The organism is Shewanella sp. Shew256 (genome assembly GCF_002196695.1).
GTDB classification, from domain to species: Bacteria; Pseudomonadota; Gammaproteobacteria; order Enterobacterales; family Shewanellaceae; genus Shewanella; species Shewanella mangrovisoli.
Genome location: NZ_NAJR01000004.1, coordinates 288,358 through 346,028, shown reverse-complemented (window position 1 = coordinate 346,028; position 57,671 = coordinate 288,358). Strand labels below are relative to the sequence as shown.

General features: G+C 48.4%; 48 protein-coding genes and 1 tRNA gene. 25 read left to right on the top strand and 24 right to left on the bottom strand.

What is annotated here, in order from left to right:
- Positions 1–108: 108 nt before the first annotated feature.
- The 6 genes from htpG to nadE all read left to right on the top strand — a co-directional run bounded on the left by htpG (position 109) and on the right by nadE (position 7,451).
- The gene (gene htpG / locus B5P39_RS09630; protein ID WP_088211352.1) at positions 109–2,022 is read left to right on the top strand and encodes a molecular chaperone HtpG; all 1,914 of its coding nucleotides are present in this window, start codon (positions 109–111) and stop codon (positions 2,020–2,022) included.
- Between the two features lie 117 nt (positions 2,023–2,139).
- Positions 2,140–3,003 (top strand): co-chaperone YbbN, encoded by an 864-nt coding sequence (locus B5P39_RS09625; RefSeq protein ID WP_088211351.1) that lies wholly within the window; start codon positions 2,140–2,142, stop codon positions 3,001–3,003.
- A 141-nt stretch (positions 3,004–3,144) separates the two neighbouring features.
- Positions 3,145–3,789, top strand: coding sequence for an adenylate kinase (gene adk / locus B5P39_RS09620; RefSeq protein WP_011623010.1), 645 nt, complete (start codon positions 3,145–3,147; stop codon positions 3,787–3,789).
- 79 nt (positions 3,790–3,868) lie between these two features.
- Entirely contained in the window at positions 3,869–4,915 is a 1,047-nt protein-coding gene (gene hemH, locus B5P39_RS09615) for a ferrochelatase (protein ID WP_164717866.1), read from the top strand.
- A 190-nt stretch (positions 4,916–5,105) separates the two neighbouring features.
- Entirely contained in the window at positions 5,106–6,410 is a 1,305-nt protein-coding gene (locus B5P39_RS09610; protein ID WP_011626429.1) for an inosine/guanosine kinase, read from the top strand.
- 210 nt (positions 6,411–6,620) lie between these two features.
- Positions 6,621–7,451 carry an ammonia-dependent NAD(+) synthetase gene (gene nadE / locus B5P39_RS09605; RefSeq protein WP_088211455.1) on the top strand — a complete coding sequence of 277 codons (831 nt, stop codon included), beginning with the start codon at positions 6,621–6,623 and terminating at the stop codon, positions 7,449–7,451.
- Positions 7,452–7,610: 159 nt separating this feature from the next.
- Here the strand turns inward: nadE and B5P39_RS09600 are convergent, their stop codons facing one another.
- Complete coding sequence (locus B5P39_RS09600; RefSeq protein ID WP_088211350.1) at positions 7,611–8,132, bottom strand: DUF6942 family protein; 522 nt, start codon at positions 8,130–8,132, stop codon at positions 7,611–7,613.
- A 164-nt stretch (positions 8,133–8,296) separates the two neighbouring features.
- Here B5P39_RS09600 and B5P39_RS09595 point away from each other — a divergent pair, with 164 nt between their 5' ends.
- Complete coding sequence (locus B5P39_RS09595; protein ID WP_088211349.1) at positions 8,297–9,763, top strand: alpha/beta hydrolase; 1,467 nt, start codon at positions 8,297–8,299, stop codon at positions 9,761–9,763.
- On the opposite strand, the gene B5P39_RS09590 is transcribed toward B5P39_RS09595, so the two are convergent.
- The gene (locus tag B5P39_RS09590) at positions 9,760–11,940 is read right to left on the bottom strand and encodes a sensor domain-containing diguanylate cyclase (RefSeq protein WP_088211348.1); all 2,181 of its coding nucleotides are present in this window, start codon (positions 11,938–11,940) and stop codon (positions 9,760–9,762) included. The genes B5P39_RS09595 and B5P39_RS09590 overlap by 4 nt on opposite strands.
- Before the next feature lie 361 nt (positions 11,941–12,301).
- On the opposite strand from B5P39_RS09590, the gene B5P39_RS09585 reads away from it, so the two are divergent.
- Positions 12,302–12,378 (top strand) — tRNA-Pro (locus B5P39_RS09585).
- 423 nt (positions 12,379–12,801) lie between these two features.
- Here B5P39_RS09585 and B5P39_RS09580 read toward each other — a convergent pair.
- The 4 genes from B5P39_RS09580 to B5P39_RS09565 all read right to left on the bottom strand — a co-directional run bounded on the left by B5P39_RS09580 (position 12,802) and on the right by B5P39_RS09565 (position 16,299).
- Positions 12,802–13,155 (bottom strand): hypothetical protein, encoded by a 354-nt coding sequence (locus B5P39_RS09580; protein WP_088211347.1) that lies wholly within the window; start codon positions 13,153–13,155, stop codon positions 12,802–12,804.
- A 72-nt stretch (positions 13,156–13,227) separates the two neighbouring features.
- Entirely contained in the window at positions 13,228–13,599 is a 372-nt protein-coding gene (locus B5P39_RS09575; protein ID WP_176399902.1) for an Imm39 family immunity protein, read from the bottom strand.
- Between the two features lie 686 nt (positions 13,600–14,285).
- A complete protein-coding gene (locus B5P39_RS09570; protein WP_088211345.1) occupies positions 14,286–15,236 on the bottom strand; it encodes a sensor domain-containing diguanylate cyclase in 951 nt (316 codons plus the stop codon).
- A gap of 196 nt (positions 15,237–15,432) precedes the next feature.
- On the bottom strand, positions 15,433–16,299 hold the full coding sequence (locus tag B5P39_RS09565; RefSeq protein ID WP_088211344.1) for a LysR family transcriptional regulator: 867 nt from the start codon (positions 16,297–16,299) through the stop codon (positions 15,433–15,435).
- 100 nt (positions 16,300–16,399) lie between these two features.
- Here B5P39_RS09565 and B5P39_RS09560 point away from each other — a divergent pair, with 100 nt between their 5' ends.
- Entirely contained in the window at positions 16,400–17,512 is a 1,113-nt protein-coding gene (locus B5P39_RS09560; protein WP_088211343.1) for an NADH:flavin oxidoreductase/NADH oxidase, read from the top strand.
- Positions 17,513–17,649: 137 nt separating this feature from the next.
- Here the strand turns inward: B5P39_RS09560 and B5P39_RS09555 are convergent, their stop codons facing one another.
- Positions 17,650–19,440: a DUF3413 domain-containing protein gene (locus B5P39_RS09555; protein ID WP_011717356.1), complete on the bottom strand. Its 1,791-nt coding sequence runs from the start codon at positions 19,438–19,440 to the stop codon at positions 17,650–17,652.
- A 66-nt stretch (positions 19,441–19,506) separates the two neighbouring features.
- A complete protein-coding gene (locus B5P39_RS09550; RefSeq protein ID WP_011622981.1) occupies positions 19,507–19,725 on the bottom strand; it encodes a YejL family protein in 219 nt (72 codons plus the stop codon).
- A gap of 77 nt (positions 19,726–19,802) precedes the next feature.
- Here B5P39_RS09550 and yejK point away from each other — a divergent pair, with 77 nt between their 5' ends.
- The gene (gene yejK, locus B5P39_RS09545) at positions 19,803–20,831 is read left to right on the top strand and encodes a nucleoid-associated protein YejK (RefSeq protein ID WP_011622980.1); all 1,029 of its coding nucleotides are present in this window, start codon (positions 19,803–19,805) and stop codon (positions 20,829–20,831) included.
- Positions 20,832–20,969: 138 nt separating this feature from the next.
- Here the strand turns inward: yejK and B5P39_RS09540 are convergent, their stop codons facing one another.
- Positions 20,970–21,971, bottom strand: a complete 1,002-nt coding sequence (locus B5P39_RS09540) for a cytochrome-c peroxidase (protein ID WP_088211342.1) — start codon at positions 21,969–21,971, stop codon at positions 20,970–20,972.
- Positions 21,972–22,553: 582 nt separating this feature from the next.
- On the opposite strand from B5P39_RS09540, the gene B5P39_RS09535 reads away from it, so the two are divergent.
- Both B5P39_RS09535 and B5P39_RS09530 read left to right on the top strand, forming a co-directional pair.
- Positions 22,554–23,429 carry a 6-pyruvoyl trahydropterin synthase family protein gene (locus tag B5P39_RS09535; RefSeq protein ID WP_088211341.1) on the top strand — a complete coding sequence of 292 codons (876 nt, stop codon included), beginning with the start codon at positions 22,554–22,556 and terminating at the stop codon, positions 23,427–23,429.
- 67 nt (positions 23,430–23,496) lie between these two features.
- Complete coding sequence (locus tag B5P39_RS09530; protein ID WP_176399900.1) at positions 23,497–24,417, top strand: M23 family metallopeptidase; 921 nt, start codon at positions 23,497–23,499, stop codon at positions 24,415–24,417.
- Between the two features lie 81 nt (positions 24,418–24,498).
- Here the strand turns inward: B5P39_RS09530 and B5P39_RS09525 are convergent, their stop codons facing one another.
- The gene (locus B5P39_RS09525; protein ID WP_088211340.1) at positions 24,499–24,759 is read right to left on the bottom strand and encodes a DUF5062 family protein; all 261 of its coding nucleotides are present in this window, start codon (positions 24,757–24,759) and stop codon (positions 24,499–24,501) included.
- Positions 24,760–25,023: 264 nt separating this feature from the next.
- Here B5P39_RS09525 and B5P39_RS09520 point away from each other — a divergent pair, with 264 nt between their 5' ends.
- A complete protein-coding gene (locus tag B5P39_RS09520) occupies positions 25,024–25,314 on the top strand; it encodes a hypothetical protein (RefSeq protein WP_088211339.1) in 291 nt (96 codons plus the stop codon).
- A gap of 184 nt (positions 25,315–25,498) precedes the next feature.
- Here B5P39_RS09520 and B5P39_RS09510 read toward each other — a convergent pair whose 3' ends face one another.
- A complete protein-coding gene (locus B5P39_RS09510) occupies positions 25,499–26,107 on the bottom strand; it encodes a VOC family protein (protein ID WP_088211337.1) in 609 nt (202 codons plus the stop codon).
- Positions 26,108–26,188: 81 nt separating this feature from the next.
- Positions 26,189–26,704: a L,D-transpeptidase family protein gene (locus tag B5P39_RS09505; protein WP_088211453.1), complete on the bottom strand. Its 516-nt coding sequence runs from the start codon at positions 26,702–26,704 to the stop codon at positions 26,189–26,191.
- Positions 26,705–26,861: 157 nt separating this feature from the next.
- On the opposite strand from B5P39_RS09505, the gene B5P39_RS09500 reads away from it, so the two are divergent.
- Complete coding sequence (locus B5P39_RS09500; RefSeq protein WP_088211336.1) at positions 26,862–27,731, top strand: ion transporter; 870 nt, start codon at positions 26,862–26,864, stop codon at positions 27,729–27,731.
- Positions 27,732–27,816: 85 nt separating this feature from the next.
- Here the strand turns inward: B5P39_RS09500 and ppx are convergent, their stop codons facing one another.
- Positions 27,817–29,373, bottom strand: coding sequence for an exopolyphosphatase (gene ppx / locus B5P39_RS09495; protein ID WP_088211335.1), 1,557 nt, complete (start codon positions 29,371–29,373; stop codon positions 27,817–27,819).
- Positions 29,374–29,415: 42 nt separating this feature from the next.
- Complete coding sequence (gene ppk1 / locus B5P39_RS09490) at positions 29,416–31,578, bottom strand: polyphosphate kinase 1 (RefSeq protein WP_088211334.1); 2,163 nt, start codon at positions 31,576–31,578, stop codon at positions 29,416–29,418.
- A gap of 324 nt (positions 31,579–31,902) precedes the next feature.
- Between ppk1 and yegD the strand changes: the two genes are divergently transcribed.
- On the top strand, positions 31,903–33,357 hold the full coding sequence (yegD, locus tag B5P39_RS09485; protein ID WP_088211333.1) for a molecular chaperone: 1,455 nt from the start codon (positions 31,903–31,905) through the stop codon (positions 33,355–33,357).
- Between the two features lie 33 nt (positions 33,358–33,390).
- Positions 33,391–33,864 carry a CreA family protein gene (locus B5P39_RS09480; protein WP_441347613.1) on the top strand — a complete coding sequence of 158 codons (474 nt, stop codon included), beginning with the start codon at positions 33,391–33,393 and terminating at the stop codon, positions 33,862–33,864.
- 112 nt (positions 33,865–33,976) lie between these two features.
- On the opposite strand, the gene B5P39_RS09475 is transcribed toward B5P39_RS09480, so the two are convergent.
- The 3 genes from B5P39_RS09475 to pdsR all read right to left on the bottom strand — a co-directional run bounded on the left by B5P39_RS09475 (position 33,977) and on the right by pdsR (position 38,185).
- Complete coding sequence (locus B5P39_RS09475; RefSeq protein WP_088211331.1) at positions 33,977–35,176, bottom strand: cystathionine beta-lyase; 1,200 nt, start codon at positions 35,174–35,176, stop codon at positions 33,977–33,979.
- Between the two features lie 124 nt (positions 35,177–35,300).
- Positions 35,301–37,460, bottom strand: a complete 2,160-nt coding sequence (gene pdsS, locus B5P39_RS09470) for a proteobacterial dedicated sortase system histidine kinase (RefSeq protein ID WP_011717342.1) — start codon at positions 37,458–37,460, stop codon at positions 35,301–35,303.
- A gap of 32 nt (positions 37,461–37,492) precedes the next feature.
- Positions 37,493–38,185: a proteobacterial dedicated sortase system response regulator gene (gene pdsR, locus B5P39_RS09465; protein WP_011622965.1), complete on the bottom strand. Its 693-nt coding sequence runs from the start codon at positions 38,183–38,185 to the stop codon at positions 37,493–37,495.
- A 245-nt stretch (positions 38,186–38,430) separates the two neighbouring features.
- Between pdsR and pdsO the strand changes: the two genes are divergently transcribed.
- The 3 genes from pdsO to B5P39_RS09450 are packed head-to-tail and all read left to right on the top strand — an operon-like array spanning position 38,431 to position 42,237.
- Positions 38,431–39,225, top strand: a complete 795-nt coding sequence (gene pdsO, locus B5P39_RS09460; protein ID WP_088211330.1) for a sortase-associated OmpA-like protein PdsO — start codon at positions 38,431–38,433, stop codon at positions 39,223–39,225.
- 45 nt (positions 39,226–39,270) lie between these two features.
- On the top strand, positions 39,271–41,538 hold the full coding sequence (locus tag B5P39_RS09455) for a marine proteobacterial sortase target protein (RefSeq protein ID WP_088211329.1): 2,268 nt from the start codon (positions 39,271–39,273) through the stop codon (positions 41,536–41,538).
- Positions 41,539–41,547: 9 nt separating this feature from the next.
- Positions 41,548–42,237 carry a class GN sortase gene (locus tag B5P39_RS09450; protein ID WP_088211328.1) on the top strand — a complete coding sequence of 230 codons (690 nt, stop codon included), beginning with the start codon at positions 41,548–41,550 and terminating at the stop codon, positions 42,235–42,237.
- A gap of 67 nt (positions 42,238–42,304) precedes the next feature.
- On the opposite strand, the gene B5P39_RS09445 is transcribed toward B5P39_RS09450, so the two are convergent.
- Positions 42,305–43,330, bottom strand: a complete 1,026-nt coding sequence (locus B5P39_RS09445) for a GGDEF domain-containing protein (RefSeq protein WP_088211327.1) — start codon at positions 43,328–43,330, stop codon at positions 42,305–42,307.
- Positions 43,331–43,490: 160 nt separating this feature from the next.
- Between B5P39_RS09445 and B5P39_RS09440 the strand changes: the two genes are divergently transcribed.
- Positions 43,491–45,116 (top strand): M28 family metallopeptidase, encoded by a 1,626-nt coding sequence (locus tag B5P39_RS09440; RefSeq protein ID WP_176399899.1) that lies wholly within the window; start codon positions 43,491–43,493, stop codon positions 45,114–45,116.
- 55 nt (positions 45,117–45,171) lie between these two features.
- Here the strand turns inward: B5P39_RS09440 and B5P39_RS09435 are convergent, their stop codons facing one another.
- The 3 genes from B5P39_RS09435 to B5P39_RS09425 form a co-directional block, all read right to left on the bottom strand.
- Positions 45,172–46,035 carry a DUF481 domain-containing protein gene (locus tag B5P39_RS09435; RefSeq protein WP_088211452.1) on the bottom strand — a complete coding sequence of 288 codons (864 nt, stop codon included), beginning with the start codon at positions 46,033–46,035 and terminating at the stop codon, positions 45,172–45,174.
- A gap of 300 nt (positions 46,036–46,335) precedes the next feature.
- Positions 46,336–47,343 carry an ATP-grasp domain-containing protein gene (locus tag B5P39_RS09430; protein WP_088211325.1) on the bottom strand — a complete coding sequence of 336 codons (1,008 nt, stop codon included), beginning with the start codon at positions 47,341–47,343 and terminating at the stop codon, positions 46,336–46,338.
- 20 nt (positions 47,344–47,363) lie between these two features.
- The gene (locus tag B5P39_RS09425) at positions 47,364–47,816 is read right to left on the bottom strand and encodes a DUF413 domain-containing protein (RefSeq protein WP_011717333.1); all 453 of its coding nucleotides are present in this window, start codon (positions 47,814–47,816) and stop codon (positions 47,364–47,366) included.
- Between the two features lie 108 nt (positions 47,817–47,924).
- Between B5P39_RS09425 and hdfR the strand changes: the two genes are divergently transcribed.
- Positions 47,925–48,782: an HTH-type transcriptional regulator HdfR gene (gene hdfR, locus B5P39_RS09420; protein WP_088211324.1), complete on the top strand. Its 858-nt coding sequence runs from the start codon at positions 47,925–47,927 to the stop codon at positions 48,780–48,782.
- 152 nt (positions 48,783–48,934) lie between these two features.
- Here hdfR and B5P39_RS09415 read toward each other — a convergent pair whose 3' ends face one another.
- The gene (locus tag B5P39_RS09415; RefSeq protein WP_086904199.1) at positions 48,935–49,306 is read right to left on the bottom strand and encodes a diacylglycerol kinase; all 372 of its coding nucleotides are present in this window, start codon (positions 49,304–49,306) and stop codon (positions 48,935–48,937) included.
- A gap of 251 nt (positions 49,307–49,557) precedes the next feature.
- Here B5P39_RS09415 and B5P39_RS09410 point away from each other — a divergent pair, with 251 nt between their 5' ends.
- The 3 genes from B5P39_RS09410 (at position 49,558) to B5P39_RS09400 (ending at position 52,132) form a co-directional block, all read left to right on the top strand.
- Positions 49,558–50,472 (top strand): DNA ligase, encoded by a 915-nt coding sequence (locus B5P39_RS09410; protein WP_088211323.1) that lies wholly within the window; start codon positions 49,558–49,560, stop codon positions 50,470–50,472.
- Between the two features lie 101 nt (positions 50,473–50,573).
- Positions 50,574–51,596 carry a hypothetical protein gene (locus B5P39_RS09405; protein WP_088211322.1) on the top strand — a complete coding sequence of 341 codons (1,023 nt, stop codon included), beginning with the start codon at positions 50,574–50,576 and terminating at the stop codon, positions 51,594–51,596.
- Positions 51,597–51,667: 71 nt separating this feature from the next.
- A complete protein-coding gene (locus B5P39_RS09400; protein ID WP_254915758.1) occupies positions 51,668–52,132 on the top strand; it encodes a low molecular weight protein-tyrosine-phosphatase in 465 nt (154 codons plus the stop codon).
- A 346-nt stretch (positions 52,133–52,478) separates the two neighbouring features.
- On the opposite strand, the gene B5P39_RS09395 is transcribed toward B5P39_RS09400, so the two are convergent.
- The gene (locus B5P39_RS09395) at positions 52,479–52,697 is read right to left on the bottom strand and encodes a hypothetical protein (protein ID WP_088211320.1); all 219 of its coding nucleotides are present in this window, start codon (positions 52,695–52,697) and stop codon (positions 52,479–52,481) included.
- 275 nt (positions 52,698–52,972) lie between these two features.
- Here B5P39_RS09395 and B5P39_RS09390 point away from each other — a divergent pair, with 275 nt between their 5' ends.
- Positions 52,973–54,991 carry a cation:proton antiporter gene (locus B5P39_RS09390; RefSeq protein WP_088211319.1) on the top strand — a complete coding sequence of 673 codons (2,019 nt, stop codon included), beginning with the start codon at positions 52,973–52,975 and terminating at the stop codon, positions 54,989–54,991.
- A gap of 139 nt (positions 54,992–55,130) precedes the next feature.
- Here B5P39_RS09390 and fadE read toward each other — a convergent pair whose 3' ends face one another.
- Positions 55,131–57,578 (bottom strand): acyl-CoA dehydrogenase FadE, encoded by a 2,448-nt coding sequence (fadE, locus tag B5P39_RS09385; protein ID WP_088211318.1) that lies wholly within the window; start codon positions 57,576–57,578, stop codon positions 55,131–55,133.
- Between the last annotated feature and the right edge of the window lie 93 nt (positions 57,579–57,671).

Sequence of the window (57,671 nt, the reverse complement as noted above, 5' to 3'; positions counted from 1 at the left end):
TTGATCAGTGATTTTATCTCCCCCCTTGAAAAGTGGATTTACAGCCCCATTTTATTAATCACTAAGCGTTTGCTTTAACCAAATTGCGTAACAAATAAGGAAAATTTCATGTCACAACAAGAAACTCATGGTTTTCAAACTGAAGTCAAACAGCTGTTGCATTTGATGATCCATTCTTTGTATTCCAACAAAGAAATTTTCTTGCGTGAACTGGTCTCCAATGCTGCGGATGCGGCCGATAAGCTGCGTTACCTTGCGTTGACCAACGACGGACTATACGAAGGTGATGGTGAGCTACGTGTGCGCATTAGCGCAGACAAAGAAAAAGGCACTGTGACCATCGAAGACAACGGCGTGGGTATGACCCGCGATGGCGTGATTGAGCATTTGGGCACGATCGCCAAATCGGGCACCGCTGAATTCTTTAAAAACCTCTCTGGTGAAGCCTCAAAAGATTCGCAATTAATCGGTCAATTCGGTGTGGGCTTCTATTCTGCCTTTATCGTGGCGAAAAAAGTCACAGTGCGCACCCGTGCGGCAGGCCATAAGGCCAATGAAGCCGTATTGTGGGAATCGGAAGGTGAGGGCAGTTTCACCGTCGATACTATCACTAAGGCGAGCCGTGGTACCGAGATCACCCTGCATCTGCGTGATGAAGAGAAAGAGTTTGCCGATGAGTGGCGCCTACGCTCCATTATCACTAAATACTCAGACCATATCTCTGTACCAGTTGAAATGTGGCAGGAAGGCACCCCTGAGCGCGATGGCCCAGACGGTGAAAAAATCCCCGCTACCGAAGGTTACTGGAAGGTCATGAACAAGGCGACTGCGCTGTGGATGCGCAACAAGTCTGAGATCAGTGACGAAGAGTACCAAGAATTTTATAAGCACATTTCCCACGACTACACAGACGCACTGCTGTGGAGCCATAACCGCGTTGAAGGTAAACAGGAATACACTAACCTGTTGTATATTCCTTCAAAAGCGCCATGGGATCTGTGGAACCGTGACCGTAAGCATGGCCTGAAACTCTTTGTTCAGCGCGTGTTTATCATGGATGACGCCGAGCAGTTTATGCCATCTTACCTGCGCTTTGTGCAGGGGTTGATTGACTCAAACGATCTGCCGCTGAACGTGTCTCGCGAGATTTTACAGGACAACCACATCACCAAAGCGATGCGCACCGGTATCACTAAGCGCGTGCTGGGCATGTTGGAAAAACTGGCAAAAGACGATGCGGAAAAATACCAACAATTCTGGGCCGAATTTGGTCAAGTGTTGAAGGAAGGTCCTGCGGAAGACTTTGCAAACCGTGAGCGTATTGCTGGCTTACTGCGTTTTGCGTCTACCCATACGGGCAGCGCGGCACCGACTGTGTCACTCGATGATTACATTAGCCGCATGAAGGAAGGCCAAACCAAGATTTACTATATCGTGGCCGACAGCCACGAAGCCGCGGCCAACAGCCCGCACTTAGAACTGCTGCGTAAGAAAGGCATCGAAGTGTTGCTGATGTCAGAACGTATCGACGAGTGGTTAATCAATCACTTAACCGAATACAAAGAGAAGCAATTGCATTCTGTGACCCGTGGCGAGCTGGAATTAGGTGAGCTGGAAGATGCAGCCGAGAAAGAAGCGCAGGAGAAACTGGCCGAAGAATCGGCACCACTCCTTGAACGCATCAAAGCGGCGTTAGGCGCCAGCGTGGCCGATGTGAAAGTGACTTCACGCTTAACCGATACCCCAGCCTGTGTGGTGACGGGGGAAGGTGAGATGTCGAGCCAGATGATCAAACTGATGCAGGCTGCCGGTCAGCCAGTGCCAGAGGTCAAGCCGACGTTTGAGGTAAACCCTGCGCATCCATTAGTGTCGCGCTTAAACGATCTTCAAGATGAAGCCGCCTTCGCCGATTGGTCGAATCTGTTATTGCAACAGGCGCAATTGTCGGAGAAGGGCAGCTTAGCCGATCCATCGGCCTTTATTAAGCTGATGAACCAAATGCTATTGGCGAACCTGAAGTAAGACATTCGGGGCACTTGAGTCGAGACACAAGTGCCCCGATTCCGTTTTAGGCACCGCAAAGAGCATTATCCTAGGGCATTTCTCTACAGAGGTGCCAGTTTGGGAGTAAGGAAAACCATGGACAATATCCTCGATCTAACGAAAGACAATATTCAGCAAGTGGTTGATGCTTCGATGCAGCAACTGGTGGTGATGGTGTTTTGGGCCCAGCCACAGCCGCAGAGTGTTGCCATGGTGCAAACACTCGAGCAGCTTGCCGCGCAGCATGCTGGTCGTTTTGTGCTGGCGAAAGTGAACTGCGAAACCGAGCTGGAAATCGCTAACTATTTCCGCATTCAAGCACTGCCGACTACCTTAGTGCTGGATAAGGGCCAGCCAATAGATGGCTTTGCGGGCATGCAAGAGGCGGTGCAGGTGAGCGCCATGCTAGAGAAACACTTGCCACCCTTATGGCAATTACAGCTTGAGCAAGCCAAAGCCCTATTAGCCTTAAGCCAAGTATCGGCGGAGGATTTATCCACGGCGGCCGTGTTACTGAAAGAGGCTTATAGCGCCTCAAATCAGGCGGCCGAGGTGAGTTTAGTGCTTGCCGATGTGTACTTGATGCAGGGTGAACTCGCCCAAGCGCAGCTGCTACTCGAGCAGATTGGCCTTGCCGACCAAGACGGTTATTACCAGAGCTTAAAGGCGAAATTAACCCTTGCTTTGGATGCGGCGGACACGCCAGAAATTCGTGATTTGCAGCAGAAGTTCGAGCATAATCCGCAGGATTTAGTGTTATTACTCGAACTTTGTAAGGCCTTGCATTCGGCCCACCGAGACGAAGAAGCGCTCGCACATTTATACAGTGTGTTATCTAAGGATTTAACCGCTGAAAATGGCAAGGTAAAACAAGTCTTTATGGAGATTTTAACGGCGCTTGGGCAAGGCAATAGTCTGGCGAATCAGTACCGCCGTAAGCTCTATACCTTGCTCTATTAAGGATTAAATTGGCCGCAAAACTGCGATTTATTTACGGTTTCTGAGGCTAAAGTCGAAGCTAAAAGCCTTCTCAATGGCGGCCAGATGTGCGAAGATCGCCGCCCTAAGAAGAATATCAATGCGAAAAAGAGGACTCTTGAGATGCGCATTATCCTATTGGGCGCCCCAGGTGCCGGTAAAGGTACCCAGGCCCAGTTCATTATGGAACAGTATGGTATCCCACAAATTTCTACTGGCGACATGTTACGTGCTGCCGTTAAAGCCGGTACTCCGCTGGGTTTAGAAGCGAAGAAAGTGATGGATGCAGGCCAACTGGTTTCTGATGATCTGATCATTGGACTGGTTAAAGAGCGTATCGCACAGGACGACTGTGTTAAAGGTTTCCTGTTAGACGGTTTCCCACGCACTATCCCACAAGCGGATGCGATGGCGGCAAACGGTATCAGCATTGATCACGTGATCGAAATCGATGTGCCAGACGAGGAAATCGTTAAGCGCATGAGCGGTCGTCGCGTTCACCCAGGTTCTGGCCGTGTTTACCACGTGGTATTCAATCCACCTAAAGTGGAAGGCAAGGATGATGTAACAGGCGAAGACTTAGCGATTCGTCCAGATGACGAAGAAGCCACAGTGCGTAAGCGTTTAGGCATTTACCACGAGCAAACTAAGCCATTGGTTGAATACTATGGCAAAGTGGCTGCGGCGGGTAACACTCAATACCACAAGTTTGATGGTACTCAGTCGGTAGCGGCTGTGAGTGCACAATTAGCCAGTGTGCTGAAATAAGCATCATTGCTAAATTCGAGAACAAGTTCTCATATTAAGAAAAAGCCTGCTATTGCAGGCTTTTTTTATTGGCAACTGAATGTTAGCCTGCCGTGGTATTTGGCTAATAAAAGGTAACACATTGACTTCTCCCTCTCCTGCGTTTGGCGTGTTATTGGTCAATCTCGGCACGCCCGATGAACCCACTCCCAAAGCGGTTAAGCGATTCCTCAAACAGTTTTTAAGTGATCCTCGGGTCGTCGATTTGTCCCCATGGCTGTGGCAGCCGATTTTGCAGGGGATAATCCTTAATACCCGTCCCGCCAAGGTGGCCAAACTTTATCAGAGCGTATGGACGGAGCAGGGCTCACCGCTGATGGTGATAAGCGAGCAGCAGGCGCAAAAGTTAGCTACGGATCTGAGTGCGACCTTTAATCAAACCATTCCGGTGGAACTGGGCATGAGCTATGGCAATCCTTCGATTGATAGCGGCTTTGCCAAACTTAAGGCCCAAGGCGCCGAACGTATCGTGGTACTGCCGCTGTATCCGCAATATTCCTGCTCAACCGTCGCCAGTGTGTTCGATGCGGTGGCGCAGTATTTTACCCAAGTGCGTGACATTCCTGAGCTGCGTTTTAGCAAGCAGTATTTTGACCATGAAGCCTATATCGCGGCTTTAGCGCATTCGGTTAAGCGCCATTGGAAAACCCATGGGCAGGCTGATAAGTTGATTTTATCCTTCCACGGTATTCCGCTGCGTTATGCCACCGAAGGCGATCCCTATCCTGAGCAGTGCCGCGCGACGGCTAAGTTATTGGCACAGGTGCTGGAATTAACCGAAGGACAATGGCAGGTGTGTTTCCAATCCCGCTTCGGTAAAGAAGAGTGGTTAACGCCTTATGCCGATGAGCTGCTGGCCGATTTACCCCGCCAAGGCGTAAAAAGTGTCGATGTCATTTGCCCCGCCTTTGCCACCGATTGCCTTGAAACCTTAGAAGAAATTTCCATTGGCGGTAAAGAGACTTTCCTGCATGCGGGCGGCGAGGCCTATCACTTTATTCCCTGTTTAAATGATGATGAGCTCCATATCGAGCTGCTCAGGCAACTGGTGCAAGAACAAGCTCAACCTTGGATACGCGCAGAGTGACGGTAAATTTCTCCCGTTGAAACCGAAAGACGGCCTAGTTTCATGCTGATTTTATGGTAGAATCTGCGCCCTTTGTGGCTCGGGAGTGGATTTTTTATCTCTCTAGCCTAGACTCATTATTTTTAGGACACGATGAGCGCAGGCTCATTGTAATGCCCATTAGCATGGATGCCAGGAAAAGAGAGCCACTATGAAGTTTCCCGGTCAGCGCAAATCGAAACATTATTTTCCGGTCAAAACCCGTGACCCATTGCTTGAGCAATTAACGCAGCAACCTCAACCCTTTTCGACTTATGTCAGCGGTATCGATCAAACCCTAGTGGATATCGAAGCCAAGGTAGAGGATGAGTTGCTCGGCCGTTATGGTTTACCTAAGGGCAATTCGACGCTTATCAATGACGAGCAAGCGCATGCCCTGTATACCGAGCTGAAACAAAACGCTTTGATCAGCGATGAGTTTGCGGGCGGCACTATTGGTAACACAGTGCACAATTATTCTATTTTGGCCGATGACCGCTCAGTGTTGTTTGGGGTGATGAGCCAAAATATCGAAGTCGGCAGTTACGCCTACCGTTATCTTTGCAACACTTCCTCTAAGGTTGACCTTAATTTCCTGCAACCCGTCGATGGTCCTATCGGCCGTTGTTTCACCCTGATTTCGGATTGCGGTGAGCGTACCTTTGCGATCAGTAAAGGCGCGATGGACAAGTTAACCCCAGAATACATTGATAAAGACGTAGTGCAGGGCAGCTCTGCCTTGGTATTAACCGCCTATTTAATGCGTGCCAGCGGCGGCGACAGGATCACCGATGCGGCCATGTGCGCGATTGAGTACGCTAAAGCAGCCGAAGTCCCCGTGGTATTGACTCTAGGCACACGCTTCTTAATCGAAGAAGATCCGGTCTGGTGGCAAAACTTTATCCAAGAGCATGTGACCATTTTGGCGATGAACGAAGATGAAGGTGAGGCCTTAACCGGATTTCGCGATCCGCTGCTTGCCAGCGAAAAAGCCCTCGAATGGTGTGATATGGTGTTAACTACTGCTGGCCCAATCGGGCTTTACACCGCGGGTTATACCGATGATGCCGAAAAGCGTGAAACCACCCATACACTGCTACCCGGTGCTATCCCCGAATTTAACCGTTATGAGTTCTCGCGTCCTAAGCTGAAGCGTGACTGCGAAAACCCGATTAAAGTGTTTGCGCATATTTCGCCTTACATGGGCGGCCCAGAGAAAATTGGTAACACCAACGGTGCCGGTGATGGCGCGTTGTCAGCGTTGTTGCACGACTTGGCGGCCAATACCTTCCACAAGACCAATGTGCCAGGTTCAAGCAAGCACAAGCGTGATGGTCTGTGCTATTCGTCATTCTCCCAAATTTGTAAGTACGCTAACCGCGTGGCTTACGAGGTGTTAGCGCAGCATAGTCCGCGTCTCTCCCGCGGTTTACCTGAGCGTGAAGACAGCTTAGAAGAATCTTACTGGGAAAGATAAGCCTACATAGGTTTAAGTAAATAAGGGCAATAGCGGCAAACCGTTATTGCCCTTGTTGTTTTTGGGAGAGACAAAAAATTTGAGCCAATGACGTTTTCTCAACAATTAACCCTGTGGATGTTAATTTTTGCTACAGGCAGACCCGAATAAATGATAACGTTAGCCGAATCACTGCTCCCAATAACAGCGAATATTAAGGTGGAATTTTCGGTGAAAGCGCAGATCTTAACAGAAATGAAGGTACTCAAGACAATCGATCCTGAGTTCGAAGTGCAGCGTCGTGTGGCGTTTATTAAATCTAAACTGCAGGCAGCCCGCAGCAAAGCCTTGGTCCTTGGGATCAGCGGTGGTGTGGATTCGTCCACGGCAGGGCGTTTATGCCAGTTGGCCGTTGATAGCCTCAATAGCGAACATCCAGACGGCGGCTATCAGTTTATTGCGGTGCGCTTACCCTATCAAATTCAAAAAGATGAGCACGAAGCTCAGCAAGCTTGCCAATTTATTCAGCCGACCAAGTTAGTCACCATCAATGTGCATCAAGGGGTTGATGGTGTGCATCAAGCCACCTTAACGGCCTTTGTCGAAGCGGGATTGCACTCACCGGATGCGGCGAAAGTCGATTTTATTAAAGGTAACGTGAAAGCGCGGATGCGCATGATTGCCCAGTATGAGTTAGCCGGTTTAGTGGGTGGCTTAGTAGTGGGGACAGATCATAGCGCCGAGAATATCACGGGTTTTTATACTAAATGGGGCGATGGTGCCTGCGATCTGGCGCCTTTATTTGGCCTCAACAAACGCCAAGTGCGTCAGGTAGCGGCGTATTTGGGCGCACCAGAGTCCTTAGTCTATAAAGCACCAACCGCGGATTTGGAAGATAATCAACCGCTACTCGAAGATGAAGTGGCGCTCGGGCTGACGTACGAGCAAATCGATGATTTCCTTGAAGGAAAAGCCGTCGATAAAGCCGTGGAAGAGAAACTTATCAATATCTACAAGGCTACGCAGCATAAGCGCCAACCTATCCCCACGATTTACGATTAATTGAAGACGCTTACCGTCTGAAAATTAACGAAAAAGCACCCTGGCTGGGTGCTTTTTTATGTGCGAATGCTTAATGCTATCTCGCCAAGTTGCTTTCGGCTTAGTCACATTGTGCTTAGCCGTATTGAGCAGAGTTGCATTGAGTTCAGCTGCATTCCTTTAGCTGTGCTTCGCTTGAAGGTGGCAACGCGTCAGGGCAATCAAAGCGTTTGAGTATTGTCGATAGTCTAAATAGGGCGTGAGCAGTACACAACTTGAGTGCGTGGATTGTGCTTGCAGCATCGCTGTGACGTCTTGCAGTTTAGCCTGTGAGTCTTGCATCAATTGCAGCTCGGTTGTTTGCAGTGCGTTAGTGGCGATGTGGCTATCGGCTGCAATCCCTAATGCAGTGGCCGCGGCTTGTCCACAGACAATATGAATATTGGCATGTGGCGAGAGAGCATTGGCACCTATTAGCAGCATTTGCTGCTGTTTGAGTAATAGGTTGTCGCGATAATTGCGCCAATCCTCACAGGGCGCGCAAATTTTTGCCATAATTGTGAAGACCTTACGCCAGTGATTGCCATTTAAGGCGATAAGCTCTGATATCGCATTATCCTGCGACCAATGCCAATCTTCAGGCATGAGTGGGGGATTGGGGAGATAAAACGCATAGGTCGCTGTGGCTGGGCCAATGTGCATAACAGTCGAATATGGGAGTCAAAGTGGGGCGGATCTTACCCTAACTTAGGCGCGCTGCCGAAACTAAATTGCTGCGAGATCAAATCTTAAACATGAAAGTTGAGGTTTTTTTTTATCTAACCTTATAATCTAATTGCGCATTTTATGGGATCCAAGGGACGAGAATGAAAGCCATCATCATAGGCTCAACCAAGCATCTATTTTTCGCGGCATTTTATGCCTGTTTGGGGATTGCCGTCGCCCTGTTGGTGACTGGGATACACTTTCTCAATGCCAGACCCGATCTCTCCCTCTGGCACACCACAGAACTTAAAAACGAATTTCGCTACAACACCAAATTAGACAAATTTAGTGATTACATCGCCTTAGAAGATAAGTTATTTGCCGAAGTGGAGAATAAAGTCCTTAAAAAAGTCTCGGCGACGGATGCATCACCCGTGAATCGTTATGTTAAAAATAGCCTGTCGGATCCCGCCCGTTGGCCCCATAACTGGAATCGCACCTTCGAGTGGCCTAAGGCCAATGCGCCCTTTGGTGTACTCCTTCTCCATGGTATGTCGGATTCGCCCTATGCCATGTCAAATGTGGCGGCACATTTTAAGGGTAAAGCCCATGTGCTCGGATTAAGACTCCCTGGCCATGGCACCATTCCGAGTGGTTTGACGAGCCTCTACTGGCAGGACTTAGCCGCCGCGGTGAATTTAGCAACGGCGCATATGAAACAAGAGCTTAAAGGTAAACCGCTGTTTGTGATTGGTTTTTCAACGGGCGCTGCGGTAGCGCTTAACCATGAGTTAGAGCTTATTAATCAGGAGAAAGATCCTGATTATGCGGGGATGATTTTTATGTCGCCCGCCATTGGGCTTGCACCGATTGCGGCGGCGGCCCGTTGGCAGAGTTGGATTAGCCGTTTACTCGATTTAGATAAATTGCAGTGGAACAGTATTCAGATGGAATACGATCCCTTTAAATACACCTCTTTTGCGGTAAACGCAGGCGATGTGGTTTATCAATTAGCGCTGCGTAATCAAAGTCTATTGAGTGGGCTAACGCCTGCACAACGTGAACATATTCCTGACATATTAACCTTTCAATCTGTCGCCGATGCGACGGTTTCAAGTGCCGCGGTAGTGAACCTGCTTTACCAAGTGCTACCCGAGAAAGGCCATGAGTTAGTGTTGTTTGATATGAACCGTACCGTGATCAACAGTAAATTGATGGCAAATGATCCGCTGCTCGCGTTATTACCAGCATCCTCCGATACTATCCATTACCGTGGCACCTTGATTGAAAATCAGGATAGCGAGACGACTCAGGTTCAAGCGCGAGAGTTTGGCATTATGCCTCAAGATAATAGTGTGCCAGCGCTGCAAAGCTTATCTTTGCATTGGCCTGCGGGGGTGTATTCTCTGTCCCATGTGGCCTTACCCTTTAATGAAGATGATGGATTATACGGCATTAAAACCAATGAGAAATTACACCGGATCCAAATTGGCGCTGCCTCATCCCGTGGCGAGCGTGGAGTGTATAGCGTGCCTGCCGCGGAAATGTTACGCCAAAAATGGAATCCGTTTTTCCCCTATATGCTGACGCGAATTGACCAATATCGCGCCGCGCATATGCCCGATTAAACTGTGACTAGGGTGCAAACCACGCAGTTGCGCCCTTGTTCCTTAGCCTTATACAGGTTCTCATCCGCCTGTTTTAACCAAACTTCAAGCGTTGAGCTGTAAGCTGCATCGGCAATGATGGCGCCTATGCTGACGGTGACACTAAAAGTGACATGATCGGCTGGGTTCGTAATGACCACGCTGGCGAGTTTTTCGCGGAAGGCATTAAGATGTTGCTCAACTTTCAAGGTATTACACATAGGTAATATCAAGACAAACTCTTCACCACCGTAACGGCAGAGCAAATCGACATCACGCTTAAAGTGACTCGTTAACACTTCTGCCATGACCCGTAGGCACTCATCACCCGCCAGATGGCCGTAGGTGTCATTCACTTTTTTAAAGAAGTCAAGGTCGAGTAATACTACGGCAATGGCATCTTGGCCCCGTTCACACAAGTCTTGAATTTTCAGGAATTGCTTCTCGGTATAACGCCGATTGTACAAATTGGTGAGGGAATCCCGCTCGGCCATATCCTTGAGTTTGCGGTTAGCGATTTCCAAATCCATAGTGCGCTGTGCCACTTTATCTTCTAACTCGAGTTGATGACTAAGCAGCGCTTGTTGGTTGGCTTCTAAGCTCTCGTACAGGCTATAGATTTCCTTTGGTGTACTGTTATCGAGCAGCTCGTGTTCAAATTTTTCCTCATTGATACTGCCGTCTTTCTTTTGACTAAAATGTTGCGCCAGCAAGGCGAGGGGAGTAGTCGTTAAGCGGCTGATTGCTTTGGCGATAATAATGGCGCCGACCATGCTGAGTAACAGTAACACTATAGTCTTAGTATATTGCTCTTGGGCTAAGGTCAGCAGGGGGACAAACGGCTCAACCACATATAAATGCCAGCCATTTTTGAGTTTATGGTGGGCGTAAATATATTCAGGCGTTTCAGTATCCTCCTGATTGATATTCATCAGCTGTAATCGCGTGCGATACTCAGTGCTGCCCGTGACATAGTTGAAAGGGGTTAAAGGCTGTAGACCGAGTCTTTCCGAGGCGTAAACAATATTCTTCTTCTCATCCAATAAGATAATGGATTGCGTCTCATGGTGTTGATTCTGCTTATCAATATTGGAGAAGTAACTTAAATCGAGGCTGCCCTCAACAATACCAATCGCAGTTTTAGACTCCTCTTTAAAGATCGGGGCACTGATGGCGATGATGATGTCCTTGCCGAGCCCACGGCCAATAAATACTGGCGAGACAAAGGTGTTATGGTGAATAAAAGCTTGGATAAAGTAATCCCTATCTAGCACATTCACTTTTTGTGGTAACAGCTTAACTTGGTTAAGTTTCTCAAGTGGGCTGCCCGCCACTATGTCGCCATCCTCATTGGCGATAAACATAGTCGTAAAACTGGGGGTTAACCCTTGAACACTATCGAGGACGAGTTGCCATTGTTCGAAAGGCAAACCCGATACGCTGATAAATTTACCTATGCTGGCAATAGTACGGGTGTTAGTGCTGATATAAGTTTCGGTGGCGTGGCCTAAGGAGATCCCTGTGTCATTGAGGTTTTGATTAATCAACACCTGTTGTTTATCCATAAAATAATGATTAAACACGAGGGATGAGGTCAGTAAGCTGATGGTGGTAATCAAAATAAACAGATAGCTAAGCTGGGCACTCATGGTTCGGCGAGTATGGTTTACCAGCTTATCTTTTAAGTGCCACAAACTGGGGAGTGCCACCACGCAAAGCTCACCTAAGGTAGTGTAGAATATGCCATTAAAAGCTTGTTTTACCGTGGTGAAGGGAATGTGGTAAGTCGGCATCCCCGTGATTAACCACAGGTATAAGCCCATTAATGGCAAGCCTAACAACAGCCAATAACAAATGCTGGCGTAGAGTATGGGGAAGTCTCTGCGCCGCGCAAATCCCAACCATAGCGCCTCGAGCAAAAACACCAGATAGACGTGGGCACTAGACCAGGCCAACATCAAACCCGTTGCCGTGAATAGGGCAGTAAACAGGGCATACCAAGGCCCAAGTAAGATAGCCACTATCACCACTGCCGCGTTGCCTAAAATAAGCTGGACGTTGGCAAAGAGTGGAATAGGGTAGATGTTGAGCACTAAACCCAGTAGGCCGAGAAAGGTGGCTAACTTTAGATGGGCAATATTCAGAGCTGATACACGCAAAGATAAGTCCCTTTAGTCAAAATTATGCTTAAAAAGCAATCGATTGCACTCAAACTATAAATTATATCTAGCTTAGCAGAAGTTTCTTAATTTGATATTGAACAGGTGGCTTAAGTTTGGTCTTAGCTCACAGTCTGGCATTCATCATGGTTTTACCTGCTAGCGGCTATATGGTTTCTGGCAAAAATTCGCCACACAGACCAGAAACTAAGCAGTTGATCAAACTCATTTCACTAAGCACTTGCACAGAGGCGAGGCAATTGCTAAAGTCTGGCTCACTTAAGGTGAACCCCACTCAATAGCATCTTAAGTAACAAGTGCTTAAACTTATCTAAGATAATTTATTTAAGCACGACATTTTCGGTATGTAGCGCAGCCCGGTAGCGCACTGTCATGGGGTGTCAGGGGTCGGAGGTTCGAATCCTCTCATACCGACCAAATTCATAAACAATAAAGTCTGCAATCTTAATCAGTTGCGGGCTTTTTTGTGTCTGTGATTTGCATTGAAATGATGTCTTTACGTTTTGTATATGTGGAATACAACCGAGTTATTAATAACTTAGGGAGTTTTCATTGGTATGGCTTATGGCAATCAATGGTATGTCAAATAGCGGACGGTCGCCTCGCTAATCACCACGGCTCACCTGTTTAGCATTGGTATACCCTGTAGGTTTAAAGAAATGCTAAGCAGTTTTGGGACAAAAAGCAACATAGACCCTTTGCTCTAACTCTTCAGTTTCGGATTAAAATTTCTAAGGAGATAACGCCCTGTTAATGGGCAAAATTTAGTTGGCTATAATCTTGAGCGGAGCGAAATCAGCCAACTGAATTTTGCCCACTATTCAACAGCTTGTTATATGCCTAGCTGCACCATTCCGCTAAAACATCGCTTGAAGAGCAACCATGCATTTTCAAGTCTAAAGGATCCACTCCAAATGCAAGCGCAAACTCCGCCTCCCCTTCAATTGTTATCAACCAATTAATGCCTATTCTAGCTATTCCCCAAACGGTCGCGGATTTATATGATTCGAAATCACCACCTTCAATTATTGTCGACGTAACTTCAACTAAAACTGGGTCAATGACAGATTCAAGCAACTGTTCCGAAAGCTGTTTGACATACTCCTCATAGCTCCTTCCTTTAGGAGTAATAACTTGAGGTTCACAGCTTTTCAAAGAGGCCTCAATCTTCGTGATGGCGTCGATTCTATTCATGGCATATAACGCCGCAAGCAGCGGCGAGCGTTAGCGAGTCCAGCACCAAAGGTGCGATGCTGACTTGCCTTGTTAAATGTGGATTTGGCACAAACCATATTTTACCTCTATAGCCTTAAGCACTTTGCCTAGCTCAGCTTTGACCAGTGACTTGAGCTGCTCAGGGTCATTTTCCACAAACTTTCCCTCACGCAAGCTAATGGTGGTTGCAACTTCCAAGCTCTGCTTCGATTTGCGCAAAGGGCCAATTTCTGGCTCATTGATACTTTCCTCGGCCCAACGAATTACCATATTTATTTCTTTGAACGGCATAGCATCAAACGCATCCGTTTGCTCAATTAACGGCTTAACATCATCACAGACCGAAACCATTGCTTGGCCAATGTTTTTGATTCGACCTTTAACTAGGCCCACACCGCCGATTAAAACTGGATACTTACTCATAGACATTTAACATTTTATTAGTGCGCATGCGCGTTTACCTCATTGGACCAGTGAAAACGCGCACAGTTAACTATCTGTATGCAAAGAACTTATCAGCTTTCTGCCAAATACACTATATGGAAAAACGCGCATGCGCGTTTTCCAAACCTATTAACTAAAATTCAGCCACTATAGTTATTTGATTTTATAGAACTTTATTTGCTACAGATGGAATTAATGCGCACTTATATTGTCTTAAAATCACACCAAAGTATCTAAATTTAAATATGACTGTATAGCCATACATTATTAGCCACTTCGCGGTAGGGCCAAACATAGGTAACTAGATGAGAATTTGTATGGCAACAAGAGTAGGTATTTTCGATTGAGATAACGAGCCGAAACACACTTTGGGGCAAAAAGCTTTTAGCCAATGAACAGTTCAATGGTCGTTAAGATTGGCATTGTTGCAACAGTGACCGTTGGCGGCATGGATGCCGCCGTCGAGCCTATAGGGACATATTCACGGCGTGTCACTGGGGAAACAATGACAATTCATCCTGAACACCTGACAACAAACTTATCTCGTTTGGGGCAAATAGGTATTTAGCTGCACGAAGAGTTATACAGTCAGTTCGGATTGGCATTGTTGCTATCTCATCACAATTCTTACACCAATCATAAATGGACTAACTTTATTTGTATTGTTAGGCCGCATCACAGACTTGATTTCTACCTGCTCGCTTTGCTTGCATCATGGCCTGATCGGCATTATTGAATAGGGTTTCCAAGAGGGTTTGTGCCTCATCGGGATGATTGATTTGAGGCAAGACCAAGGATGATATGCCAAAACTTGCGGTGCAGTGGATGCTGTGGCCATCAAGCTGTAGTGGGTGCGTATCAAACCCGTGGCGAATCGACTCCGCCACTTGCCATGCTTGCTCATGGTGAGTGTTGGGTAAAATCAGCCCAAATTCTTCGCCGCCTAAACGAGCAAGAATATCATTTGTTCTCAGTTTGGTTTGCGTCAATCTTGCGATATGGATAAGCGCCGCATCACCCATCGTATGACCCCAGCGGTCGTTAATCCGCTTAAAGTGATCAATATCGAACATGATAAAAGCCAGTGGTAGTGCTGTTTGCTGCGCAACTTGGCGACCGAGATTGAAAAAAGCCCGGCGATTATAGAGTTGGGTCAGTTCATCTGTATCGGCAAGGCGTTCGGCCGTGGATTTTGCCTCTATCAGCGCTTGCTCCATTTGCTTGCGCTCGGTGATATCGATGGCGATTTCGATTCTAACTAATCGGCCATCGGTCCAATGAATGGCTTGATCGCGACATTGGTACCAACGACCATTTTGGGTATTTTGAAACTCCCACACATGGACGCCTGCAGGATTTCCCTTTTCATCCAATAGTTTAGGGTTAGTACAAAATTGACAAGGCGAGTGTTGTGCCGATTGTAGCACTTGATAGCACTTTTTACCTTTTGCCTCACCCCAAACCGATACACCGTAGTCATTGAGATAGAGTAAATCATAGGTATCTAAATCAGAGACATAAACCAGCGCATCGAGACTATTTAAAATAGTATCAATGGCTTGACTGTGGTTGGTATCGGAACCCGTTTCGGCGTGTTGTTGGGCAATTTTTGTCATGGTTCGCAGCCGTGCAATTAAAGGGAGTACTAACAATATGGGGTACTATTTATAGATGCTAATATAACCTATAAATATAAATCTGTCCGATATTCAATTAATTATGTTGTTCTAAAATGGCTAGATTTCTATTACTAGGCATTCACTTTGCCTCTTTAACGCCTTTCGCCGTGACATTTCAACCTGTCGGTTTAAGTTAAATCTGACTTTTTAAGTAATCGATGGCCGTTTGTGCTCGGCGGGACAAAGGCCACTCGGCTCTGTGGATCAACCAAATGGTGTCCACGACTTGGCTGCCACACTCAACCACATAGATTTCCTCTTGCCGTTCAAAGGCTTTGCGGGCATAACGTGGGATCACGGTAAAGCCGAGTCCCTTGGCGACGGGTTCCAAGATTAAGCTTATCTGATTGATAAAACCTTTACAGGGGATCTCTTGGATGCCAGGACTCCCTGGATATTTGCGGCTCAATAAACGGGTGGCCATGGCTTCGCCATCGGGGTGGGAGATAAATCCGAGGCGCTGCAAATCTTGCCAACTGGTAATTTTCTGCCCCGCAGGCACAACCAACTCGAGGGGCTCTTCGGTAAAATGGCTGCTGCAAATACTGGGATCCGACGGCTTAAACGTCACCATCCCCAGCTCATGTTGATTAGCGAGAATGGCGGAGAGGATTTCATTATCGGGGGCAAAACGATGATGAATTTTTAGCTGCGAAAACGCCGTTTGTAGCTGTAAAAGCAAGGGGTAGAGGGTTAAGCCAATACTGCCAGGGGTGATAAGGCTAATCTCGCCAATATGGGCATCGTCTTGAATGAGTTTTTGCTGTAATCGCTTCTCGGCGCAGTCTATATCGTTGACGTAACTCAACAAATGCTCACCAATGGGAGTGATTTCGAGTTGGCGGCTACGGCGCAAAAATAGGGTGCCGTACTCTTCCTCTAAGCGACTGATATGCTGGCTGACCGCGGCTTGGGTGATACCTATGGCTTCGGCCGTGCGGGTAAAGTTTCCCTTTTCCACTAACACTGCAAAGGTATTGAGCCATTGTGGATTTATCATAACGAAATCTTATAGAACCTATAATATGGTGATACTTTTAATTATGGCACGTTCGTTTTAGTCTGTCCCTATCTAGTTAACCCATGGTTAGGACTGTCAGATGACCCAGCTATTTTCTCCTTTCAGATTAAAAGATATCACGCTTAAAAACCGCATTGCCGTGGCACCTATGTGTCAGTATCAGGCTCACGACGGGTTGAGTAATGATTGGCATCAAGTACATTACACTAGCCTAGCTCGCGGTGGCGCAGGTTTAGTGGTGGTTGAGGCGACAGCCGTATCGCCAGAGGGGCGGATCACTCCACGCTGCTTAGGATTGTGGAACGAGGAACAAGCGGCTGGTTTGGCCAACATCGCCTCGGCGATTAAAGGCGCAGGCGCGGTGGCGGGGATCCAAATCGCCCATGCTGGTCGCAAAGCCAGTGCCAACATTCCTTGGGAAGGGGATGACCATATTGAAGGTGACGAAGGATGGCAAACGCTTTCGCCATCGGCCGTGGCATTTGGTGCTAACCTTGGCAAAGTACCAACAGCCATGACGATTGACGATATTCAACGTGTGAAAGCCGATTTCGTGGCGGCGGCCAAGCGGGCGCTCGCCGCTGGGTTTGAATGGTTAGAGCTGCACTTTGCCCACGGTTATTTGGCGCAAAGTTTCTTCTCGACCTATGCCAACCAAAGAACCGATGAATACGGTGGTGATGCACAAGGGCGAGGCCGTTTTCTTATCGAGACGGTTGAAGCGGTGAGGGCGGTTTGGCCTGAACATTTGCCGTTAACGGCGCGCTTTGGGGTGATTGAATTTGATGATAAAGACGAGCAAACCCTGAGTGAATCCATCGCCTTGGTGAAGCAATTTAAGCGCGCAGGCCTCGATATGCTTAACGTCAGTATTTGTTTTTCAACACCTACGGCCAATATTCCATGGCGCCCGGCTTTTTTGGCGCCTATTGCCGAGCGAGTGCGTCGTGAAGTGGGTTTCCCGGTGGCAACGTCATGGGGCATGGATAATCCTCACCACGCAGAGCAAGCGATTCAAGATCAGCAAATGGATTTAGTCATGATAGGTAAAGCGTTCTTGGCTAACCCTCACTGGCCTTATCAAGCCGCGCAAACCTTAAAGGTCTCGCGTCCATCTTGGGTGTTACCTTCCTCTTACGCCCATTGGTTAGAGCGTTATTCCACCGTGAAGGCAGAATCATCCATAGATTGAGATAGTTCTTAGCCAAATAAAAAGCCCCACGATGAAGTGGGGCTTTTTGTTTACTGTTTATTTTTTCTCGTTTAAACCCAAGCTTTACTGGGAGCAATAGCGGCCTGTAACGATTGGCTCGCCTAGTGACTCTCTACTTAATGATTATAGAGGCGACGGCCTTCTCGCATAACTTGGATAAGCTCAGGCGCACTCATCTTCTTATGCAGTCTGTGCTCAAAGTTTTCATCGTAAATACGGTATTTACCATGGCGGTCGATGACGGTGATTTCCGACTGTTGGTAGATAGCAAAAATGCGACTGTCACCGATGTAAATCCAGGTCTCTTGGCTCGGTTGCAGCAGGCTACGGCCCGCGCTGTAGTCCGTGGTGTTATTGGTGCAACCTAAGATATGGGTCATCAAGGTTGGCACTACACCATAGTGGCTGGTGCGGTATTTAACCTTACTGGCGCCGACATTCGGCCAATGAATGACCATAGGCACTCTGACACTTTCGGGAGACAAATTGCGCTGGGCTTCATCGCTGTTGCTGGTGAATATCTTGCCGTTAACGCCAGTGATCACCACTAAGGTATCGCTCGGCAACTCACTCACTATCGCTTGGATTTGTTTATCAATAAAATTCAACGATTGGCGATATTGGTTAAACAGCACCTTTTGTGCGGGTTTCAAATTGGCATCGGCCTTAACGGTTTCGATGCCAAGGAAGCCGACTGGGGTATCAAAATTCTCTGGTGCCTTCAGGTTGACGAGGGCGAACCATGGACTCTGTTGCTCGCTTTGCCATTGCTTAAAGTGCCCAACGCTGCGTAAATCCGCATCGGCACTGCCATTGGTTTCTTTGGCGATGACTGGGGTAAAGTCATTAAACATGGCCTGCGCGGAGCGTAAATTCAGATTGGTTTCTGGGATAAATAAGCCAAGCTGATAACCCGCCTGTCTAAAGCTTTGGGTCATGATGGGGCTAGTGCTATTGAAGATGCGCGCATCGCCATAGCTGCCTTGCAAGCCATAGAGCAGGGAGAACATGCCGGTTCTAAATTGATTGCCACCACTGTAATGCTGGGTAAAGCTCTGATTCTGCTCAGTATACTGATGCAAAAACGGCATGGTTTTAGCGTCCACCATGTCGGCACGCAGGCTGTCGATGGTCAGCATTAACACATTGGGTTTGCTGTCGGCCTGGCATTGTAGTGGCTGCGTGGGGTAACTGAGCGTGCTGGTCGCATGATTGGCTTCATCATCCGATTGTGAAGAGCCATCAATCCCATGGCTTTCCATAAAGGAGCGCGCAGTGGCTGGGTATGACAGCGGATAAGTATCATCGAAACGGGTAATTTCGGTGATATCGGCCGCGTCGGCCCAAATGTGGATCAAATGGCTGCTGACAAAACACACCCCAATCAGGGTTATAACCTTATTGCCAAGATTTAGCTTTTGGATTTTCTCAATGCGTTTCCACAGGAAGTTGGCCGCCGTTAGCTCAATCACCAAAATGGCAATCGGCGTGACAATATAAGAGGTACCGTGGAGCAGGGCATTTAAATCGGCCCAGGCTAAGTCGAAGGCGAAGGGGCTCAAGTGCATGCCATAATCGGCATACACTATGGTGTCATACAATAAGATACACAGGCTTAAGGTGGCGATAACTGCCGCTAAACCCCTTAAAATCTTGGAATAAGGCAAGATTAAGGTCAGCGGGAATAGGCAGATCAAGTAGGCGATAAAAGCAAGAAAACTGAACTGGCCAATGGTGCTGACGGCGAGGTAGCCCCAGCCAAACCAAGTTTCGGGATAACCCACACTGCTCAGATAGCGTGTGCCGACAATCATGGCCAACAGGCCATTAAAGAAGGCGAACCAATGTCCCCAGTTGATGAGTCGTGACACGCGATCGCGGCTCATTTGCTTTTTTCGCTCGACCATAGTGATCCGCTTATTCCTAAAAGACGTTGTATCTTATGTTGTTTTAACGATTGTTACTCGACTAACTTAATTGGATTTCACCGATTGTGCGAGTGCTTTCGCAAATTGTTCAGCTACCGCTTGGCGAGATTCGCTTGGTACTTTGCGCTCGAGCAGGTGAGTGACACAGTTGCCCAGCGCCATCAGGCTTAAGTCAGTAGGGGCTTTGTGCTTTTCGAGTACCGCTAAAATCTCGGCGATTAATGATTCAACTTGCGCGTTTGAGTATTTCGATTGGATTGCCATAATCAAAAAATGTTTCACTTTGGAATGGATTAGCGGCATATAATAGCGGATTTATTCCAGCATCACTATCAGGGCTTATGAGTATTAACATCGAACAAGCAATTATTCACGAGATTTCCCAGGACAGTCAGGGGCAATTACGCTGCCGTTTACGTCCTCAACCTCTGCTGAACAGTCAGGCTGTCGAGATGATGCTGGAAGAATTGCATCAGACCTATACCAGCAAATCCGGCAAAGGATTTGGCTATTTTGGTATCCATGGTGATGACGGTGAAGCCAATCCCGCCTTTTCCAATGCGTTGCAGGAATACCGTGCAGGGGATTTAGGCTTCGTCGAATTTACCGGCCAAGCCAGTAAGTTGTTGCAGGAAGAGTTGGCAAAATATGATTTTAGCCAAGGCGGATTCCTGTTGATGTCCTGCTATACCAGCATGGCGAGTGACTTTCTGTTTGTGGCGCTGCTGAGTGCCAAGTCATCGATGACGGTACTCGATGATATGGAACTGTCGCAAAACAACCACTTAGATTTAAGCAATATTCAATTAGCGGCGCGTATCGATCTTACCGAATGGCAGGCCGATAAGGACTCCCGCAAATACATCTCCTTTATCCGTGGACGTGCTGGCCGTAAGGTGGCGGACTTCTTCCTCGACTTTATGGGCTGTGTTGAAGGCGTAAATACCAAGGCGCAAAATAAGACCCTAATGAATGCGGTGGAAGATTTTGTTGCCAGCAGCGATCTGACCAAAGAAGAACGCCAGCAATGCCGTAACAAAGTGTTTGAGTATTGCTCCGAGCGTTTCGACGAAGGCGCCGACATTGAGATCAAAGATTTAGCCGATGAACTCGCCGACCAAGGTATGGAGTCTTTCTATGACTTTGCCCGTGGCGGTAGCTATGAGCTGGATGAAGAATTCCCCGCCGACAAATCGACCTTAAGACAGCTGAAGAAGTTTTCGGGTACTGGTGGCGGCGTCACTATTAGCTTCGATGGCGGCCATTTAGGTCAGCGAGTGATTTACGATCCGATTTCCGACACGCTCTTGATTAAAGGCGTGCCCGCTAACTTAAAAGATCAGCTAGATAGACGTCTTAAGGGCGAATAAGCCGCTAGGGATATTATCGCTTAAGCTTTAAGCGTCCGCTTTTTAAGCATCCAGTATTGAACAAAAAGGCCGAGGATGAATCCTCGGCCTTTCTCTTTTGCGCGAAAGCGACTTATCTGAAGTGCCGTTTAGCTCGACCTACTTGGTCGCTGCCGCAAATGGCACTGGGCGTGGTGTTGCTTTATTCGACGGTGGCAGGATTGGTAGGGTGATCTGCGGCTGTTCACCCGTGAGTGAATTTAAGAAGGCCACCATTTCCTTAGTTTCTTTGTCGGTAAGCCTTTGTCCTAACTGAATATCCGCCATGGTATTGACCGCTTCTTCAAGCGTCCAAACACTGCCATCGTGGAAGTAGGGATAGGTGAGCTCGATATTGCGCAGCGTTGGTACTTTAAACACATATTTATCGGCTTCTTTGCCCGTCACGCCCTTACGCCCTTCGGCAGGGTTATTGGTGTGGAACGGTTTGATTAAGCCCATCTTCATAAACATAGTGCCACCGACCGCAGGGCCGTTGTGGCAACTTACGCAGCCTTTGTCCTTAAACAGTTGGTAACCCGCTTTGGCTTCGCTGCTAATCGCATCCTGTTTACCCAATAAATATTGATCGAAGGGGCTGTTTGGCGTGACTAAGGTTTTTTCGAAGGCGGCAATGGCATCGGTTAAACGGTCGATATCGACTTTTTCATCGCCATAAACCTTAGCGAAGCGAGCGCGGTATGCGGGCATTGAGGCAATGGTTTCGGTGGCCAGCTCATGGGTAAAGCCCATTTCCTTCGGATTGGCAATTGGGCCCGCGGCCTGTTCTTTTAAGTCGCTGGCGCGGCCATCCCAGAATTGCGCCAGCATAAAGTCGGCGTTCAGCACGGTTGGTGAGTTAATCGGACCTTCTTGCCAATGGTGGCCAATCGATGTTGGCAAGGCATCCACGCCGCCAGTAGAAAGATTGTGGCAAGAGTTACAGGAGATAAAGCCTGATTTCGACAGTCTGGGTTCGAAAAACAGCATCTTACCCAGCTCGACTTTTTCTGGCTCAGTGATTTTAGCTGGTGTAATCACTTCAATCGGTTCGGCAGCAACGGCGTAGTGTCCGCCTAACATGGCCATAATACTGATCGCGATAGCGGTGAGTTTTATCATCTGGTCTCTCCCTTATTAACCTTGTTTTATGTGTGGTTTATAGGGCGATACTAACGGCTTAATCGCCTTAGGGATAACGCCTTGTTTCGATTGGGTCTATCGCAGTAGTGGATTAGGTTTTTGTGAACTAATTCGCTGTTTTTGTTTGATTATCTCGATAGGGTGAGCGATGTTTCGTTTAGCAACTTATCTGCTAATTGAGAGTATCTATTAACCAGCCTGTATTTACGCTTGTCGATTCATCGCTATTGATCAGTGATGACATCCTTGACGCCTTTATCGAGATTTCTCCGCGTTGTTGGGCGGGGCGAGCGACATAAGAGCATTTTACTTTTTGCTCACTCAGCCATTGAATGAGTCATCGAATTGGCTAACTCATACGCGATGCTTGTGCATTTGTTGTGTTATCCAGATAAAAAGCGCCTAACAGCGGATTCATTTGTCGCGGGGCGAGGCAGAATTGATTAGAATCCTTATTTACTGTTTGGGTAAGCTTGGTGTAAGACCAAGTGAGCGTGCTCGGCCATCGCTAAGTGGCGCAATCCCTATTAAGGCGGACTGTTTTTCTGCCGAGGAGAGTCAATGCAACTGTTTGTAAAAGATTTAACCGTGATCGATTTTTCCTATCTTTGCCCCAAGCGTGGCATGGTAGGGGAAAGCTGGATTGTCGATGTGGTATTAGAAGGCGGCCTAGACGAGCAAAATATGGTGCTCGATTTCGCTAAAGTGAAACGAACCATTAAGCAGACTATTGATGCGGTGGCCGATCATCGTTTATTGGTGCCGACCGCCTACAGTGGCGTGCGTTGGCAGCAGCAGGGCGATCGGGTGTGGATGGATTTCGATAGCGCGCTCGGTGAGATCCACTTAGCTTGTCCTTCCCAAGCCTTTGCACTCGTTCCATCGGAACGGATTGATATTCCAAGCGTTAATGCCTTTTTACAAAAAGCACTGCGGGAAACTCTGCCCGATAATGTTGAAGGCATTAGCCTCACCTTAAGACATGAGATCCTGAACTCGCCTTACTATCATTACAGCCATGGTTTACGTAAACACGATGGCAATTGCCAGCGGATTGCCCATGGTCATCGCAGCCCGGTTCAAGTGTTTGAAAACGGCATTCCGGCACCGAAATGGGATGAATATTGGGCCAAGCGTTGGCACGATATCTACCTCGGTAGTGAAGAGGATTTAGTGTCAGTAAAGACCTTAAACCTGTCGCCACAAACGCGGATCAGTGATGACAGCCATTATGGCTTTCACTATCAAGCGCCGCAGGGGGATTTCCAACTGGCCATGCCCAAGGAATGCTGTGATTTGATCCCGCACGATACCACGGTCGAATTGCTGGCCGACTATATGGCGACCACCTTAGTGGCAAAAGTGCCATCAAGCCAATTTACTGTGATTGCCTACGAAGGCGTGGGTAAAGGCGCCATCGTAAGTAAAGGCAATTAACCCCGTCGATTTTTTATAACGCCCTAATCTTTAGGGCGTTATTGTTTGAATAAGGATTTTTGAGAAGATGCTAAACGCTTTACCTAATGCGCTACCTAAGTTGTTAAAAACCTTGCCAAACACACCATCGCGCAGCTGTAAGGCGGTAGTTTTGTCACTCCTAACCCTGTTTAGCTTATCGACTCAGGCGCAGGTCAGCTTTGAAGGGCAATTTGAGCAGGGCGCGTTAATTCGTGGTAAAGCGCCGGCGGGCACGCAGGTAAGTCTTAACGGTGAGGCATTAAAAGTGACGCCAGACGGCCATTTTGCCTTTGGTTTTGATAGGGATGCGCAGCTGAGTCAAGAGCTACGTTTGGTCTATCCCGATGGCTTAACCGAAGTCAAACCGCTCAGTGTCACTAAGCGCGAATACAATATTCAGAGCGTTAAGGGCATCAGCAATAAGATCATGAAACCCGATCCGGTGGCGCAGGAACGTGCCGCCAAAGATACGGCGCAGGTGAAAGCGGCCCGTGGCACTTTTAGTGAGCAAACGGCATTTCTACAGTCGTTTATTTGGCCATTAACCGGCAGGATCTCGGGTGTCTATGGCAGTCAGCGTATTTATAACGATGTCCCAGGCAATCCACATTTTGGTGTGGATGTCGCCGCGAAAACCGGCACTGTAGTTGTCGCGCCTGCCGATGGTGTGATTAGCCTGTCGGTTCCCGATATGTTTTATTCGGGCGGCACTATGATCATCGACCATGGTTATGGTGTGAGTTCCAGCTTTTTGCACTTAAGCAAACTCTATGTCAATGCGGGCGAAACCGTTAAGCAAGGGCAAGCCGTGGCGGAAGTCGGCGCGACAGGGCGAGCGAATGGCCCGCATTTAGATTGGCGATTGAACTGGTATCAAATGCGCCTCGATCCGACAACCATAGTGCCATCTATGGCGACCGTGCTGGCGGCGGAAAAAGCACAGAAAGCGCAAAAAGTCGCGAAGTAAATCCCGCGACCATCTCTTAGCCTATCTCTTATTTCCTAACAGGGCGCCTAATCATTGGCGCCCTGTTTTATGCTTGAGCGCTTATTGCAATAACGGGTGATCGGTCGGCAGATGGCGGATGATCCACAGTACCAGCTTGTGCTTCATATTCGGGCCATCTTCCTTATCTTTGGCTAAGGGTTGGATCAAATTATCGGTTACTAAGAGGCGATAAATACATTCCACTTTATCCTTGGGCGACACACCCTGATCAAAGTCGTCAAAACCACGTTTTTTGGCGTAGCCGATACCAATATCCAAGGCGAGTTTGAGTAGCTGTGCTTCATGCTTGTGGGGTTTCATGCGCTGCGTCCTTATGGATATCACGGGAAGCTTGCTGGCATTCCCGTGTTCGATAACACAAAAATCGATAAAACCTAATGGCGAATCAAAGCGTTAATAGTCATAAACTAGACTATTTCCACCTTTATTGTTGCTGACTTTTTCTCAAACTGCCTGTTTTATGCAAGCAATTGTCAGTAATCGTTATGCGCAATTGATCTCATAAAGTTCTAATGCTTTGGTTTATTCTCCTCTTTAGTAGTTATTACACAAGGAGGAAAAACTATGATTCAAACATTAATTGACGCTATTGATGATCGCCTAGAAATTCGCTTTACGTACGATGGTTATGCTCGAGTTGCACAGCCTGCTGCAATTGGTGAGTCAAGGAAAGGTAACGTAGTATTGCGTTGCTATCAAACTGAAGGGGGGCATGTTACCCCTGGACATGAATGGGATTTATGCATAGTTGATGACATAACTGACCTGACTGTAACTGATGATGTGTTTCAGGAAAATCCGCCGGGATACAAAAGAGGAGACAAACATATGCGCGAGATATATGCCGAGTTGTAACTGAGTTTGCGCATAACAAACGCCTCAAAAGGACTGTCAACGCGTGGCGTGTCCAGTCCCATTGAGCCGAAGTGGTTACGGCAGCAGTGTTTGAGTTTGGTGTTAATACGTTGCAAGCCCCTTAGGCGGGCTATATGGGGCTCACACTCTTCTCGAGAAGGGGCGCAAATGGATTGAGTTTCCTCTACGCCTGTTCGCTGGCGATAACCGCTTTTATGCTGTGAGGGTGAATTTTGATACAGACATCGGCTTGTTTAAAGGCGATGGTGGGGTTGGCTAAGCGTTCTTTATCGCCCTTGGGCGAGCTGAATTTCACTTTTATCGGCGCTTCGGTTAAGGATGCCGCTTGCCCTTGGAGTAATGGCACAAGTGATGGACTCAACTGAGCCAGCTCTTGGCTTAGACCGTCGCAGTCCTGTGCCGTCGATGGTAGTACCAGTTCGATATGTTCCCAACCTTCTTGGGGATAGAGGGTATCACCGGGATAGGGTAATTCGACACAGTCGATGTTAAAGCTACCTAATGTTAAGGGCTTATCCAGTTCGATAATCAGGATAGTGCGACCATTAATTTGATTATCCGAGATGATCCGCCCGCGTGCGCTAAAGGCCTGCTTGAGCGCATCGGCAGCAGCTATGCTGTTCACTCTCAAGGCGACATGATCGCAATGCAGCGCCTTGTCCGCTAAGCCTAATTGGTCGAGAAACGTGAGGATCTTCGCCTCAAAATGAGGCCATGTCTGTTCTAATGCGGCGTAGCTGAATACTTCAGCCTCTGTAGTGATTGTTGACATAAAACATCCTTAAAACGGGTACAAATAAAAACGCCCATTTGACTGGGCGTTGAGTCGCATAGGGCAAATAAAGCTTTGCGCTTATGGCCAAATCTCGATGGGTGTGCCTTCATCAACGGCTTTCCACACTTCATCCATCTCGGCGTTGGTAATGGCGATACAACCGTCGGTCCAGTTGTATTGCTGTGCCTGCTCAGGCGAGAGAGATGAACGTGGGTTCTGGCCGTGGATCATGATCATGCCACCCGGGCGGATCCCCAGCGCCTTGGCTCTTAACTTATCTTCTTCATTGGGATAAGAAATATGGATCGACTTGTAATAGGCGCTATCGGATTTTTTATAATCCAGAATATAACGGCCCTGCGGCGTACGTTGGTCGCCTTCAGTCAACTTGTGACCCGTTGGCAAGTCACCCATGGCAATACGGTATTGCTTGAGGATTTTGCCGTCCCTTAATAGCGCCATATTGGACTCAGACTTAGTGATCACCACTAAATCGACTTTACCTATACCCGATGAGGCGAGCACTTGGGGTGAAATCAGTGCGGCGAGAGTCATGGCCACAGTAATTGTTTTAGTGAGTAGGGGTACGCGCATGTCTTCCTCTAAAAATGACGCAGATATAGGTTTTTCGCGCATCATACCGCAATTTTATCTCTATGTGAGTAGATAATTTTGAGCTAGTGGCAATTGCATGGCAGACTTTGGGGATTTGGAAAAGATAACGCTTTTTATCGCAAGGAAGTTTTCCCCTATGTCAGATCTGTCGCCTGAAAAACCAGACACCGAAAGCCCATTAAAACATCAGTTACGCACTATAATTTTTGGCACTGATACGCCCGCAGGACGTTACTTCGATCTCGGCTTAATGGTCTGTATTGTGCTCAGTGTTGCGTTGGTGTTCCTCGATACGGTGGAAGCGGTTCACCAAGATTATGGACACATCATTCGCGTTTTAGAGTGGGTGTTTACGCTGATTTTTACCATCGAATACGGCTTAAGGCTGTATTGCGCGACCCATCCTGTGTTGTATGCCCGCAGCTTTTACGGTTTAGTGGATTTATTGTCGGTATTGCCGAGTTATCTGGCGCTGTTTATTCCAGGGGCGAATTTCACCTTAGTGATCAGGGTGCTGCGCCTCTTTAGGATCTTTAGGGTACTGAAACTACTGCGCTATTTAAGCGAAGGTAATCTGCTGCTCAAGGCCATGCTGCAGTCGAGCCGCAAGGTGTTTTTGTTTTTCTTCTCGGTGAGTTTAATCATCATGGTGTTAAGCGCCGTGATGTATGTGGTCGAAGGCCCTGAGAATGGTTTTAGCTCTATCCCTAAATCCGTTTACTGGACAATTGTGACAATCACGACTGTGGGTTACGGCGATATCACGCCGAAAACCGAATTAGGTCAAGCGATTGCGGCTTTTACTATGCTGCTGGGTTATTCGATTATTGCCATCCCAACGGGGATTTTAACCGCGGAAATCTCCCAAGAAGTGGGCCGGCACAGGGATCTACGCTCCTGCAACCAATGCCATAAGATGGGCCACGATCTCGATGCTACCTATTGTAATCGTTGCGGTTGTGAGCTGGATAAGCTCGAAGCGCCCCAAGGGAAAGGAGATAAGTAGCATCAAATGTAGGTTTCTTCATCCCTTAGTGCGTTAACGGCACTAAGGGATGAAGGGTTAAAAGGGATGAGAAAGGAGGAAGAGATTAGCTGGCGACGGCGTTCAGCGTGTCGTCTTTTACCTCGAGTGTTTTATCCTGATTTAGCCCAAGGCTAGAGACTAAACGCAGCTGCATTCCTAAAGCCGCCATCTGTTTTTGTTCACGTTGCAAATCCTTCATAAACAAACTGATTTTACGTTTATGGCTGGGCAGCACTAACATGAGTCCATCTGGAACCACTTGGATTTTCTCAAGCACTAGTGCCTTGGCGATACGGCCTAAATGTACTAACACCGCCAGGCGTAGCAGACAGGCGAGACGAATGAGGGTGAGTTTGTGGCTTGGCTCTAATTCGGCGAGTAGCAATTCATTGGGTTTCTTACGGTGGTTGGCGATAAGCCTGGCTAAATCCTGTTGCAGCGCCTCACTAAAACCCGGTAAGTCACTGTTACTGATGATATAAGCGCCGTGTTTATGCAATGCCTTTGAGTTGATGTGCAACCCTATCTCGTGCAAGGTGGCAGCGTAGGACAGCAAACGCGCATGGGGTCTTAATCCCCATTCATCGGCGACTTGCTCAAACAGCGCCATGGCGGTGTCCCGCACTTTGGCCGCATGGGGCATATCCACATGGTAAAGCTGGGCAATACTGTCGACCGTGCGGTGACGAATATCTTGATACTGACCGATTTTCGCTAATTCATAGAGTACGCCTTCGCGCAGGGCGCCCGGACTAAACTCCAATTGCTCAATGGGCAAGCGCCTAAAAAAGCTGATTAAAATGGCAAGGCCAGCGGGCACCAGTGGCGTGCGTTTATCATCGACATTGGCAAAGTGCACTTGGCTGATGTGTCCGCACTTAATCAGTTTCAGCTTCAATTGTTTGAGGCGGGCGAGGGTGACGATTTCATCGCCATGATCTTCCTGAATCGCTTCGCAAATGGCTTTGACTGTGCCAGAGCTGCCAAGTACTAAGTCCCAATCGCCGCTGAAATATTCCTTTGAGAGCGAGGCAAATTGTTTATCGGCGGCGCTTTGGGCTCCGCGGAATGAGGCCGGCGTGATTTGCCCATCGATAAAAAAGCGCTCGTTAAAACTCACGCAGCCACAACGCAGGCTCGATAAATGGGTGGGGGTATTTTTTTGCCCGAGTACCACTTCGGTCGAGCCGCCACCAATGTCGATCACGATATTGCGTTTGCCCAGCACTTGGCTTTGGGCAATGCCGTTATAGATGAGGCGCGCTTCCTCGTGGCCAGAAATCACCTCCACCGGATAGGGCATAATGCTGAGCGCCGCTTCAATAAACTGCTCACGGTTTTTGGCGACCCTTAGGGTGTGGGTGGCGACTAAACGCACTTGGGCTTGGTCGAGGTTGGAAAAACGCTGATTAAAGTCTCGCAGGCAATTGAGGCCGCGCTCGATAGCATCCATGCTGAGGATGTTTTGCGCATTGAGGCCTGTCGCTAACTGAACTTGTTGTTTTTCCTTGTGCAATATTTGCAAGCTGCCGTCTTGCTCACGGGCGATAACCAAATGAAAACTGTTCGAGCCCATGTCGATAGCGACAAAGTGTCGCGGTTGTGAATGTGTGGCAACCAATCGGATTATCCTTAGGCAATCAAGACGATGATAAAGCCAGCGTTAGCTGGCTTTGGCCTGTAATTCGAGATTGTGGGCAAGTTCCGCCGCGTGCTCCGCTTCAAGCTTTGCGGCTTCGCGCTGGGCGCTAAATTCTTGCTGCAATCGCTTCTCATAATTAATCAGATATTGATAAATGGCAATTTGAGAACGCACTTTACGTTTATTACCGCGGTTACGATAAGGATTGCTCTGTTCCTTATTGATGATGCGCGCCTTAGTGTTGTCATTGAACTGTAACGATAAAATATCCATCACCATTTGTTTTAGACGCGGATCATAAATAGGCACACTCACTTCGACGCGGTTATCTATGTTGCGGCTCATCCAATCGGCGGAGCTGATAAATAATTTATTCTCACCACCGGCATGGAACAGCATCACCCGTGAATGTTCTAAAAATCGGTCGACAATACTGTAAATCTCGATATTGTCGCTGATCCCCGGAATTTGTGGAATAAGCGAGCACATACCGCGGATCAACAGTTTGATTTTGACCCCCGCAGCTGAGGCCTCGTAGAGTTTTTGGACTAAGGACTCATCCAGCAGGTTATTCAATTTTAAGGTAATCGCTGCCTTAATATGGCTCTGGGCATTGACGATTTCGTTATCAATCAAATGGGTCAGTTTTTGTCTCGCATCATAGGGCGACACAATCAAATGCTGGAAGTTATCGCGGCGGTAAGGATGTTCAATCAGGTCAAACACTTGCTCCACTTCGCGGGCGATTTCTTGATTGGCGGTAAACAGCGATAAGTCGGTATAGACCCGCGCCGTGCCTTCGTTAAAGTTGCCTGAGCCTACGTGGCAATAGAGTTTCATCTCGCCTTGCTCTTCGCGGCCAATCAAACACAACTTTGAGTGTACTTTTAAGCTGGTGATCCCATGGTGGACTTTGACACCCGCCTCGGCGAGCACCCGTGTCCATTCAATATTGGATTGCTCGTCAAAGCGTGCCCGCAGCTCAATCACGGCGGTGACTTGTTTACCATTTTTTACGGCATCGATAAGCGATTGCATCACATGGGATTTTTTCGCGACACGGTAAAGGTTGATGCGAATAAAACGCACAGCAGGATCGTAGGCGGCCTGACGCACCATTTCGGTAAAGTGGGAAAACTTATGGTACGGATAGTTGACCATAATATCGCCCATCTTGATCGCATCGAAACTGTTGGCGCTGCGACCAAAGCCCGAGCTATTGAGCGCGGGCAATTTCTCGTTTTCGAGGTAATCACGGCTAGGGTTAGGGAAGCCGATAAAGTCTTTAAAGCTGTGGTAACGCCCGCCCGGGATCAAACATTCAGTCGAGCTGATGTTTAAATTTTCCTTTAGCATTTCAAGCATATGTTCGGGCATTTCTTTGTCGTACACCAAACGCACGGGTTCGGCGGTCAGGCGTTTTTTCAAACCCTTGGTCATTTTTTCAAGCTGGGTTTGTTCAAGTTCGTCGGTAATATCGAACTCGGCGTCGCGAGTCAGCTTCATCGAATAGACTTCAATCGCATCGTACTCGAAGAAGGGACCAAAGAGGTCGTCAACACAGTGGCGGATAATATTATCCAGCAGGATTAAGTATTTTTTCGCCTTCGATTTTTCGGCGGGTAACTCAATGAAACGCGGCACATTTTTGGTGGGCACTTCCACGAGGGCATATTGTCTGCGGGATTTAGTGAACAAACACACACACAGATAAGTGGCGTCGTCGTTGATATGCTTCACTAGGTCGCGATTGTTGTTAACGATAAGCGGCGCGATATGGCGTTTAAAATGATCGCGGAAATGTTTTTTAAGCCAGTTACTGTGGAACTCACTTAATTGTTTTTCATTGATTAACAAAATATTACGGCGAACTAACTCACGCATCAGCTCGACGTAAATGCTATCGAAACGCTCCTGCAATGCCATCACTTTGGTTTGAATTTTGGCCATGAGGTGGCGGCTATTGCTGCGACCTTCCTGCAACGCGGAGAGTAGAATTGAGCGTCTGACCGCGGCCACCCGCACCCGAAAGAACTCATCCATATTATTGGAGAATATGCCTAAAAAGCGCACCCGCTCCACGATAGGCACATTGGGATCACAGGCCTCCTGCAGCACCCGCTCGTTGAATGACAACCAAGAGATTTCTTTATCGATCGACAGTTTATCGGTATTCGGGGACACTGCACAGCTCCTTTAAGCAAGCGTCATGGCGCAATATACAATAGCATTCATCCATCGGAGTGCAATCAGATTTGCTACTGAAAAATGAAGGGATTTACTGACCATTTCCCCTTCAGGCGAAAGTGATATGCGCTCAAAGATACGAGCTGAATATGTCAGATTGATGACAAGTGTGACAGAAATGTGACTTTAAAATGAACTTGCATTTAGTCGTAAATTTACAAGGTAAAGCAGGGGAACTGTGCGGGGCTTCCTTTGGGATTGGAGCAAACTGTGTTACCTTGCTCGGCTTTTTGATTGTGGTTTGACTGTAGGGATAAGCGGATGTTTGTCGGATTTGATTATGGCAGTGCCAACTGTGCCGTTGGGATTATGCAGGGAGATGACGTTTCACTGTTACCCTTATCGAGCGATTCAGCCTATTTACCTTCCACTGTGTATGCAATGGATAGGGAGCTTATTGCCGAGGCCGTTTACCGCGGCTTGCCGCAAGCATTGAAAGCGGATTATGCCAAGAAGCGTGCCGCGCAATTGAGCCGCGCCCGTATGGTGCGCCATGAATTAGATCTCGATGCCGAAACCCAAGCGGTGTTTGTGGGTGAGCAGGCCGTGGCCGCGTATCTTGAAATGCCGGAAGAAGGTTTTTATGTCCGTTCGCCAAAATCCTTTTTAGGGGCAACGGGCCTTAGACCTGAGCAAGTCGCCCTGTTTGAAGACATAGTCACCTTAATGATGCAGCACATTAAAGTGCGCGCCGAAGCCGTACTTGCCGAAAAGGGCGTCGCATCAGAGGGACAGACCAGCATTACCCATGCGGTGATTGGCCGCCCAGTGAACTTTCAAGGTATTGGTGGGGAAGAGAGTAACCGCCAAGCCGAGGCCATTTTAACCTTAGCCGCGAAACGGGCGGGGTTTGTCGATGTGGCATTCCTATTCGAACCATTGGCCGCGGGGATGGACTATGAGGCGAGCCTCAGTGCCGACCAAACCGTGCTGGTGGTCGATGTGGGTGGTGGTACGACCGACTGCTCCGTGGTCAAAATGGGGCCAAAGCATCAGGCGAGTTTCGATCGCAGTGCCGATTGCCTTGGCCACAGCGGCCAGCGGATTGGCGGGAATGATCTGGATATTGCGCTGGCGATGAATGCCTTTATGCCGCACTTTGGTTTAGGCTCTCTGATGAGCAACGGTAAGCCAATGCCGAGCAATCCCTTTTGGAATGCGGTCGCTGTCAACGATATTAGCGCCCAGCGCGAGTTTGCTACCTTAAGCACTCGCAAACTGATTGATGAACTCATTAAAGAGGCCGAGCAGCCGCAGCTGTTAAAAAGATTGCTCAAAGTGCAGCAACAACAGTTAAGCTACCAAATTGTACGACTCGCCGAGCGTGCTAAAATTGCCCTGTCTGAGGTGCAAACGACGCAGAGTGCGCTGGACTTTATCGAAGCATCACTTCAGGCAGAAGTGAGCCGTACGGGCTTTGAAACGGCGATCGAGCCTTCGCTCACTAAGGTAGAGGCGCTGATGCACCAAGCCCTGACTCAGGCGGCAAAGAGTCTTGCGGGCAATGGTTTAGCGCCAGAGGAGCTGTCCGTGGATGCCGATAGCCTTGAGTGCAAACCCGATGTGATTTATGTGACGGGCGGCACCGCGCGTAGCCCAGCCATTTACGCTAAAATCACTAGCCTTTATCCCGACACCCCCGTGGTCGTCGGTGACCACTTTGGCTCGGTGACGGCGGGGTTAACGCGCTGGGCACAAAAGTGTTTTGCTCAATAGGGAAGGATGATGAAAAGAATCAATAAGGCTTTGATGTCTTTGCTGGCCGTGACACTGGCGGGGACGGTACTCACGGGCTGTGGCGATGACGTAGGTAAAGTGAGCCTTGGGTTATTTACCACTAAGGATGTGATTATCGATGCCAAGCAGGACCCAAAAATCCCAGGGGTCACTTGCCATATTAGCCGTATCGAGGCGAACCTTGATTTTGCCGATCCTTCGGATATGGGCATAAGTTGCCGGCAAACGGGGCCGATTTCCGCCGCCGATATCGCCAACATCGATAAGAGCAAACACGGCGAAGTGGTCTTTACCGAATCTTTAAGTATTTTATTTAAGAGCTTAAAAGTGCGCCGAATTTACGATGCGCCCAATCAAACCTTGCTGTATTTGTCCTATTCGACTAAAGAGACCAATGGTAGCCACAAACATGCCTTATCGACCGTGCCTTTGTACGGCTCACAGGCGTGGATTGACCCCGCAATAAGTGCGGCGCCGCCCAAATAGCAAAGGTGAATTGAAGCCGAAGTCATACGATGGTGGGGCACAAAGAAGGCGGGGCAAAATAAAGGCGGGAGAGTTCCCGCCTTCGTTGTTTAACACATAATTTGTTTAAGCTTTATTTGGCCTTGGCGGCGAGTACGGCATTAAAGCGCTCAAAGCCTGCGCTGAGATCGGCAATTAAATCATCGGGATCTTCTAGGCCAATATGTACACGGATCAACGGTTTGCTTGCATCCCATTGGGTAGCACTGCGGATTTTTTCAATCCCGAAAATTCCTAGGATCAGACTCTCATAACCGCCCCAAGAAAAGCCCATTTTAAAATGCTGCATATTTTCAACGAGGGCGGTGACCGCTTCTTGATCCCCTTGCTTTAACACGAAGGAGAACAGACCATTTGCGGCGCTAAAGTCGCGTTTAAAGAACTCATGTCCCGGGCAGGTATCAAAGGCGGGGTGACGTAAATGGTCAACCTCGGGGCGCGTTTTCAACCAGTTAGCCACTTTAAGGGCATTTTTCTCATGCTGTGCCATGCGCACGCCTAGGGTGCGTAATCCGCGCGTAGCGAGATACACATCGTCGGGGGAGGTGGTTTGCCCCAATAAATAACTGCGCTCACGCAGCTGCGGCCAGTGCTTTTCGTTGGCGGTCGCGGTGCCTATCATCACATCAGAGTGACCGACGATATATTTGGTCGCGGCTTGAATCGACACATCGACACCCATCTCGAAGGGCTTGCTATTGATTGGCGACGCCCAAGTGTTGTCGAGAATAGTCACCAATCCATGTTCATGGGCGATACGGCATAGGGTCGGGACGTCCTGCACTTCCATGGTGATGGAGCCGGGAGACTCTAAAAACAGCACCTTAGTATTGGGGCGAATAAGCTCGCGGATACCTTCACCAATCAGGGGATCGTAATAGGTGGTCTCAATATTAAAGCCCGCCAGAATATGGCTGCAAAGATCGCGGGTTGGTTCGTAAACACTGTCGACCATCAGCAGGTGATCGCCCGCCTGTAAAAACGATAATAAAGCCGCGCTAATCGCCGCTGCACCCGAGGGATACAGCGCCGTACCTGCGCCACCTTCGAGCTCACTGATCGCCGCCTGAAACGCAAAATGGGTTGGGGTGCCGCGGCGGCCATAAAACATTTCGCCATTGGTTTTGTTTTTGGCGGCGTGACGCATGTCTTCCATGGTGTCGAAGACGATAGTGGATGCGCGAAATACGGGCGGATTAATCACGCCCTTGGTCCATTTTTTATCTCGACCGACGCTGACGATTTGGGTGGCTAGCTGATGTTTATCTGTCATAGGGCTTACCTTGGCGAGTCAGTTTTTATGTTGTTATCCATTGTGATGGCCGTCATCTTAGCATCTGCCCGTGAAAATGGCAGGAGGCAAACAGATGAGTTTGCCTCAAGTTGCAGAGCGTGGATTAGCTCAGCGGCAGGGTGACCAGTATATCGACCCCATCGTTTTCGCTGCGGTTGCGGGCCAAAATTTTACCCTGGTGGAACTCGGTCACGAGCCTCGCAATATACAAACCTAACCCGAGGTGAGGTTTGTCTTGGGCTTGATTGATCCGCACCGAAACCATGGAGTCGAAGATCTGCTCCGACATATCCACTGGCAACTGTGGCCCTAAGTTGCTGATAAGCAAAGTAGCTTGTTTGCCAACTTGGGTGAGGGTCACTTCGATCGCACTGCCTTGATGACAAAACTCGATGGCGTTGGCGATAAGTTTGTCCATCAATTGGGCGATGTATTCGGGTACGCCCTGCATCATCAACGGCTGCTCGGGCACTTTGACGCTAAACTGCTGCTCAGGGTAGGTCATTTGATAACCTTGCATACAGCCGCTCACCACTTGGGATAGCGGGAACTTAGCCACATCGGCCTGAGTGAGGCTCTGCTCGAGGCGCGTTGCCTCACTCATATTGTTCAAAATCATGCTTAATCGGCTCACCCCTTCTTGGGCGCGGTCGACGTACTTTTGCGTGTCTTTATCTAAGGTTTGTAAATTTAAGTGTTCTAACGAGGAGCGCACTACTGCCACCGGCGTGCGTAATTCATGGGACAGGCGCGATGACATATTCTCTAGATAATGGGTGTATTGACCTAAACGACCGACAATACTGGCAAAACTGCGGGATAAGTCGCCAATCTCGTCCCGTGCCTTAGAGGGTTTTAAATGATTACGCACACGACCTTGACTGTCGATGGCATTTTCGGCTTCATCACGCAGTTTGCGGATACGATTCGAAATACTCGAGGCGAAGAAAAACAGCGCTAAGGTACCCATGCTCATAATGGTCAGGATCACGTTAAACAGTTTTTCCAGCGCGCGGTTACGCAGGGTGCGAATACCGTGGGTGGTTTCTTCGGCCACCACGGCGCCCATCACATTGTTATCAATCCAAATGGGGCTGGCTGCCGCAAGCACCACAGCCTTATTGTCTGGGGTCAGTCGCCAGGTCGAGCTTTGTTGTCCCGCAAGTGCCTTTTGAATATGGCTGCCGTCGAGTTCGGTCGAGTCCTGCAGAGAATCGATAAAATCCTTAGGTGGTTTAGTGAGGATTTTATAGTAGAGCGGGTGCAGGTAGTCGCGCTGAAAACGTTGCCACATCGAGTTGCTGTTTTCATCATCGAGGGTGCGTGTCCACACACTGTTGCTGTCACGGATATCGCCGGACTTCGCCAGCACACGGCCGTGTTTGTCGACCACCCAAATTCGTGAGCTGTAGTGGCTCATCCCTTTGATAATGTTTTCAATTTCGGGTGATGGCACTAAGACTGTACCGAGTTTATCTACGGTATCTAAGGCGGAGGTGCCGACAACGGCGGTGATATCGCGGTATTTGCTGTCGTTGACATCGGAAATCGCAAATCCCAGTTTGCTACCCACCATATCTAAGGGGATACGCAGTTCGATATTGTAGCCCACATCCGTGGTGGCCCATTGCCCTTGAATACGGACTTCGGGCGTTACGGGCACGGTTTGTTTAGGATTGGCTGGCAGCTCGAAGGCGCTGATCCAACCGGGCTGAGTCGTGGCAACGATATAGCGTTTAAATTTATTGTCGGGGGCAAGGGTCGCAATCGACAGGTGATCGTTTCTATCGACGCTTAAGGCATTTTTGCCACGAAACACCACATTGGGATCGACCACCTGAAAAAAGGCATACAAATAACCATCGTACTGACCCACCATATGGGTAAAACTCAAGGTGAGCGGCGTGCTGGGATCGGCGCGCATGATGAGATTGGCCTCGCCGTACTGAATAAATCTGTGCTGATATTCCTGCCATTCATTGAGTTTACCATCGAGCAGAATCGCGCCCGCGAGGGGGTAAGCATAGAGATCGCGACTCTTTTCAACCTGCTTTAAAAAGCTGGCCTGACCGTCGAACAGCTTGGGCCGCTCGTGTAAGGCGGTCGCTAAGGCTTGAGTGGTGCCCTCTAAGGTGCGTTCCTGACCGTGGCGCAGGTATTTTTCCATCTCCCACACATATTGGTACCCCAGCCAAGGTAGGCAGAGTAAAAACAGGCTGAGGCCAATAACTTTAGTACGAAGACCGAAGGGAAAGCGTGTCATAGAATGCTGGCTAATCTGCTACTTGGCATGGTTTAGGCTAGGCTGTCCCAGCGATAGCCCATGCCATAAACGGTATCGATACAATCAAATTCGGGTGCGGCAGCCATAAACTTCTTACGGATGCGCTTCACATGGGAGGTGATAGTGCTGTCATCGACAAAAATCTTCGCCTCTTGCATTAGCTCATGGCGGCTACGGACATGCCCCGGGTGCTTGGCAAGGGCGTGCACCATCCAAAACTCGGTGACTGTGAGTTCAATCGGGATCTGGTTCCAAGAAACCTGCATCCGATTGGCGTCGATGGTGAGCGGTCCGCGCTCCAGTAAATTTTCCTGCGGCGTTTGGCTGGTGGCTAGCTCAGAGCGGCGAAACAGTGCGGCTAAACGCGCGGTCAAATGGGGGAAGCTCACTTCTTTGCTCAGGTAATCATCGGCGCCTAAACGCAGGCCGCACACAGTATCAAAATCGCTATCCCGCGCGGTTAAGAAAATGATCGGCAGAGTGTTCGACATGGCGCGTAGGGACTGACACAGCATAAAACCGCCGTCAATCTCATTGCCAAGGCCGATATCGATAATGGCTAAATCCGGCAGACGGGTATTAAACGCCAACATGGCAGATGGCCTGTCGGCATAGGTTTGCACACTGTAACCGTGTTGCTGCAACACATCCTTGTAATTTTCGCGAATGGCCGCTTCATCTTCCACAATGGCGATACGTTTCATTAGCCATCTTCCTATTGACTGCTGGGACTAAGTGTCTGGGGATAAGTTTTCGTGACTATACAGGAATTTATTTCTGAGAAAAGCTCCCAAATGCAATTGCCATTTTGTTGCCACAATTGATAGTCGCATTGCCATTTTCCATCCCCGCTTATGCCATGGCGCTTGTGTTTAATAAGCTCATTCCGTTTTACCCGCCGCGCTAATGACTTAGGCGGGTAAGCGCAGCACAAATCAAAAGGAATGAGATGATGAAAAAGACGCTGATTAATATCTTGGTACTGAGTGTATTCGCCGCGCCCATTGCTAGCGTATCGGCAAGGGTATCCCTGCAAAATCAACCCGTGCTCTCAGAGCCACAGACTGAGATGCTTGAGCAAGATGAGGATGATGGCGAAGCGCTGATAGGTCTTGGCGGCGGAGCGTTACTTGGCGCCCTAGTGGGCGGGCCTGTTGGCGCCATTATCGGTGGATTTACCGGCACCTTAATCGGCCAATCGGTCTCCGACACCGACACGGTTAAAACCCAGCAACAGCATATTGCCCTGCAGCGCCAACAACTGGCGAGCTTATCGGCTAAACAACAGGCCAGCGAGCAACGCGCCGCCGAATACGCCTCAACCCAAAAGCAACTGGATGAACTGCTCGCCGAGCAACAACAACTGTTAAGTGAGTTGGCACTGGGCATGAATGTGCAGTTCCGTACGGGTTCGTCGGAGCTTGAAAGCCATTTTTTGCCCCAATTAGACAATGTCGCCAAGGTGATGAAGCGCTCGAGCGAGTCCAATCTCGAGCTGAAAGGTTATGCCGACCGTCGCGGTGATCTGGCCTACAACCAAGCGCTCTCGGAGCAACGTTTGTTAGAAGTGCGGGGCTACTTAATTAAGCAAGGCGTAGCCCCCGAGCGGATCACCACCCAAGCCTTCGGCGCCAGAATGCCACTCAATGATCAGCAAGATAGTGAATCCGATGTGTTTGATCGCCGAGTCACTCTGACCATGCAGCCTAACCAAGGGCTGATGGCGAGCCGCGTGACCGAATAGTTCAACAATATCAATCGTATTCAACCAAGATCAGGAGCCTTTGTGATGATCACAGGGAAAAGGGTAAAAGAAGTTTGTCAAACACTGGCGATGCTAGTGATAGGCGCCTCCATTTGTTGGGGGCTACCATTTGCGGTGTTAGCCTCACCGAACAGTGTGGGCACCTTATCGGCGCCGCAAAATATTGCCGCGACCTTCGATGAACACACAGCGAGCACATTGCCACCCTTCAGTTTCGACGATATCACCCAAGGGATGTTGGTGTATCAAACCGCCAGCGGCCGTTTAATGCCGTCCTTACCCGTGGACACGCAAGTGTCGATGCAGGTCTCTGGGTTAACCAATAGGGTGAGCGTAAAGCAGGTTTTCAGTAATCAAACCGGATTTGTCCTCAATGGCCGCTATCTGTTCCCTTTACCCAATGAGGCGGCGGTGGACTCACTGCGTTTGCACATTGGTGAGCGGATCATCGAAGGTCAAATTCACCCGAAACAGCAAGCAAAACAAGTTTTTGAGCAGGCCAAAGCCGAAGGGAAACGTGCCAGTCTAGTCAGCCAAGAACGGCCCAATATGTTCACGACCGAAGTCGCCAACCTCGCTCCCGATGAAAAGTTGGTGGTTGAAATCAGTTATCAAGAAACCATTCATTATGAAGATGGTCTCTTTAGCCTACGTTTTCCGCTAGTGGTGGCACCGCGCTATATTCCAGGCCTAACACTCGGTGGGAACCAGAGTGAGCGCGTGACCAGCAGCCAAGTCTTCGATGCTGACCGGATTATTGCCCCCATCCGCGATGCCAATAGCGAGGCAGACCCTGTGCTCAAGGCAGATATTAAGGTCAAGCTCGGTGAAGGCGTGGACAAATCAGCCGTCGTGAGTCCATATCATCCCATTACGATAGCGGAAAAACAGGACCAACTGACGGCGGCCTTGGCTAATCGAGTGCCTGCCAATCGTGACTTTGTGCTGCAATGGCGTCTTAAGCAGGGCACGATTCCCGTGGCTTGGGTATTCAACCAAGCGGGCAAAACCCATGCGACTCAGGACGACAATGCAAGTGCGGATGTAGGTTCAACTGGCAATAGTAGCAATACAGATAGCTATAGCTTAGTGATGGTCCTGCCGCCCAAGGTCGAGGCGAGTGAACAACTTAACTTGCCCCGTGAGCTTATTTTAGTGATTGATACTTCGGGGTCGATGGCGGGGGATTCCATCATTCAGGCGAAAAACGCCCTGCGTTATGCGCTGTGCGGTTTAAGGCCACAGGACAGTTTTAACCTTATCGAATTTAACTCAGATGTGTCTTTACTATCGCCAACACCATTACCTGCTACCGCGAGTAATCTGGACAAGGCACGTCAGTTTGTGAATCGTTTACAGGCCGATGGCGGCACCGAAATGGCGCAGGCTTTAAATGCCGCGCTACCAAGGCAGGCGTTTAACACAGCGTCGAGTGAGCAGAAGTCGCTAAGACAAGTGATCTTTATGACCGATGGTTCAGTCGGCAATGAGTCGGCGTTATTTGAATTAATCCGTAATCAAATCGGCGACAACCGTCTTTTCACCGTAGGCATTGGTTCGGCGCCAAACTCACATTTTATGCAGCGTGCGGCTGAACTTGGGCGCGGCACTTTTACCTACATTGGTGATGTGGATGAGGTGGAACAAAAGATCAGTCAATTGCTCGGCAAAATCCAGTATCCAGTGCTCACCGATTTGCAGGTGCGTTTTGACGATGGCTCTGTGCCTGACTACTGGCCCGCGCCTATTCCCGATCTATACCGCGGTGAACCGGTGCTGATTAGCCTAAAGCGCCACCCACTAGAGCCTCAGGAACTGGTGATCTCCGGTCGTCAGGGCCATAAAAACTGGCAACAGTCGTTATCTTTGCAAGCCAATGACTCAAGCGCTCCTGTAACGGATGTAGCGCAGCCAGCGGCGGGACTCGATTTACTCTGGGCGCGCAAACAGATTGCGGCATTAGAGCTGAGTAAAAACGGCGCTAACGATGACAAGGTCAAACAACAGGTCACGGCGTTATCGCTGAACTATCACTTAGTCAGCCCTTATACCAGCTTGGTCGCGGTGGATTTAACCCCCATCACCAGCAATGCCATGAGCCGCGATGCGGTGGTGCGCCAGCATTTACCCTTGGGTTGGCAGCCTATGGGGGTTCTACCACAAACATCGACCTCGAGCCGTTTCGACATGCTCTTAGGTGGCGCAGTGTTACTGCTTGCCTTGATGTTGGCGCTGTCGATTCGTCGCCAGCAGCGGCAGCAACGCGCGCTGTCATTAGCGCTGAATACTTGAGTCATGTCCATGAGTATGCGCATGACTCAACAGATACAAATAGGGTTGCTGGTGGGATTGGTATTACTCGGCATCACGTTGTTTGGAAAAGGATTCTATATGCAAGCGAAAGCACACTTTGCCCAATATTTGATTGAACAGGCTTGGGCTAAAACCTTAATCGATGGACAGTCCCATAAACCTTGGTCCTGGGCCGATACCTATCCCGTGGCTAAGCTCTCCATCGAGCAAGCTAACAGACCCAATCACTTCGATGGTCCGGCATCCAACGACAGCTTATATGTACTGGCGGGCGCATCTGGCCGTAATTTGGCCTTCGGGCCAGCCTTAGTGCTGTCGAGTGCGCCCGCTGGCGCGCAAGGCAACACTGTGATTGCAGGGCACAGGGATACGCATTTTGCGATGTTAAATGGCATCAGTGTTGGACGCCGCTTGGCGCTGCAAACCGCGACGGGCAAAGAAATTGTTTACCAAGTGGTGGCGACCGAAGTGGTGCATGAATCGCAAACTGAGTGGATCGCGCCAAGTGAGGATAATCGTTTAACGCTGATCACTTGCTATCCCTTCGATACGTTGCAAGGCGGGGCCGAACTGCGTTTTGTGGTGCAGGCTATCCCGGTCGAGCCAGAGCCAGAGCCTGCGGCGGTGCAATCCGCTGACACGATAGTTACTCAGGCCAGGGTTCAAAAGGTGGCCTAGCGAGCAAGGATTTATTAAGGCGTGATAAACAAAAAGGCAGAACCTGAGTTCTGCCTTTTTATTCGGGCTAGTTGCTCATCGGCATCACCCGATTTCGACCTAAGCGTTTGGCTTCGTAAAGTAACATATCCGCTCTTTCAATCAGTTGGATAGCCACTTGCTTTTCTTGCCACTGAGCGACGCCGAAGGAGGCAGTGATATTTTCAATGCGTTGGTCTCTACGCCTATCCTTAAGACTGAGTTTTTCAAGCCCACGGCGCATGGCCTCGGCCAGTTGCCTTGTTATACGTAGTTGGCTCTTTGGCACCAAAATAGCAAACTCTTCACCGCCAAAACGATACAGTTTACTGCCATCTCGGCAGGCTTCTTGTAGGCGCTTCGCAACGGCTTTTAATACTTGGTCGCCCAGCTGGTGGCCATAGTTGTCATTAAAGGCCTTAAAGTGATCGATATCGACCAAGATAAGGCAGGTGCCCTCGGGGGCCTGCGCCAACATGCCAGCTATATCGGCGTCGAAGGCGCGGCGATTTAAACAGCCCGTGAGCGCATCGTAAAGTACATCTTTCTCTGTTTTTTCAAGCTTTTGTTTTAACGCATCAATCTCAGTCTGCGCTTTTTGTAGCTGAGTAGTGAAATACTCGGTGCTTGAGCGAATGTTCTCGGACTCTTTCACCAAGTTACGCACTAAATCGAGCACTTGCTCAACACTGAGCGCACCTTCTTCGATGCCATTGAGTTTGGCAAAATTGTCGTTGATACAGATTTGGAACTCAGTCGCATCGAGATTGGTATCCCGAATCGATTGCGACAGCTCGGTAGACATGGCCTCAAGGTTGAGCCGCATATCGCGTACATCCAGCTCAACCGGATCGGCGACATACTGGCGGAATAACAACTCGCTGCTGACCGGCGGGCAAGTGTTGTAGTGGGCGATAACCGTATCGAGCTGGGCGTTTAACGCTGGGTTTTGTTCGCCCACGTAGGTATACCACAGGGCATAATTGATTGGCGTGGTGGGAATTTGATGCTTGAGCATTAAAGGGACCGCTTTTTTAAGATTCAAGGCTGCGGTTTGTAATAAATCTCGTGACATGGATACATCCCAATAAAAATAACTCGATAAACTTGGTATACCACATATGGGTAAACAGTTTTGCTCGTTAAATCCCGTTACAACTAATGCCCAAATGCAGGCTGAATTACCTGCCAAAAGCGTTGGGGGATATGATAGAGTTTATCGCTAAAATTAAATAATGATAATAACTTGGGAGAAAGTCTTGAAAAATTTCATCCTTGCCGGTGCCCTAGGTTCCTTACTGTCACTGCCTGCTATGGCCGCATCTCCCCTCAGTGACAGCATGGATCTCGGTCAGTATCGCACCGACGTCAAAACCTTAGCCAGTGATGCCTTCGGCGGCCGCGCGCCCTTATCTGAAGGCGAGCAACTGACGATTGATTACCTTGAGAAAGCTTTTAAAGAGATGGGGCTTAAGCCGGGGTTTGGCGACAGCTATTTGCAGGCGGTACCGCTGGCGAAAATTACCGCTGATCAAAATATGCAACTCGATATCGGCGGACTTAAGTTTGCCAATGGCAGTGAATTTACCGCCAGAACCCAGAGAATTAGCGATAAAGTCAATTTAAATAATAGCGATGTGGTGTTTGTCGGTTATGGCATTAATGCACCTGAATATGGTTGGAATGACTATCAGGGCCTCGATGTGAAAGGCAAAACTGTGATTGTGTTAGTCAATGACCCAGGTTTTGCAACTCAAGACCCCAAGGTCTTTAAAGGCAATGCCATGACCTACTATGGTCGCTGGACTTACAAATACGAAGAGGCCGCGCGTCAAGGCGCCGAAGCCGTATTTATTGTCCATGAGACGGCACCTGCCGCCTATGGCTGGGGCGTGGTGCAAAACTCTAATACCGGCACTAAATTCACCTTGATCGATGCCAATAATAATCAAGGGCAGGTGGGCGTGATGGGCTGGGTGCAACATGATGTCGCCAATAAGATTTTTGCTAAGGCCGGCATGGACTTTGATACCTTAAAGCAACAAGCCGCCAAGCCAAACTTTAAGGCCATTCCCTTAAAGCTCAAGGCCAATGTCAGTTTAAACAATAAGATTGAACGCGCCGAATCCCACAATGTGGCGGCACTGTTGCCCGGCAAGAGTCGCCCCGATGAAGTGGTGATGATGCATGCCCATTGGGATCATCTGGGTACAGTGATTGAAGATGGCAAGCCTGAGATCATCAATGGCGCCGTGGATAACGCCAGTGGCGTGGCGGGTGTGTTAGCATTGGCGCGTTACTTTGCTAAACAAGCGCAAAGTGCGCCGCTTGAGCGCTCGATTCTGTTTAGTGCCTTTACTGCCGAGGAAACCGGCTTGATTGGCGCCCAGCACTTTGCTCAGCATCCAAGTGTACCGACTAAAAACATCGTCGCCTTTTTGAATATCGACGGCATGAATATGAACCAAGGTGTGGATTATATTCTGCGCTATGGTGAGGGCGTGTCTGAGTTAGAAACCTATTTGGATAAGGCCGCTAAGGCGCAGGGACGTGTAGTGAAGGGCGATCCAAGACCACAAAATGGTTTGATGTTTAGATCGGACCACTTCGCGCTGGCCCAGCAAGGTGTGCCTGGCTTGTTATTTATGAGCCTTGGGGATACGGATCCTGACTATATTGCCCATAAATACCACAAGGGCGCCGATGATTATGATCCTAACTGGACCCTCGAAGGGGTGAAGCAGGATTTAGATCTAATGGCCAGCATGCTCACCATTTTAGCGAATGGAAAAGATTGGCCCCATTGGTTAGAGGCCTCGGACTTTAAGACCAAGCGTGAGCAAGACGGTCGTAAAAAGTAATCATATAAAACGCAAAAAGGACGCTAAGGCGTCCTTTTTTGTGCTTATCAATCAGTTAGAAGGTATAACTGACTGAAAGCATCGGGCCGATAAAACTGTAGTAAATGTTGTAGTCGGCGATTTGGGTATCTTTATTCGGTGATTTTTGGGCGATATCCACATCGACCTTGTAGTAGTTATAGGCCACGCTCATGCGCCAGTTGTCGGTGATATTGGCATCAATGCCGAGTTTAACGTCTACCAGCTCACCCTTTACATCATTGAGTTTTATGTAGAAATACTGGGCGTGAGTCGTCAGCTTCCAGCCTGGAATAAATTCATAGTTGGCATAGACGCCAAAATCCGGCAAAGGTGCGGTGACATTTTCATCGACGATGCGGGGAATGGCTTGGCTACCACAGACATTGTTCAGTAGCTCAGAGGCATGACAGACGCCGATAACGCCTTCAAAACCCGTTTTGATAAACATAGTGTGCAAACCGAGGGAGAAGCCCACATCGTAATCGCTACCCTGGATGGCATCGTAACCGTAACCCACGCGCAGAATATCAATATTTAAGGTGGAGTTGAGTCGGCCACCGGCCTTAATATCGTAAATGGTGTCGTTGATTTCAATTTGAAAGGGTTTGGATAAGGCTTGCGTTTCGGCGTCGCGGTGCAGCTGTTTCCAGTCGAGGTAAATATTATGCCGCTCGTTAAAGTGATAATTGACTTCAACAAAGGGTAAAAACTCATTCTCGGCCAGTTGTAGATCGGATTCATAGTCTAAGGTGAAGTTATTGCCCGTGTTCGGGTTTGTCACCTCCATATTGGTATCAGACTGTGAATAAAATCCCCCTAGCTCAAGGCTCAATTCGCCCGCCAGCACAGGGCTGCTGCCGAGTAGGGCGATCACTAGGGGTGTTAGACGAGTGGAAATCAACGTTACTCCAGTATTCTTCTTATTATATCCAGCGATAACATCAGACTTTAGTGCCATAAGCTATGGACATTTGGAGTGTAACAGCAAATTTCAAAATGTGAATAAAATGTTTTAAAAATTGCGTTATTTCGTGATTTAAAACAAAAGTAGTACGGCTATTTGGCTTGGTATGGCGAGCTTGTGGCAGGGATCACGGTAATTTGCATCTTGGTGATTTGTGAAGAAAATGTATGGTTCAGTCTAAAAAGCGGCCCAGTAGAGACTGAGCCGCAGATAAGAGCTTAAGGATATGCAGTGCTAGTTAGTTGCAGATTTGGGCTCAGACGTACTGACGTCTGCCGCGCTGACCTCGGACCCCAGCGCTTGAGCTGGCCGTGGCTCGCTAGCTTTATCGTCCTTGTTAAACATGCCTAAACGGATGCGGATAAAGTGCAGGATTTGCGCCGCAATATCCACGTTTAAGCAGGATTCCAAGCCTTCGAAACCGGGGGATGAGTTGGCTTCACAGATTTTGTAATGGCCGTTATCGAATAATAAATCGATACCCGCCACATCTAAATCGAGAATATTGGCAGTTTGGGTCGCCAACCATTCGATTTCAGGTGTGATCTCGAAGGGGCGCGCCGAACCTCCTGCGCTGACATTGGCTTTAAAGCTGTCTTCTTGGCCACGGCGCTCATAGCAGCCGGCCACGCGTCCACCAATGGTAAATACCCTGAGATCGCGGCCGTGGCTGTTGGCGATAAACTCCTGCAGAATGATGTTGGCGTTTTTATTGGTCGCCTCGATTAATTGCATTAAGTCATCAAATTCGCGGGCCTTATGGGACAAAAACACGCCGCTACCCTGTGAACCCGAAAGGGTTTTAATTACCACCGGAAAACCTAAATGGCGTTCAACCAGTTCGATATCGACGGGGAACTTCACCAGCATGGTTTTGGGCGTGGGCAAGTTCTTCTCGGCCAGTAATTGCTGGGAAAAGAGCTTATCTTTTACGATTTCAATGGCTTTAGATGGATTTAAGCAGTACACCCCTAAACGTTCTAAATGGCGAATGATCGCCAACGCAAAGTAAGTGGTGCCGGAGCCCATTCTAGGGATGATAAAATCAGGTAATTCAACGGGTTGACCGTTTAACAAAATACTCTTGTTGTCTTCTCTCGTCACGGTGAGATCGAACTCATCCGGAGCATACACTTCTAACTCAATATTGTCGGCCTTGGCAGCCGCCAATAGACGTTCAATTTCATACAATTCAGGTTTTAGCTGAGTCGCGGTTTCTTTATATAAAATCCACCCACGCATTTAATCGCAAACCTTCATTTTCATTCTTTATCCTCGGGTTCAGCTTCATCCTGAACATCATCGTCAATTTCGACATCCACATCGAATGCCGCTTCGGGCTCGGCCTCAGGCTTAGTGGGGGGCAAATGTACTGTGCCAACCACGGCATAAAAGGGTTTACCTAGGGCGAGTTTGCGGTACTTTAACCAGATCTGCTCTAACAAGCTACTGGGAGCGATGTTTCCTTTGATGACTTCGACAAATTGCGCTTCATCGGCGGTGACGGGGAGTGTCTTGCCTTCGTCGAGATTTTTCATGGCATGGCCATGTATTTCAAGCAGTTCGGCTTCTTTACTGGTGAAGTCGCCACTGCGCTTAAAACCTTTCGGGAAATTGGCATCGTCATAAAAACGTTTATGGGATACAAAGCTGGCAGCTGAGCCGTTCACCGTCTCAGAACCCTTGTTAGCGTTTGAAAAAGACTGTTCAGACATGGCTGTTACCTTCTAGTTTTTGATATACAAAGATTTGCAACTGGAGTATTGGCTAGTATTATTGATTTATAAATCAAAAAAATTTGCCAATGTTGGTCAAGAATTTTTATGGATACCGATTTACTTAAGACCTTTTTGGAAGTCTCCCGTACCCGTCATTTTGGCAAGGCCGCGGAAAATCTTTACCTTACCCGCAGCGCGGTAAGCTTTCGGGTAAAACAGCTCGAAAGTATTCTAGGCGTGGCCTTATTTGAGCGCCAACGCAACAATATTCAGCCCACGCCGGCGGGTGAACGTATGCTTGGGCATGCTGAAGCGGTGTTAACCGCTTGGGAGCGCGCCAAGCAGGATGTTTCCCTCAGTCAGTTACAATCGACTCAACTCGCCATTGGCGCAGGCCCCAATATTTGGGATGCCTATTTGCAAGGGCATTTACAGCATTTGCATGTGGGATTGCCCGGCGTTGCCCTGCGGACCGAAGTGCTGCCATTAACAGTGATGACACGGCAATTGATGGACCGCACCCTCGATTTAGCGATTTCCTTCGACCCACCCAAACTGGACCAATTCGAACTGGTGCAATTAGGCCAAATTAATCTTCTATTGGTGTCCAAAACCATGGATGTGGCGGTGAATGCGGTGCAGGCAGGCCAATATGTCAAAGTGGATTGGGGCACGGCCTTTAATATCCTGCATGCCCAAGAGTATGCTGCTTTACCCGTGCCGACCTTACACACCAGCTCGGCCCGTATCGCCTTGGATTTTATCTTGAATAACGGTGGCTGCGCGTTTTTACCCGAGCATTTGGTTCAGCCACTGCTGAACCGTAAAGAGCTGCATTTAGTCGCGGGAGCGAGCGCCATTTCGCGCAGTGTGTATGTTGCCTATTGGGCCGAGAATGATCGCTTAGAGCAAATCAAACAGGCAATTGGCTTTTTAGCCGATAAGTCAGCTGAAATACGCTAATCTGTAACAACTGCATATAAAAAACGCCTTTGGGAGATATCTCAAAGGCGTTTTTGTAGAGCAGAACAATCAGTTAAGAAGTAACACTTCGCTTTATTAGGTAAATGCGTTAGTTAAAGACTGCTAAATCAAGGCATTAAATCGAGAGCGTATTAAATAAACAGTGGTAGCAGCACTACCAACCACGTGATACCGCAGAGCGCTAGACTCATAAATACCGCGGCAGAGGCGATATCCTTTGCTTGACCACTAAGGTGATGGATTTCACTGCCAACACGGTCAACCACGGCTTCAATTGCCGAGTTCAATAACTCAACAATCAACACGATAAACAAGGTTAAGATCAGCATCAACCTTTCCATGGTGCTGATATCGACCAACAGTGCGATGGGCAGCATGACTACGGCCAGCATCAATTCCTGTCTAAAAGCGGCTTCGTGGATCCAAGCAGCTTTTAAGCCCTTCATCGAAAATCCCGTCGCTCTAAAGATGCGTTTAATACCGTGGTTGTTTGCTGGTTTCATAATAATTCCATCGACTTGGGCGATTGTTTGCGAAGCATTTACCCGTTCAAACCACAGATGACTGCGTGTTAACATTTGAACGAGCTTAAAAAAGAGGCCGCAGTATAGCCCGATAACTTAAGCGTATAAATAGCTAAACCGACAAATTCGCAGTCCTGCTAGGGTGTTACCGGACTGTGGTCGTATTCGCGGCGAATAAATCTTAAGACTAAGCTTGAAGCTCAATACCGCTTTAATGAAGAGGCAAAGGAATGACTCTTACAACTCGCTTACCTTTTTTAACATTTGCATTTGTGTTGCGTTTCACTGTTTTCTTCGGTCTTTACTGCGGAATTTGCGGCTCATTCATGGCTGTGAGTGACGCCAATCCTCAAGCACCGAATATTCAATTAGCGACAGAGTTCTCAAAGGAGAAGAGTGCCCACATCAAGGATTTTCTCGTCAGCGAAAAACTCGATGGTGTGCGCGGTTATTGGGATGGAAAACGTTTAGTGACTCGTCAGGGCAATCCCATCTTAGCGCCAAGTTGGTTTACTGCGGATTTTCCGCCCACCCCGATGGACGGTGAATTATGGCTCGGGCGAGGGCAGTTTGAGGCCATATCAGGGCTTATCCGCCAAGCGTCTGCGAATGAGAGCGAGTGGCAGAGTGTACGTTTTATGGTGTTTGATTTACCCAAGGCACAAGGGAGTTTTGCAGTGCGGTATCAGCAGATGCAAACCTTGATTGCAGGTAAATCAGTTTACCTGCAAGTGATTAAGCAAGTGAGCGTAGAAAGTATTGAGGCGCTGTATCAGAAATTAGACACCTTAGTGGCTCAAGGTGGTGAAGGCTTAATCTTGCATCGACGCACGGCGCTATATACACCGGGTCGTAATCCTAACGTAATGAAGTTAAAGCCCTATTTAGATGCCGAGGCCAGAGTGATTGGACACATAGCGGGTAAAGGACAGTTTGCCGGGCAACTGGGCGCATTGAGAGTGCAAACAGCTGATGGCCGTGTCTTTAGTATTGGCACGGGTTTTAGCTTGGCTGAGCGTCAGAATCCACCCGCGATTGGTACGCTTATCACCTACAAATATCTTGGATTAACCGTCAATGGCTTACCGCGCTTTGCGAGCTTCTTGCGGATAAGAAGTGACATGCCGCCAGAGAATAAAGAATAGGTTGCGAAATTGTAGAATTTTGATAAAGATCGAACGCTTAGCAATCGTTTTGCCGAGTATCGTATTGATTATTAATGGGCAATCATATCAAGGAGTGAGTTTTGGTCGACAGTCTGCATGGATTAACCCTTTGGAAGCAGCGTGTGCGGCAAGCCTTGACTGTGCCTCAATGGCTTAAACATCCATTCGTGACGCTTAAGCAATTTTGGCAGAGCTTAAATGTCGCCCAGCGTTGTTACCTGTTCGCGTTACTGGCGTTAATGGTATTCCAACCCGAAATTTGGATTGCCGCCATCATCACCGCTATCGCCTTGATTATTGAGTTTTGGCCCAAATTTGCCATGGCTTGGCATACGCTGGCGGGCAAAGCCATTTTCCTGCTGTTTTATGCGGTGATTGCTAACTTTGCCTTAGCTGCGAGCGGCAGTGTGGTGAACGAAATTACCGGTGTATCGGCCTCACATTTGTCCTACACCCATAACTTTGCCATTCTGCTGTATTTGCCGATTTGGTTTGTGTGTATCTCCATCCTTGCCTTACTTCTGTTGCAATTGGTGATCCCCTGTTATTTGTTTTTCCATATCGGATTGCGGATTTTAGGACTCGAAGCCAAGCAGCAAGGCAGTAAAAAACGATTTGTGGTGACAACCGCGCTAGTGCGTATGATTCTGTCTGTGGTGTTGTTATTAAACTTGGTTGCGATTACCGATGGTGAAAACTGGGTTGGGGATTTAGCCAAGAAAACCCAAGCGTTGAAACATGATTCGCTAGATAAACGTGTGGTTAATGAAGGCGAAACCATTCTCAAAGCCGAGGATAGTATTGAACAAGCGGGAACTGAACTCACGCAGCAGCCTAATCAAACCGACACCACCGAAACACTTAAGGCCTTTGGCCATAGCTATTACAAAGGGATCCGCGATTTAATTGCCTTATTTGCCTATAAATTTGAAGCCGACGGTCGCAGTCGTTGTGATAAATTGGCCGATTCAGTGGTGATTGAGCTAAATGACTATGAAATATTGGAAATTACTGAGTCTGTCCATGAGCAGTATGGTTACCATTTTGAAGTCAAAAAATGTATTTCTCCCGCCTTTGGTCAGATGGCATCAACACCTAAGTAGCTACACGAAAGGATATTAAGTTGTTAGAAAATAAAGCGTTAGTAAAAGATCAGCATGTACGACGTATCTTAATGGTCTGCATGGGTAATATTTGTCGCTCGCCCACCGCCGAGGCCGTTTGCCGCGCTAAAATTCACGAGCGCCGTCTTAATATCGAAGTCGATTCGGCGGGCACTATTGGTTATCACCAAGGGGACAACCCCGACAGTCGCTCAATGGCGGCAGGCAAAAAACGCGGTTTGAATTTCGACGGCATGCGAGCGAGACAAGTGATTGATGCCGATTTTGAGCATTTCGATCTTATTTTAGCGGCAGATAATAGCAATCTCGCGGATTTGCGCCGCCGTTGTCCACCCGAATATCAATACAAATTAAAGTTGATGTTGTCCTATGGTGATTGCGACACAGATGAAGTGCCCGATCCCTATTACGGCGGCACGCAAGGATTCGAATTAGTCCTCGATCTACTCGAACAGAGTATGGACGCTTTATTAGAACAGTTGACCAGAAAAACAAATGGGAAGAATCACGATTAAGTGCGATTGGAATAAAGCGTTATTGCCCCAAAACGAGACACAATCTCTGCACTAAACAAACAGTATTGGGGGTTAAAAGTATCAAATTTTAGTTGACTGCTTGTTGCTTCCAGTTGAGCAATTTATCAGCAGGGTGTTAGTGCGGGTGATGGGTAATATAGAGGTGTTCTGTTCCTACAGCTTTATTTCAATGTTTCTATCGATTTCAGAGACAAAGTCATGAATACACTCCTCACTGCAGGATATGGAAAACTCATCCTTTTTTGCTGCTTTAAAACATTTTGGCTACAGAGTGTAATTTCGAGTGAGTACATATTTACTTTAAATATTGAAGTGAACACTATTTTTAGTTATAAAAATTGATCAAATGTTGATCGGTGAAAAGACCGGTTTTCGTGACCGTGACCACCACATTGTCGTTAATGTTCAGTCCGATGGTCATGCAAATAATGCCAATTGAATCAATTGACAACAATTTAGACAAAATAGGTAACGCACTAAAATCCATATCTGCACGGCCTGTCACGCCGGGGGTCGCGGGTTCGAGTCCCGTCCGCTCCGCCAAATAGAATAAGCCTCATCGAAAGATGGGGCTTTTTTCTATCTATCTTTTCAGAGTATTTGCCTCTGTATTTCTGCTTAATACCTTACCTAATGCCTAAGGTATTGTTTCTTGTTACCCCTTTATTTCTACTGAAAGCTGAATATTCGCTGTCAATCAGTCTTACAGGACTGCTTTTTTTGCTGCTATTGTTATCACCAATAGTTCATTTTTCTGTATGAAAAAAGCGTGTAGGTTGAGTTAATACTGACCACACCATACCAACTAAAGGAAGTTATATGGTTGAAAAAATCACTGGGATGTTAGCACTCATCGGGGTGCTGTCGTTATTTTGTCAATGGGTTGGTTGGAAGCTTAGGTTACCTGCAATTTTACCCTTATTACTCTGTGGTTTGATGTTAGGCCCCGCATTTGGGGTACTCAATCCCGATGAAATCTTTGGGGATTTACTGTTTCCTATCATTTCACTCGGTGTTGCTGTGATCCTGTTTGAGGGGGCATTGACCCTCAATTTTAAAGAGATAAAAGATCATGGCCGTATGGTGACGCACTTAGTGAGCATCGGCATGGTGATCACCTGGGGCTGTATCAGTGTCGCGACCTTTTACCTACTGAATTTTAGCTGGGAGGTCGCACTGTTATTTGGCGCCCTCGTGGTGGTCACTGGCCCGACCGTGATAGTCCCTATGCTTCGCAGCGTACGGCCTAAGTCGCAACTGGCGAGTATTTTACGCTGGGAAGGGATTGTGATTGATCCAATTGGTGCGCTACTTGCTGTATTAGTCTTTGAATACATTACGGTGTCTGGCGATCCCACGAGCCATGTGCTCTATGCACTAGGCTCCATGCTCACGCTTGGCTTAGGTTTAGGCGCAGCGTCAGGTTACTTAATTGGCCAAGTGATCCGCCGTAATTTATTGCCGCATTATTTACGAAATACCGCAGTATTAACCCTTATGCTGGGGATTTTCGTGGGCTCTAACCTACTGCAGGAAGAGTCCGGATTACTCACTGTGACTGTGATGGGGATTTGGCTGGCGAATATGCGCGGTGTGGATATTGCTGAAATCCTCGAATTTAAAGAGACACTGACAGTTCTTTTGATCTCGGCCTTATTTATCCTGTTAGCCGCCAGACTCGACTCGAATGCCATGATGGATTTAGGTTGGGGCGGGGTAGGCGTACTCGCCGTGACTATGCTGGTTGCGCGGCCGCTCAGTATTTGGGTGTCAGGCATTGGGACGTCACTATCAAAGGCCGATAAATGGTTTCTATGTTGGATTGCGCCGCGGGGGATTGTGGCGGCGGCGGTATCTTCCTTATTCGCCATTAAGTTAGAGGCAACTAATGTGCAGGGCGCCGATGCCATTGTGCCCTTAGTGTTTTTAATCATTATCGGCACTGTCGTTATCCAAAGTTTAACCGCGGGCCGCTGGGCGAAATACCTTGGAGTGACGTCGGGTTCGGCGCAAGGATTATTAATTTTCGGAGCCTCCAAGTTTTCCCGCGAACTGGCAAAAATCTTAAAAAGCAAAGACGTCAAAGTGCTGCTGGCCGACAGCAACTGGGATAACATTCGCCTCGCGCGGATGGATAATATTCCGGTCTATTTTGGCAATCCCGCCTCGGAACATGCTGAAACCTATATGGATTTAACTGGGATTGGTCGAGTACTGATCATGTCGCCTTATAAGCAGTTAAACCCGCTGGTGACCTTTTATTTTCAAGATGTGTTAGGTTCTAAAAAGGTCTTTGGCCTTAATAATGCCGAGCAAGGCAGCGCGCGCCATCAATTATCAGAGACCTACAAACAGCGATTATGTTTGTTTGGTGATGCGGTATCTTACGCCAAAATTGCCAGTCAAATGGCGAAAGGGGCACAGCTTAAAGTCACTAACTTAACTGAAAACTTCACCTTCGAGCATTTCCGTAAACGTTATGGCGAAACGGCATTGCCGTTAGTGTATTTGACCAAAGAAGGCAAAGTGGTGATTGTGTCAGGTAATGACACCCAATTCCCTAATGGCATCGAGTTAATCAGCCTATTGCCCGTTGAAGCACTTGAAGAAGCGAAAATCCAACAGGCGATTGCCGAGCAAGAGGCGATAGCTGCTCAGGCCAAAGCGGCGGAAGAAGCGGCCCTAGCGAAAGCCAAGGCCGAGGAAGAAGCTGAAGCTGAAGCTGAGCGCCAACGGCTTGAGCAACAAGCGAAAACTAAGGCCGAAGAGCCATCACAACCTGAGGCTGACGTACAAGATAACATCAATACCTCGGATGAAACGTTGGCGAAGGGATAATGGACAAGGCCAAGGTTAACTCAGGATGAGCTTGGTATTTGCGAAGAGATAAGCCTGTTAAGTGAGGCGAAAATAAAAAAGGCACTACATTGTAGTGCCTTTTTGTTTATTTAGATGGGCTTATGGTACAGCTTCGCTATTAAGCGGCGCGTTCCTGTGACGTCGTTGCGACGACTTCAGGGCGCAGCTCTGCTGGGTCAAAGTCATCCACATTGATAGACTTCATACGGCCGATTTCGGCACGTTCCAACAGTTGTACTTCGCTGTCGCTCAATACGCCTAAGGCTTTACCTTCGGCGGCAACTTTATCTAACCACATGAAAGGTAAACGTTTGCCACTGGCTTTGCAGACTTTGTCGAATAAAGGTTCGGCGGCCAAAATATCCTTCAGTGTTTGCTCTTGGATACCCACAGCATTGTGCTCAGAGTTAGTCCAGAACTGACCTTTACCTAAACGATCACGGCTTTCACATGGGGTCTGCATGATCTTAGCCACTTTATGATCTAACACATCGCTTGGGCGTTTCAGTGGACGGCCGAATGGGAACATGATGGCGCGTAACACGCCGCCTAGACCCATAGGGAAGTTATCCAGTAAATCGTCTAATGAAGCCTGCAACTTGTACAGCGCATCTTCAACCGCCCATTGCACCAGTGGTAGATCGTCAGTTTGACGGCCTTCATCTTGGTAACGTTTTAAAGTTGCAGAAGCGAGGTATAACTGGCTTAACAGATCGCCTAAGCGGGCAGAAATACGCTCTTTACGTTTTAAGTTACCGCCTAAGGTTGCCATTGCTAAGTCAGATAGCAGGGCTAAGTTGGCACTGAAACGGTTCATATGTTGATAATAACGCTTGGTTTTATCTGAGTATGGCGCGTTAGAGAAACGGCTTGATGTCAGACCTAACCAGAAACTACGGACAAAGTTACTGGTCGCAAAACCAATGTGACCGAAGATGGCCGCATCGAAGTTGGCTAAGCCTTGGCCAGACTCAGTATCAAACGCTGACTCCATTTCGGCCAATACATAAGGATGACAACGGATAGCACCTTGACCATAGATGATCATCGAACGTGTCAGGATGTTTGCGCCTTCAACGGTAATCGCAATTGGAGCCGCTTGATAGCCACGGCCTAAGTAGTTGTTAGGGCCTAAACACACACCTTTACCACCGTGGATATCCATGGCGTCGATAACGCATTTCTGCATACGATCGGTCAGGTGATATTTCACGATAGCCGAGATAACCGAAGGTTTTTCACCTAAGTCGATACCTGTGGTGGTTAATGAGGTCACTGCATCCATCAGGTAGGCGTTACCACCGATGCGTGCCATTGGCTCTTCAATTCCTTCTAACTTACCAATCGGCAGTTTGAATTGACGACGAATACGTGCATAAGCACCCGTTGCGAGAGCGGCGGTTTTCACGCCACCGGCAGAGTTTGATGGCAGTGTGATACCACGGCCAACAGATAAACACTCAACCAGCATGCGCCAACCTTGGCCAGCCATTTTCGGACCACCAATGATAAAGCTTAATGGTACGAATACGTCTTTACCGCGAGTGGGACCGTTTTGGAACATACAGTTCAGCGGAAAGTGACGACGACCAGTCTCAACGCCTTCAACGTCAGTTGGGATCAGCGCGCAGGTAATGCCCAGCTCTTCTTTATCGCCTAACAGGTGATCAGGATCGCGCAGTTTAAACGCCAGACCTAATACAGTGGCAACTGGGGCAAGGGTGATATAACGCTTGTTCCAGGTTAAGCGCATACCTAAGACTTCTTCGCCTTCCCATTGACCTTTACACACAATACCAAAGTCTGGGATAGAACCTGCGTCGCTACCAGCCTCTGGGCTAGTTAACGCGAAACAAGGGACTTCTAAGCCTTTGGCTAAACGTGGCAGGTAATGGTTTTGCTGCTCAGGCGTACCATAGTGTTGTAACAGTTCGCCAGGGCCTAAGGAGTTAGGTACACCTACAGTGGATGCCAGCTCGCTGCTTAAACCGGCAAGTTTTTGCAATACGCGTGATTGGGCGTAGGCTGAGTACTCTAAACCGCCGTATTTTTTCTTGATGATCATGGCGAAGAAGCCGTGATCTTTCAGGTATTGCCATACTTCAGCAGGCAAATCAGCCAGTTGGTGTGATACTTGGTGTTGATTCACCATGCGGCACACTTCTTCAACGGGACCGTCTAAGAAGGCTTGCTCATCGGCACTTAAACGAGCGACAGGATAGTTGTGGAGTTTTTTCCAGTTTGGGTTACCCGCAAACAGATCGGCTTCCCACCAAGTGGTACCAGCTTCAATCGCTTCTTTTTCGGTAGAAGACATTTCGGGCATGATGCCACGGTAGATCTTCATCAGTGGGCGACTGATAACATTTTGTCTAAATGCACTGATATTGAGGGGCAGCGCGATCACCAGGAAGATAATCCAAGAGATAGGGCCGACAACATCGAGTGTCCATCCGGCTGTCATCACAACAGCGGCTGCAATAGTGGCAGTGAGCAAAGATACCCGAAGGTAAGCTAGGGCTCCTAGCACTAAGATCATGGCGATGATCCAAAGTAGGGTAGTCACTGTATTTCTCCTTAAGTATGACCGAGTGCCAATCACAGGTTATAACGAGTTTTGTTGATTGCGATCACAATTATAGTTTGTGGTCTGACCTGT

Coding starts and splice junctions, on each gene's coding strand:
- htpG (WP_088211352.1), top strand. CDS start 109: ATGTCACAACAAGAAACTCATGGTTTTCAAACTGAAGTCAAACAGCTG.
- B5P39_RS09625 (WP_088211351.1), top strand. CDS start 2,140: ATGGACAATATCCTCGATCTAACGAAAGACAATATTCAGCAAGTGGTT.
- adk (WP_011623010.1), top strand. CDS start 3,145: ATGCGCATTATCCTATTGGGCGCCCCAGGTGCCGGTAAAGGTACCCAG.
- hemH (WP_164717866.1), top strand. CDS start 3,869: ATGTTAGCCTGCCGTGGTATTTGGCTAATAAAAGGTAACACATTGACT.
- B5P39_RS09610 (WP_011626429.1), top strand. CDS start 5,106: ATGAAGTTTCCCGGTCAGCGCAAATCGAAACATTATTTTCCGGTCAAA.
- B5P39_RS09600 (WP_088211350.1), bottom strand. CDS start 8,132: ATGCACATTGGCCCAGCCACAGCGACCTATGCGTTTTATCTCCCCAAT.
- B5P39_RS09595 (WP_088211349.1), top strand. CDS start 8,297: ATGAAAGCCATCATCATAGGCTCAACCAAGCATCTATTTTTCGCGGCA.
- B5P39_RS09580 (WP_088211347.1), bottom strand. CDS start 13,155: ATGAATAGAATCGACGCCATCACGAAGATTGAGGCCTCTTTGAAAAGC.
- B5P39_RS09575 (WP_176399902.1), bottom strand. CDS start 13,599: ATGAGTAAGTATCCAGTTTTAATCGGCGGTGTGGGCCTAGTTAAAGGT.
- B5P39_RS09570 (WP_088211345.1), bottom strand. CDS start 15,236: ATGACAAAAATTGCCCAACAACACGCCGAAACGGGTTCCGATACCAAC.
- B5P39_RS09565 (WP_088211344.1), bottom strand. CDS start 16,299: ATGATAAATCCACAATGGCTCAATACCTTTGCAGTGTTAGTGGAAAAG.
- B5P39_RS09560 (WP_088211343.1), top strand. CDS start 16,400: ATGACCCAGCTATTTTCTCCTTTCAGATTAAAAGATATCACGCTTAAA.
- B5P39_RS09555 (WP_011717356.1), bottom strand. CDS start 19,440: ATGGTCGAGCGAAAAAAGCAAATGAGCCGCGATCGCGTGTCACGACTC.
- B5P39_RS09550 (WP_011622981.1), bottom strand. CDS start 19,725: ATGGCAATCCAATCGAAATACTCAAACGCGCAAGTTGAATCATTAATC.
- yejK (WP_011622980.1), top strand. CDS start 19,803: ATGAGTATTAACATCGAACAAGCAATTATTCACGAGATTTCCCAGGAC.
- B5P39_RS09540 (WP_088211342.1), bottom strand. CDS start 21,971: ATGATAAAACTCACCGCTATCGCGATCAGTATTATGGCCATGTTAGGC.
- B5P39_RS09535 (WP_088211341.1), top strand. CDS start 22,554: ATGCAACTGTTTGTAAAAGATTTAACCGTGATCGATTTTTCCTATCTT.
- B5P39_RS09530 (WP_176399900.1), top strand. CDS start 23,497: ATGCTAAACGCTTTACCTAATGCGCTACCTAAGTTGTTAAAAACCTTG.
- B5P39_RS09525 (WP_088211340.1), bottom strand. CDS start 24,759: ATGAAACCCCACAAGCATGAAGCACAGCTACTCAAACTCGCCTTGGAT.
- B5P39_RS09520 (WP_088211339.1), top strand. CDS start 25,024: ATGATTCAAACATTAATTGACGCTATTGATGATCGCCTAGAAATTCGC.
- B5P39_RS09510 (WP_088211337.1), bottom strand. CDS start 26,107: ATGTCAACAATCACTACAGAGGCTGAAGTATTCAGCTACGCCGCATTA.
- B5P39_RS09505 (WP_088211453.1), bottom strand. CDS start 26,704: ATGCGCGTACCCCTACTCACTAAAACAATTACTGTGGCCATGACTCTC.
- B5P39_RS09500 (WP_088211336.1), top strand. CDS start 26,862: ATGTCAGATCTGTCGCCTGAAAAACCAGACACCGAAAGCCCATTAAAA.
- yegD (WP_088211333.1), top strand. CDS start 31,903: ATGTTTGTCGGATTTGATTATGGCAGTGCCAACTGTGCCGTTGGGATT.
- B5P39_RS09480 (WP_441347613.1), top strand. CDS start 33,391: ATGTCTTTGCTGGCCGTGACACTGGCGGGGACGGTACTCACGGGCTGT.
- B5P39_RS09475 (WP_088211331.1), bottom strand. CDS start 35,176: ATGACAGATAAACATCAGCTAGCCACCCAAATCGTCAGCGTCGGTCGA.
- pdsS (WP_011717342.1), bottom strand. CDS start 37,460: ATGACACGCTTTCCCTTCGGTCTTCGTACTAAAGTTATTGGCCTCAGC.
- pdsR (WP_011622965.1), bottom strand. CDS start 38,185: ATGAAACGTATCGCCATTGTGGAAGATGAAGCGGCCATTCGCGAAAAT.
- pdsO (WP_088211330.1), top strand. CDS start 38,431: ATGATGAAAAAGACGCTGATTAATATCTTGGTACTGAGTGTATTCGCC.
- B5P39_RS09455 (WP_088211329.1), top strand. CDS start 39,271: ATGATCACAGGGAAAAGGGTAAAAGAAGTTTGTCAAACACTGGCGATG.
- B5P39_RS09450 (WP_088211328.1), top strand. CDS start 41,548: ATGAGTATGCGCATGACTCAACAGATACAAATAGGGTTGCTGGTGGGA.
- B5P39_RS09445 (WP_088211327.1), bottom strand. CDS start 43,330: ATGTCACGAGATTTATTACAAACCGCAGCCTTGAATCTTAAAAAAGCG.
- B5P39_RS09440 (WP_176399899.1), top strand. CDS start 43,491: ATGATAATAACTTGGGAGAAAGTCTTGAAAAATTTCATCCTTGCCGGT.
- B5P39_RS09430 (WP_088211325.1), bottom strand. CDS start 47,343: ATGCGTGGGTGGATTTTATATAAAGAAACCGCGACTCAGCTAAAACCT.
- B5P39_RS09425 (WP_011717333.1), bottom strand. CDS start 47,816: ATGTCTGAACAGTCTTTTTCAAACGCTAACAAGGGTTCTGAGACGGTG.
- hdfR (WP_088211324.1), top strand. CDS start 47,925: ATGGATACCGATTTACTTAAGACCTTTTTGGAAGTCTCCCGTACCCGT.
- B5P39_RS09415 (WP_086904199.1), bottom strand. CDS start 49,306: ATGAAACCAGCAAACAACCACGGTATTAAACGCATCTTTAGAGCGACG.
- B5P39_RS09410 (WP_088211323.1), top strand. CDS start 49,558: ATGACTCTTACAACTCGCTTACCTTTTTTAACATTTGCATTTGTGTTG.
- B5P39_RS09400 (WP_254915758.1), top strand. CDS start 51,668: ATGGTCTGCATGGGTAATATTTGTCGCTCGCCCACCGCCGAGGCCGTT.
- B5P39_RS09390 (WP_088211319.1), top strand. CDS start 52,973: ATGGTTGAAAAAATCACTGGGATGTTAGCACTCATCGGGGTGCTGTCG.